This is a genomic window from Nitratireductor mangrovi, from assembly GCF_007922615.2.
In the GTDB taxonomy this organism is placed as follows: Bacteria; Pseudomonadota; Alphaproteobacteria; order Rhizobiales; family Rhizobiaceae; genus Mangrovimarina; species Mangrovimarina mangrovi.
Genome location: NZ_CP042301.2, coordinates 2022712 through 2078436, shown reverse-complemented (window position 1 = coordinate 2078436; position 55725 = coordinate 2022712). Strand labels below are relative to the sequence as shown.

The following is a 55725-nucleotide window of genomic DNA, read 5'->3' as shown; positions in this document are numbered from 1 at the left end:
CGCGAATTCGCAGGTCTGGGATTTCCTGTCGCATTACTCCGACGCCCAGGCATGGCTGCCGCGCAACATCGTCTTCGTCAACCAGGCCGCCTTCGACGCCTTGCCCGAGGATCAGCGGAACGCCGTGATCGAGGCTGCAGCCGCCGCCGAGACGCGCGGCTGGGAAGCTTCGGTCAAGGAGACGGATGAAAAGACCCAGGTGCTGAAGGACAATGGCATCGCCGTTTCGGCACCGAGCGAAGAGCTCAAGAAGGGGCTGACCGAGATCGGGGCCCAGATGGCCGCCGAGTGGGCCGAAAAGGCGGGCGACGAAGGCAAGGCCATCCTCGACGCCTACAACAACTGACCGCTTTGACATTCCCGGACGGTGTGTAACCGTCCGGGTCTCATGCGCCCGGCGGGCCCATCCGCCGAGGCGGACAATCGTCGAAGCGGGGATTATGACGATGCGTCAATTTCTCGACCGCGTGTACGGCCTCGCCGAATGGCTGGCCATGGCTGCGCTGTGCCTGATCGCGCTGCTGGTGTTTGCGCAGGTGGCGGGACGGGTCACCGATGCCGGGCTGGCATTGTTCGGCCTGCCACCATACGGCTTCCTCGTGCCGTCGCTGGCCGAGATCGCCGGCTTTCTGCTCGTGGCGGCTTCGTTCCTGGCTCTGGCCGGCTCGTTGCGCGGCGGCGTGCAGATCCGCGTCACACTGGCGATCGGGCACCTGCCGCCAGCGGCGAGACGGGCTTTCGAGGTCGCGGTGCTGGCGCTGGCGGCCGCCGTCGCCGGTTTCTTCTTCTGGTACGCTGTGCGGCTCTCCGCCGACAGCCTCCGCTTCAACGAGGTCTCATACGGCATTGTCGCCATCCCGCTGTGGATTCCGCAGGCGGCGATGGCAGCGGGTATCGGCGTGTTCACGGTCGCGTTGCTCGACGATCTGACGGCGGCGCTGACGGGGCGGGAGCCGTCCTATGTCACGGCCGCTCCTGACGTTACCGCAGGCGAGGAATTCTGATGGACCTCCTGACCATCTCCCTGACGCTTGGCGTCATCCTGCTCCTGTTGCTGGCCTCGGGCCTCTGGGTCGCGCTGGCGCTCATGGTGGCCGGGCTTGCGGCCATCTTCCTGATGGTTCCGGTGCCGCCGGGCGCGGTGATGGCCACTACCGTCTGGGGGGCGATCAACTCCTGGGACCTTGCCGCGCTGCCGATGTTCGTCTGGATGGGCGAAATCCTGTTCCGGACCAGGCTGGCCGAGGACATGTTCGCCGGCCTCGCCCCCTGGATGCGCCGGCTGCCCGGCCGGCTGCTGCACGTCAACATACTAGGTTGTGCCATCTTCGCCGCCGTTTCGGGGTCGTCCGCCGCTACCACCGCCACGATTGGCCGCATGTCGCTGCCAGAACTTGACAGGCGCGGATACGACGAGCGCATGGCCATCGGCTCGCTGGCCGGGTCGGGAACGCTCGGCCTGCTCATTCCGCCGTCGATCATCCTGATCGTCTACGGGGCCGCGACCGAGCAATCGATCGCGCGGCTGTTCATCGCCGGCATCGTGCCGGGCCTGATGCTGGCCGCACTGTTCATGGGCTATACGGCGGTCTGGGCGCTGTTCAACGCCAGCCGCATGCCGGATCCGGATCCACGTGTGCCCTATCTGCAAAGGCTCTGGCAGACGCGGCGGCTCTTCCCGATCCTGGCATTGATCGCGGGCGTCATCGGCTCGATCTATGGGGGCTTCGCCTCGCCGACCGAAGCGGCTGTGGTGGGCGTCGTCCTGTCGCTCCTCCTGTCGTGGTTCACGGGCACGCTTGACCATTCGACCTTCGTGGAGGCGCTGCGCAACGCTTCGCGCACGTCCTGCATGATCGTGCTCATTCTGGCCGGCGCCTCGGTGCTCACAGTGGCGATGGGCTATACCGGCATTCCGCGCGCGCTCGCTGAGTTCATCGCCGGCATGGACCTGTCACCGTACGCGCTTCTGGCGGCGCTGACGCTTTTCTTCGTGGTCCTGGGCTGTTTCCTCGACGGCATTTCCATCGTCGTGCTGACCGCCTCGGTCATCCTGCCGATGGTCGAGGCGGCCGGCCTCGACATCATCTGGTTCGGCATCTACCTCGTGCTGGTGGTCGAGATGAGCCAGATCACCCCGCCGGTCGGCTTCAACCTCTTCGTGATCCAGGGGCTTACCGGCCAGAATATCCTCAAGGTGGCGGGAATGACGCTGCCCTTCTTCCTGATGATGATCGTCGCCGTCGCGCTGATCGTCCTGTTTCCACAACTGGCGCTGTGGCTGCCGCAGACGATGCTGGCGAGGTGACGATGTCGGAACCGGTAAAACGCGGTGTCGGGCCGGTCGTGACGGCCGCCCATCTGGCCGCCGGCGCCATGCCGGCGCTGTCGGAGATAGAGTTCGCGATGACCTTGATGCACCATTCCTTCGAGCGCTGGATGGTGCGTTGCATGGCGGCGGCCGGCGTGCCGGGACTGCAGCCGGTGGCGGTGCATCTGCTGCATGCCGTCAATCATCGCGGCCGCGAAAAGACACTCGGCGAACTGTGCATGATGTTCAACATCGAGGACGTGCACGTGGTCTCCTACGCGATCAAGAAGCTGGCCGCGATCGGCCTGGTCAAGACCGGTCGGCGCGGCAAGGAGAAGACGGTCAGGGCGACGCCGGCGGGTATCGCCGCCTGCGACCGTTACCACGAGGTGCGCGAGGCGCTGCTGGTTGCGAGCATGAAGCGCCTCAATCTCGACGAGCAGGCGCTGTCGGGCATCGCCGCCATGATGCGCGCGGTCTCGGGGCAGTACGACCAGGCCGCACGCAGCGCGACCAGCCTTTGAAGTGCCGGCGCCGGGTGTTGGGAACGACCGGTACTCCGGTTACGGATTGTGTCCGGCGGTAAGGCGAAGTGACGAAACGAATCTCCTGACCGGGCATTTCCCCGGCGACCGCCCGAACAACGGGTCATGGAGAGGAAGGAGTACGTCATGAAGAAACTGATCATCGCCTCCACGTCGGCGCTTGCCCTGCTCGGCCTTGCCGCCTGCAGCGACAACACCGACATGACCACCACGCAGAGCACGGAGCCGGAGGTGCAGGAGACGCTGCCCCTGGAGCCGACCGATCCCAACGCGGTTCCGCTCGAGGAGGAGAACGCTCCGGCGACGGACGACACCACGACGCAGAGCGTCGAGCCTGATCAGGACGAGGCCGCGCCGGCCGAGACCGAGGCGGCTCCCGAGCAGCCTGCCGAGGAAGAGGAAATTCGTCCGGCCGAATAATCACGGATTTCGGTGAGTTTTCCACGAGAAAGCCGGCCTCGCGCCGGCTTTTTCCGTGGTTCTTGCCGCAGAACCCGGGAATAATTTTGCCGCTTTCGGCCAAATACGATTGAGCGAGCCTGCGACCCATGATCGCCGGAGCAGAACTGCACTCGCCACCGCCGCCGATTCCGACTAGACAGTCCCCATGTCGATCTGGGGTCGATTTGGCGATTTCATCTCCCGGGTGACGGCGGGCGCCGTCTCGGGCGTTTCCGACGTGGTCGAGGCGGTGCGCACCGCCTTCGAAGGCGATCCCGAACTGCGGCGCAAGGTTGCGTTCTCGATCGCCATGATCGCGCTTTCAGCCAAGATGGCCAAGGCCGACGGCATTGTGACGCAAGACGAAGTGCGCGCCTTCCACGAGATCTTCGCGGTTCCCCAGGAACAGCAGCGCAACGTGGCGCGGCTCTACGATCTGGCGATGACCGACACCGCCGGCTTCGAGGCCTATGCCGAGCGCATGGCCAGGCTGTGCGGGTCCGGCGCACCCAATTGCCAGATGCTCGAGGACATTCTCGACGGATTGTTCCACATCGCCAAGGCGGATGGCTATCTGCACGAGCGCGAGGTCGCCTTCCTGCGCCGCATCGCCGAAATCTTCGTCATTGATGAGGGCCGGTTCGAGGCGATCCTGGCGCGCCACGCCATGACCGGCCCCGACGATCCTTATGTCGTGCTGGGAGTCACCCGCGACGCGCCATTCGACGAGATCCGCGCCCGCTACCGCAAACTGGTGGCGGAAGGCCACCCGGACCGGCTGATCGCGCGCGGGGTGCCGGAGGAGTTCGTCGCCATCGCCAATGACCGCATCGCCGCGGTCAATGCCGCCTTCGAGGCGATCGAGCGCGGCCGCGTCAGCGCATGAGCGGCTTTGCCGCCGACTTTCGCGGCGCGCGTGTCCGACCTTCACCGAATTTCGGGCAGAGGGTCGCGGTCACGGCGCCCGACATGATCCTTTTGCACTATACGGGCATGGAAAGCGCGCAGGGCGCGGAAGACTGGCTGTGTGATGAACGCAGTGGCGTCTCCAGTCATTATCTGGTCCACGAGGACGGCGCGGTCGTGCAGATGGTGCCGGAGGCCGCGAGGGCCTGGCATGCCGGCAAGAGTTCCTGGCAAGGCGAGACCGACATCAATTCGCGCTCGGTCGGCATCGAGATCGTCAATCCTGGTCACTTCCTTGGCTATCCGGACTTTCCGGCGGTTCAGATCGACGCCGTGATCGCGCTTTGCCGCGATGTTGCAGCGCGGCATGCTGTCGCGCCCGAGCGCGTGCTGGCTCATTCCGACGTGGCTGTCGGCCGCAAGATCGATCCCGGGGAAAAGTTTCCGTGGGACCTCCTGCATGCGGCCGGCGTCGGCCATCTGGTGACGCCGTCGCCGATCGCGGACGCCGAAGAGACCAAGCCCGGGAGCGAAGGTTTCGCGGTCAAGGGCATACAAGAGCAATTGCGTCTCTATGGGTATGATATTGAAACAACAGGTATTTTCGACGAAAGGACGAGGGTGGTCGTCGAGGCCTTCCAGCGCCATTTCAGGCCGAGCCGTGTCGACGGCGTTGCCGATCGCTCCACGCAGGAAACGCTCGCACGGCTGATCGATACGCTCGATCGTGCCGTTGCGTAAGATGCGACGTTTCGCCGTTAGCGTGTAACAGGCCGACAACAAATTTGAGCTTGACGGACATCTTTGACGCCCAATCGCCCGGCAATCGGCGGTCATTCGCGTCCGGGCGCAATCCTTTGTGTTGGCCCGGGCAAAAGAAACGGAGCGGCCTGGAGCGGGACCGCCAAGCCTGAGACAACAGCCATAACATGAAGAAAAGCAGCCTGATTTCGGCGATCCTCGTCGCTGGACTGACGATCCCTGTTGCCTACGCGCAGGAACAGCCGACGAGCCGCCGGCCGGCCGATATGGAAAAGGCCTTCGCCGAGGCGGGCAAGGCGGCCGACCGGAAGGACACGAAGAAGGGATCGGCAACGGAGCCGAGCGGGGACGATATCCGCTATGCCACCAGCTACGCCAGGGCGCATGCCGAGAGCGCTGGCAGCCGCGCAATCGAGAAGGCGACAGATGGGAAGCTCAGCGGCGCCGACGACCCCATGAGTCCCCGCAGTAACCGGGATGAAGCCGAGCCTCAGCGCCCGCGGCCGATCGCCGAAGGCAAGGAAGAGGTGCGCTACGCGACGAGCTACGCCAAGGCGGCGGCCGAAAGCGCTGGCAGCGAGGCGATCGACAACGTGCTGACCGGCTCGGTGCGGCGGCCCGATGCCGTCGCCAAGGTCGCCCGGAGCAGCAGTAAGGAGAAGGCTGCCCGCACGACCAAACAGGCGCCGGGCAAGGCGGACAAGGCTGCGGCCAAGCCCGTGGTCGTCGCCAAGGGCAGCTACGGAGGCATCATCAGCCGCTACGCGGCGAGCTATGGCGTGCCCGTTTCGCTGGCCACGGCCGTGGTCCGCGTGGAGAGCAACTTCCGTCCCAATGCGCGCGGCCGGGCGGGCGAGATCGGCCTGATGCAGATCAAGCCGGCGACGGCGCGCATGATGGGTTATTCGGGATCTGCCAAGGGTCTCTACCACCCCGAAACCAATATCAAATATGGCATGAAGTACCTGGGCCAGGCCCACAAGCTCGGCGGCGGGTCCACCTGCGGCACGATCCTCAAATACAATGCCGGTCACGGCGCCAAGCGCATGAACCGCATCTCGGCCGCCTATTGCGCCAAGGTGAAGCGCCACCTGAAGGGGTGACCGCGATCGCGCGGGCGAAAGCGTCTTCGCACTTGCGTTTTCGCCCGCGGATGCCTTTATGCGCAGTGCCAGTCGGCCGGGCGGCCGCGCTTGCAAACGCCGAAAGGCTGCAAGCGAGGAAAGTCCGGGCTCCATGGAAACACGGTGCCGGTAAATGACCGGCGGGGGCGACCCCAGGGAAAGCGCCACAGAAAGCAAACCGCCCCGCCTGCAAATCGGCCGCCGGCATGCCGGCCGCTTTGCCGGCGGGGCAAGGGTGAAAGGGTGGGGTAAGAGCCCACCGCGCTTCTGGCAACAGAAGTGGCACGGCAAGCCCCACCGGGAGCAAGACCGAATAGGGATGGCGTGGAAGGCAACTTCCGGGCGGTTTCCGGCCCAGTCATCCGGGTTGGTTGCTTGAGGCGGACAGCAATGTCCGTCCCAGAGGAATGGCCGCCACGTTCCGGCGCCTCAGGGTGCCGGGGCCATACAGAACCCGGCTTACAGGCCGACTGGTATTTTTCCTTTCAGATCAGCGCTGTGGCGGCGGTGCTGTCGAAGGTGATTCAGGGCCTTTGCAATCCGATTCAAGCAGGCCGGGCAAATCACTGCCCGGCGGCTTCGAGCGCCGCTTCGATCGCACCCCACAGTTCCTCAACAGGCTCGCAGCCGACCGACAGGCGCACGAAGCCGGGATCGACGGCGTCGCCCCAGCGCGCCCGGCGTTCGGCCGAGGTGTGAACGCCGCCGAAAGAGGTCGCTGGCTGGATGAGGGCGCACTGGTCGATGAAGGCCTCGGCCCGGTCCATCGAACCAAGTGTCAGCCCGACCAGGAAGCCGAAACGCTCCATCTGCGCGCGGGCGAGGTTGTGGGCCGGGTCGTCTTCCAGTCCCGGATAGCGGACGGCTCTTACGGCGGCGTGCTCTCTCAGGCGGCGCGCGATGAGTTCTGCCGAGGCGCACATGCGATCGAAGCGCAGTTCCAGCGTTTCCAGACCGCGGTGGACAAGCCAGGCCTCGAATGGCCCCGGGATGCCGCCGGCGAGCTTGCGCCAGTCGGTCACCGCCTCGATGATGGCCGGGTCGCGGCTCGCGACGTGCCCGAAAAGCGTATCCGAATGGCCGTTCGGTGCCTTTGTGTCGGCGGCCACGAGCGCGTCGATGCCAAGGTCGAGCGGACGCTGGCCGTAGGGTGTCATGGTGGTGTTGTCGGCGACGGTGATGGCGCCGGCGGCGCGCGCCTCGCTGGCGACAGCCGCGATATCGCAGATGTCGAGACCCGGATTGGCGGGTGTCTCGACAAAGACGAGCCGGTACCCAGCGAACCCGCCGTCGAGGAAAGTTGCCGTCGGCCGTGTCTCGGCCGCGATACCCATCGGTGTCAGGAACCGGTCCGCCAGCACGCGGGTCGTGTAGTAGCCGTCAGCCGGCAGCAAGACCTTGTCGCCGCTCTTCAGCAATCCGAAGAAGACCGCCGAGATCGCCGCCATGCCCGAGGGAAAGGCGACGGCGGTCGCGCCTTCCAGATGCGAGAGCAGCTTTTCCACAGCATCCCAGGTCGGATTGGTGAAGCGGCCGTACTGGCTGAAGCCGGTCGGGTCACCGGGCACGTGGAACATCGCCGCCATCGTCAGCGGCAGCGGAACGGGGTCGCCCTTCCTGAGCGTTTCGCGGCGCAGATGGGGCAGGCGCGCGGCGCGGCTTTTAGACGTTTCGCTCATGGCGGAGATTTCCGGAACCGAGGTGACAGGCGCATCGGCGCGCGCCTTCCTGGCAGGCTTAGTAGTCCCGCAAAGCGGGCTCGTGCAAGGCGCCATGGCGAGTCCTAACGCTTCGTTAGGCTTAACAAGGCACAAATACGGGGCGAACCGGAAAAATGCGCCGCAAAAGCGGCTCTGCGGGGAGATAAACGGGACGTTCCCATTGACGCCCATATTGGCCCATGATATCCCAAAATCACATTCCGATCTTCGTTCCAGTGACGAGTTCAGCGTCGAAAAAGCCGGCCGCTACGGGGGCGGACGGCTGGCGGCGCTTTGTTGCTGGCGGGGTCCCGGGCGGCGGCGACTGGGGACCGTGCTGCGGCGCGGACGATGTGATGAAGGCAAGCGCGGCGGCGAAGGCGGCTGTATCGAGTCATGGACCGTTTTCTGTCGAGTTCCATCAACCGGATCGATTCAAAGGGGCGGGTCTCCGTGCCGGCACATTTCCGTACGGTGTTGCAGAAGCGCGGCTTTTCGGAGCTCTACGCGTTGAGGGCGCTGGACGTGCCGGCGCTGGATGTTGGCGGGCTCGATCTGCTCGATCGCTACGAGGCGCGGATCGGGGAGGAGGATCCGTTCCTGCAGACCGCCGACGACATGTCGTTCTTCTGCCATGGCGACGGGGCGTTCCTGAAGATCGATCGCGAGGGGCGCATCCAGGTGTCCGATTTCCTGCGCGAACATACGGGTATCGATGCGGATGTCGCTTTTGTGGGGCGGGGGCATTTCTTCCAGATGTGGGAGCCGGGCAGGCTGCGTTCTTATGGTGCAGAGGTGAGGGCGCGGCTCCTGAAGCTCCGGCAGTCCGCCGCAGAAAAACGGTCGAGCGGGGATCGGGAATGATGGCGGGCCCCGGTGCCCGTGAGGACGCCGGTGGCGGACCGGCTCGCCACATTCCGGTTCTGCTCGATGAGGTTCTGAACGCCCTGCGGATCAAGCCGGGCGCGGTGATTGTCGACGGTACCTTCGGGGCCGGCGGTTATTCGGCGGCATTGCTCGAGGCGGGCGCGAATGTGATCGCCATCGACCGCGATCCCGACGCGATCAAGGCGGGCAGGGAACTGTCAACGGCTTCCGGCGGCAAATTGCGGCTGGTCGAGGGGCGCTTTTCCGACCTCGACCGGATCGCTGCCGAGGCGGTCGACGGCGTCGTGCTCGACATCGGCGTCTCCTCCATGCAACTCGACCAGGCCGAACGCGGCTTTTCCTTCCGACGCGACGGGCCACTCGACATGCGCATGGAAAAGGCGGGGCCTTCCGCGGCCGAGATCGTCAATACGCTCAAGGCGGCCGATCTGGCGCGCATTTTCGGCATTCTCGGCGAGGAGCGGCATGCCGGCCGCATCGCGCGGATGATCGAAAAGCGCCGCGCCCATCGTCCTTTCATGCGCACGCTCGACCTTGCCGATGCGATCGAGGCACTGGTCGGCCGCCATCCGCGCGACAAGATCCATCCGGCCACCCGTGCCTTCCAGGGCCTGCGCATCTTCGTCAACGACGAACTCGGCGAATTGGCGAAGGCGCTGTTTGCCGCCGAGCGTGCGCTGCGCCCGGGCGGCCGGCTGGCCGTCGTCACCTTCCATTCGCTCGAAGACCGGATCGTGAAGCGCTTCCTGTCCGATCGCGCCGGCGGCGGCGGCGGCTCGCGCCACCTGCCCGAGGCGGCGCCCAAGCCTGAGCTCTTCGAAAAGCCCGACCGGATGGTCGCGGCGTCGGACCACGAAGCGGCACGCAACCCGCGCGCCCGCTCCGCGAAATTGCGCGCCGCAACGCGGACGGCAACGCCGCCAGGGGCGGAGGACCATTCGATTTTCGGCCTGCCGTCGCTGCCGGCGGTAGCCCGCGGACAGGAGAGGAACTAGGCCCGTGTTTCGGACCACAGACATCGTCCTGATCGCGGTCATGGTTTCGGCGGCCGCCTTCACCTACAAGACCAAGCACGAGGCGGAGAACCAACTCGCCGAGTTGCGCAAGGTCGAGTCGCAATTGCGGCTGGAGCAGGAGACGATCGACCTGCTCAAGGCTGACTGGAGCGTTCTGACGCAGCCTGCGCGCCTGCAGCAATTGGCAGAGATATACCAGGAAGAACTCAAGTTGGCGCCGGTCGAGCCACAGCAGATCGCAACGCCCGCCGAGCTTCCGGCGCCGCCGGTGGAAATGGAGGCGTCGCCGTCGAAGCCGCTCGGCGGCATGGCCGATACCGGCGCGGACGGCGTCGTCACCGGGAGCACCACGCAATGAGGCTTCTGCGCGATCTTGGCGCCATGCTGAGGCCTGGCGCGGTGCAGGCCACCGCTGTAAGCCGTGGCGGCATCGTCGTGGAAGGGGCACGCAAGTCGACCGGCGGCCGCGCCCGCTCGCGGGTGCTGATGGCCATGGGCATTTTCATGATGCTTTACGGCGTCATCGCCGGGCGGCTTGTCTATCTCGGCCTTCAGGACGTGCAGGAAAGCTATTTCCCTGGCGCCGACCGGCTGCTCGCGGCCCGGCCGGACATCGTCGACCGCAACGGGCAGGTGCTGGCGACCGACATCAAATCGGCATCACTGTTCGCCGAGCCAAGGCGGATCGTCGATCCCGACGAGGCGGTTGAACTGCTGACCACCGTCCTGCCGTCGCTCGACTACGAGCAGACATACTCCAGGCTCAGCAGCCAGGCCGGCTTTGCATGGCTGAAGCGCGAGATCACACCCAAGCAGCAGAACGAGATATTGCAACTCGGTATCCCGGGCATCGGCTTCCGCCCGGAAAAGCGGCGCTTCTATCCCGGCGGGCCGACCGCGGCGCATATCCTGGGGCTGGTCAATATCGACAATCAGGGCATTGCCGGCATCGAGAAATATGTCGACGATCACGGCCTTGCGGACCTCCGGTCGGCCGGTCTGGTGAGTAACGCCGATCTCGAACCGGTCAGGCTCTCCGTCGACCTGCGTGTCCAGCATATCGTTCGTGACGAACTTGCCGGGGCCATGGAACGCTATCAGGCGGTGGCTGCGGGCGCCGTGATCCTCAAGGTCGACACCGGCGAGGTCATCGCCATGGCGTCGCTGCCCGATTTCGACCCCAACAATCCGGTGACGGCGCATGAAAAGGACCGGCTCAACCGGATGTCGGCGGGCCTGTTCGAGATGGGGTCGACGATCAAGAGCTTTACCACCGCGATGGTGCTGGATTCCGGCAAGGCCAACCTGAACAGCACCTTCGACGCCACGCGTCCGCTGCAGATCGGCGGCCATACCATCCGCGACTTCCACGGCAAGGGGCGCGTGCTGACCGTGCCCGAGGTCTTCATCTACTCGTCAAACATCGCCTCGGGACGCATGGCCGAGGCGGTCGGCATCGACGGGCACCGCGCTTTCCTGAAGCGCATCGGGCTGCTCGACCGCATGCGCACCGAACTGCCGGAAGTGGCCACGCCCACCGAACCTGCGACCTGGAAGCGCATCAACTCGATCACCATCTCCTTCGGCCACGGCATGTCGACGACTCCGCTCCAGACGGCGGTGGCGGCGGCGGCGCTGATGAATGGCGGCAAGCTGATCCAGCCGACCTTCCTGCCGCGCACGAGGGAGGAGGCAGATGCGATCGCCGAACAGGTGATCAAACCGCAAACCAGCGAGGCGATGCGGTACCTCTACCGGCTCAACGCGGAGAAGGGCTCCGGCCGGCGCGCCGAGGTCGAAGGCTACCGCGTCGGCGGCAAGACCGGCACGGCGGAAAAGGTGGTCAACGGGCGCTATTCCAAGAACAAGCGCTTCAATGCCTTCCTGGCCGCGCTGCCGATGGAAAACCCCCAATATGTGGTATTGGCGATCGTCGATGAGCCGAAGCCCGAGCGGCCCGGAATCGGCGCGACCGCCGGCCTCAATGCGGCCCCGGTTGTCGCCAATATCATCCGGCGGGCCGCGCCGCTGCTTGGCGTGAAGCCGGTTTTCGGCCAAGAAGGCGAAGCGCTGCTCGTCTCGCACTAGTGATTCTGGGCCGGCCGCCGGCACAGATACGGAATTTCATGAAGCTCAGCGATCTCGCCGATATCCTGCCTGACCAGACTTTGCCCGCGGGCGAAGCGCGGTTGGCGGGGATCACGTCGGATTCGCGCGCGGTCGGGCCGGGTTTCCTGTTCGCGGCCCTGAAAGGGACCAAGACCGACGGGCTGGCGTTTGCGCTACAGGCGCAGGAACGCGGTGCTGCGGCGGTACTGGCGGGTCCGGGCGGGGCGCCAGAGGGGCTGACCATCCCGCTGATCCAGGTAGCCGATCCGCGGCGGGCGCTGGCGTTGGCCGCGGCGCGTTTTTATGGCCGCCAACCGGCGACGATGGTCGCGGTCACGGGAACGGCCGGCAAGACCTCGGTCGCTTCCTTCGTGCGCCAGATCTGGGAGCGGACCGGACGGCAGGCGGCAAGCATCGGCACCACGGGGCTCGTCGCGCCCGGGCGTGCAGAATACGGATCGCTGACGACGCCGGACCCGGTGGCGCTGCACCGGCTTCTGGCCGAACTCGCCGATGCCGGCGTCACCCATGCCTCGATGGAAGCCTCCAGCCACGGGCTCGACCAGCGCCGCCTCGACGGCGTGCGGCTGGCGGCCGGCGCCTTCACCAATCTCGGCCGCGACCATCTCGACTATCACCCGACAATCGAGGATTACCACCGCGCCAAGCTGCGCCTGTTCGACACGCTGCTGCCGAAGGGGGCGCCAGCCGTGATCTTTTCCGACAATGCGTGGTCAAAGGCGACGATGGACGCGGCACGCGCGGCCGGTCGCGAGGTCATGACAGTGGGCCGTAGCGGCACGCTGCTGGCGCTGAAGCGCGTCGAGCACGAGCGCCACCGCCAGCGGGCCGAGATTGCATTCGGCAGCGATATCTTCGAGATCGTGCTGCCGCTTGCCGGCGACTTCCAGATCGCCAACGCACTGGTAGCGGCCGGCCTGGCGGTGGCCACCGGCACCGGCGCGGCCGACGCGCTGTTCGCGCTCGAACATCTGCGCGGCGCCTCGGGGCGGCTCGAACTCGTCGGCCAGACTGCGAAAGGAGCGCCGGTCTATGTCGACTATGCCCACAAGCCGGACGCACTCGAGAATGCGCTCGCAGCGGTGCGGCCATTCACCACCGGGCGCGTCATCGTCGTCTTCGGTTGTGGCGGCGACCGCGACCGCGGCAAGCGCCCGATCATGGGCGAGATCGCCACGCGGCTTGCCGATGTCACCATCGTTACCGACGACAATCCGCGCTCCGAGGTGCCGGCAGAAATTCGCGCTGCGATCATGGCAGCCGCACCCGGCGCCATGGAGATCGGCGACCGGCGCGAGGCGATTCGCGCTGCCGTAACCATGCTTGATGCCGGCGACACGCTGGTGGTCGCCGGCAAGGGCCATGAAGAAGGCCAGACGGTCGGCGAGGTCACCCATCACTTCTCCGATCATGAGGAAGTCAAAAAGGCACTCGCGGAGTTGGCGGCATGAGCGCGCTCTGGACCGGCGAGGCGATGATCGCGGCTATGGGCGGGCGGCCGCTGGGCCAGTTGCCGGCAACGGTATCGGGGATCTCGATCGACAGCCGGACCCTTGAGCCGGGCGAGGCGTTTTTCGCCATCAAGGGCGAGAAGTTTGACGGCCACGACTTCGCCACCGCGGCGATGGCGGCGGGGGCGGGGCTGTTGGTCGTCGCGGAAGGCCGCCTGCCGGGCCTCGGTCGGCTGACGCGGCCGATGATCGTCGTCGACGATGTGCTGAAGGCGCTAGAGAAGCTCGCCGTTGCCGCGCGGGTGCGCTCGAAGGCCAAGATCGTCGCGGTCACAGGTTCGGCCGGCAAGACGACCACCAAGGAAGCGCTGCGCCGGGCGCTGTCGGCCACCGGCTCGGTGCATGCCGCCGAGCGGTCCTTCAACAATCACTGGGGCGTGCCGCTGACCCTGGCGCGGCTGCCCGAGGATGCCGATTTCGGCGTTTTCGAGATCGGCATGAACCATGCCGGCGAGATCCGCCCGCTGGTCAAGCTGGTGCGCCCGCACGTCGCGATCGTGACCGTGATCGCGGCGGCCCATCTCGGGCATTTCCATTCGCTCGACGACATTGCCCGCGCCAAGGCCGAAATCTTCGAAGGGGTGGAAGCCGGCGGCCATGCGCTCATCAATCGCGACGACCAGCGCTGGCGCATCCTGAAGAAGCTCGCGGCCGACGCGAAGGTGGCGCATATACATGGCTTCGGCGAACATGCCCGCGCCGACTACAAGCTCCTGCAGTGCAATCTGAAGGGCGACCATTCGACGATCACCGCACGCATCGGCGGCGAGGAAGTCTACGCCCGCATCGGGGCGCCGGGCCGCCACATCGTGCAAAATGCGCTGGCAGTGCTGGGAGCAGCTCACCTGGCCGGCGCGGACGTTGCCCGCGCCGCCGCGGCGCTCGGCGGTTTCGCGGCCGAGAAGGGCCGCGGCGCGCGTCACCGGCTGGCACATCCGGACGGGGCGATCACGGTGATCGACGAGAGCTACAACGCCAACCCGGCCTCGATGCGCGCGGCGATCGCGCTGCTGGAAAGGACCGAGATCGGCGCCGGTGGGCGGCGGATCGCCGTGCTGGGCGACATGCTCGAGCTCGGCAGCCATTCCAAGAAGCTCCATGCCGGGCTCGCCGAGGCGATCACGGAGGCCAAGCTCGACCGGGTCTATCTGGCCGGCGAGGCGATGGCCGCGTTGCGCGACGCCCTTGCGCAGCAGGTCGAGGTCGAATACCGCGAGAAGCGCGAAGATCTGGCGCCGGTGCTGGTCGCCGGCGTCAAGGGCGGCGACGCCGTGATGATCAAATCCTCGTTGCGACTGGGCTTCGCGAAGCTCGTCGAAGCGCTGACCGAGAAATATCCCGCCGAGGGGCAAGAAATGGCGGCGCACGAGGAATGAACCGGGGGACACCGACCAAATGCTCACCCTGCTCGTAGGCGCCGCGGACCAGGTCTCGGTCTTCAACGTCTTTCGCTACATCACTTTCCGCACCGGCGGGGCGTTGATCACCTCGGCGCTGATCGTGTTCATGTTCGGCCCGGTGATCATCAACTCGCTCAGAACCCGCCAGGGCCGCGGCCAGCCGATCCGCGCCGACGGGCCGCAGACACATTTCAAGAAGGCCGGCACGCCGACAATGGGCGGTCTGATGATCCTGACCGGCATCATCCTGTCGTCGCTGCTATGGGCCAACCTTTCCAGCGTCTATGTCTGGACGGTGTTGATCGTGACGCTGAGCTTCGGCGCGATCGGCTTCTACGATGATTACAAGAAGGTCACAAAGCAGTCGCATCTGGGCATTTCCGGGAAGCTGCGGCTCGCGACCGAATTTCTGATCGCCGGCCTCGCCGCGTGGATCATCATGCGAGCCGGGCAGGGGCCGTTCTCTTCCTCGCTGACCTTCCCCTTCTTCAAGGACCTGATCGTCAATCTCGGCATCTTCTTTGTGCCGTTCGCAGCCTTCGTGGTGGTCGGGGCCGGTAATGCGGTGAATTTGACCGACGGGCTCGACGGCCTCGCCATCGTGCCGGTGATGATCGCGGCGTCGTCCTTCGGAGTCATCGCCTATTTGTCGGGCAATGCGGTTTTCGCCGACTACCTGCAGATTCACTTCGTACCGGGCACCGGTGAACTCGCGGTCGTGCTCGGCGCGGTGATCGGGGCCGGGCTCGGCTTCCTCTGGTTCAACGCCCCGCCTGCGGCGATCTTCATGGGCGACACCGGCTCGCTGGCGCTGGGCGGCCTAATCGGCACGATCGCTATCGCCACCAAGCACGAGATCGTGCTCGCCATTATCGGCGGCCTGTTCGTGATGGAGGCGCTTTCGGTGATTATCCAGGTCGCCGCCTTCCGCATGACCGGCAAGCGCGTGTTCCTGATGGCGCCGATCCATCACCATTTTGAGAAGATGGGCTGGACCGAGAGCCAGATCGTGATCCGGTTCTGGATCATTGCCGTCATCCTCGCCCTCATCGGCCTTTCGACCCTGAAGCTGAGATAGGCGATGATCCCGGCGCGCAGCTTCGAGGGCAGGTCGGTCGCGCTTTTCGGCCTCGGCGGGTCGGGTGTAGCGACGGCGAAGGCTTTGGCGGCCGGTGGCGCCGCCGTGACGGCCTGGGACGACAATCCCGAAAGCGTGTGCAAGGCCGAACGGGAAGGCCTTCAGACCGCCAACCTTCGCGGCGCCGACTGGTCGACCTTCTCGTCACTGGTGCTGTCGCCTGGCGTGCCGCTGACCCATCCCAAGCCGCACTGGAGCGTGGAACTGGCGCGCGCGGCCGATGTCGAGATCATCGGCGACGTGGAACTGTTTTCGCGCGAGCGGACGGCGAGGGCGCCTGGTGCCCCGTTCATCGCGGTGACCGGAACCAATGGCAAATCGACAACCACCGCGCTGACCGGCCATATCCTCAGGGCCGCGGGTCGCGACACCCAGGTCGGCGGCAATATCGGGCGCGCGGTAATGACGCTCGATCCGCCCGAGCCGACGCGCAACTATGTGGTGGAATGCTCCTCCTACCAGATCGACCTCGCACCTTCGATCAATCCGAGCGCCGGCATCCTGCTCAACATTACGCCGGACCACCTCGACCGGCACGGCACCATGCAGCATTACGCCTCGATCAAGGAGCGGCTGGTGGCCGGCAGCGAAACCGCCATAGTCGGCGTCGACGATATCTGGAGTGCGCAAATCGCCGACCGGCTGGAGCGCACCGGTCGCGAAGTGGTGCGCATTTCCAAGCGGCTTGCGCTGACCGGCGGGCTCTACGCCGACGGAACGGAACTGATGCAGGCGCGCGACGGCAAGATCAGGAAAGTGGCTTCGCTGGAAGGCATCTGCTCGCTGCGCGGTCAGCACAACGCCCAGAACGCGCTGGCCGCACTGGCAGCCTGCCTTAAGGTCGGGCTCAAGCACGACGAAATCCAGGCGGGTCTTTCGACGTTTCCTGGCCTCGCGCATCGCATGGAGCAGGTCGCCCGCAAGGGCAATGTGTTGTTCGTCAACGATTCCAAGGCCACCAACGCCGACGCGGCGGCACCGGCACTGTCGAGCTTCCCGCGCATCTACTGGATCGCCGGTGGGCTAGCCAAGGAGGGCGGCATCGAACCTCTCCGCGGCTTCTTTCCGCGCATCGCCAAGGCCTACCTGATCGGCGAAGCGGCGCCGGCATTTTCCGCCACGCTCGGAGACGACGTGGCCTATGAGATATCGGGGACACTCGACGCCGCGGTCGCGCATGCCGCGGCCGATGCGGCAAAGGATGGCGCGGTTGAGGCGGTCGTACTCCTGTCCCCGGCTTGCGCAAGCTTCGACCAGTACAGGAACTTCGAGGTGCGCGGTGATTCGTTCAGGCAGGCTGTCGCCGCGCTTGCGGGGGTCGACATGATCGGAGGGACGAACTGATGGTGAGTCGCGTCGACAAGGGGCCGGTCGCCAATTGGTGGTGGACGATCGACCGGTGGTTTCTCGCCGCGTTCCTGAGCCTCATGGTTCTGGGCGTTGTCCTGTCCTTTGCCGCGAGCCCGGCTGTCGCCGAACGCATCGGGCTGTCGGAGTTCCATTTCGTCGAGCGCCAGATCATCTTCATGCTGCCGGCGGTCGGCGCCATGCTCGGTGTCTCCTTCCTGTCGCCGCGCAATGTGCGCCGGCTGGCACTGCTCATGCTCGCCGGCTCGCTGGTGATGATGGTCGCGGTGCTTTTCATCGGGGTCGAGGTGAAGGGCGCGCGGCGCTGGATTTCCATCCTCGGTATCTCGGTGCAGCCGTCGGAATTCCTCAAGCCGGCCTTCGTGATCATCTGCGCCTGGCTCTTCGCCGAACATGCGCGTCAGCCCGACATTCCCGGCAATCTGTTCGCGGTGATCCTGCTTGGGCTGGCGCTGGCGCTGCTGATTGCCCAGCCCGACCTCGGCCAGACCATCCTGGTTCTGGGCACCTGGGGGGCGATGTTCTTCATGGCCGGCATGCCATGGCTGTGGATAGGCGTCCTCGGCGGGCTCGGGATCGCCGGGGCAGCAACCGCCTATTCGATCTTCCCGCATGTGGCCGACCGCGTCGACCGCTTCATCACCGGCGAAGGCGATACCTTTCAGGTCGATACCGGCCGCGAGGCCATCATCCGCGGCGGCTGGTGGGGCGAGGGCCCGGGCGAAGGTACGGTCAAGCGCATCCTGCCCGACAGCCATACCGATTTCATCTTCGCCGTCGCGGCCGAGGAGTTCGGCATCGTGCTCTGCTTCCTGATCGTCGGCCTGTTCGCCTTCGTGGTCCTGCGCGGGCTCAAATCGGCGCTGCGCGAGGAGGACGATTTCACGCGCTATTCGGTCGCCGGGCTGGTGGTGCTGCTGGGTTTCCAATCGGTGATCAACATTGCGGTCAATCTCCAGCTCATGCCGGCCAAGGGCATGACGCTACCGTTCATTTCCTATGGCGGCTCGTCGCTGATCGCGATGGCGATTTCCATGGGCATGATGCTGGCGCTGACGAGGCGGCGGCCGGAACGCCGCAAGACCTCCGATTTCCCCTTCGCGGGCGCTTACGCGGCCGAGTAGATGACGAAAGGGGTGATCCTGCTTTCGGCTGGCGGCACCGGCGGGCACCTGTTCCCGGCCGAGGCGCTGGCGCATGAACTCGCGGCGTGCGGCTGGTCGGTGCATCTGGCGACCGACGACCGCGCTGCGCGCTATGCCGGCGCGTTCCCCGCCGAGGCCACGCACACCATTGCCTCGGCGACGATCGGCTCGAAAAACCCGCTCAAGGTCGCGCAGGCATTCTGGTCACTGTGGCGTGGCTTCCGCGAGGCATCGGTGCTGATGCAGCGCCTGAAACCCAAGGCCGTGGTCGGCTTTGGCGGCTATCCGACGCTGCCGCCCGTCTTTGCCGCGACGCGACGCGGCATCCCCACGGTCATCCACGAGCAGAATGCCGTGATGGGCCGCGCCAACAAGGCACTGGCCGGCCGGGTCACGGCGATTGCCGGCGGTTTCCTGAGGGCCGGCGGCGCGTTCGGAGAGCGGATCGTCGAGACCGGCAACCCGGTGCGGCCGGCGGTGATAGCGGCGGCTGCAACCGCATACGCGCCGCCGGCCATTGACAGGCCGTTCAACCTGCTGGTCTTTGGCGGCAGCCAGGGCGCGCAGTATTTTTCCGAGGCTCTGCCGCCAGCGGTGGCAGCCTTGCCCGAGACGTTGCGCCGGCGACTGCGCCTTACCCAGCAGGCGCGTCCGGAGGACGAGGCGCAGGTACGCGAGATCTACCGCGACATGGCGGTATCGGCGGAAGTATCGCCCTTCTTCACCGATCTGGCCGAGCGCATGGCCGCGGCACATCTGGTGATCTCGCGTTCGGGCGCATCGACCGTTTCCGAAATCGCCGCCATCGGCCGGCCGGCGATCCTTGTACCCTATCCCTATGCGCTCGACCACGATCAGGCCGCCAACGCCGCCGCGCTCGCCGCCGCCGGCGGAGCCGAGGTTCATCCACAGGCGGAGTTGTCGCCGGAGCGGCTGGCGGGGTTGATCGCCGGGCTTGCGGCGGAGCCGGTACGTCTCGAAAATATGGCGAAAGCGGCAAGATCGGCCGGGCGGCCCGATGCTACACGGTTGCTCGCCGAACTGACGGAAGCTATTGCCTCTGGCCGGTCGGCAAGCGAATTCAGACAAGGAGCCGCATCATGAAGATGCCGGAGACGATCGGTCTCGTCCATTTCATCGGTATCGGCGGCATCGGCATGAGCGGCATCGCCGAGGCGCTCAACAATCTCGGCTATCAGGTGCAGGGCTCCGACCAGGCCGACAATGCCAATGTGCAGCGCCTGCGCGAAAAGGGCATCAAGGTCTTTGTCGGCCACGACGCCGCAAATCTCGGCGCCTCCGAGGTCGTCGTCGTTTCGACGGCGATCAAGAAGAGCAATCCCGAACTGGCCGCGGCGCGCGAGCGCCTGCTGCCCGTCGTGCGCCGGGCCGAGATGCTGGCCGAACTGATGCGCTTCCGCCAGGCCGTCGCCATCGGGGGCACGCACGGCAAGACGACGACTACCTCGATGGTGGCGACACTGCTCGACGCGGGCGGGCTCGACCCGACGGTCATCAATGGCGGCATCATCAACGCCTATGGTACCAATGCGCGCATGGGCGAGGGCGAGTGGATGGTGGTCGAGGCCGATGAGAGCGACGGCACCTTCCTGAAGCTGCCCGCCGAGATCGCAGTGGTCACCAATATCGATCCCGAGCATCTCGACCACTACGGCTCGTTCGACAAGGTGCGCGAGGCCTTCCGCCAGTTTGTCGAGAACGTGCCCTTCTACGGCTTCGGCGTGATGTGCATCGACCATCCGGAGGTGCAATCGTTGGTCTCGCGCATCGAGGACCGGCGCATCATCACCTATGGCGGCAACCCGCAGGCGGCGGTGCGCTTCGAGAACATTTCGAACGACGGCACCCATTCGCTGTTCGACGTCGTCATCCGCGACCGCAAGACCGGAGCTTCGAGCGAGATTCGCGGCCTGCGGCTTCCCATGCCCGGGCGCCACAACATCGCCAACGCCACCGCGGCGATCGCGGTGGCGCATGAGCTTGGCCTGTCGGCCGACGACATCCGCAAGGGGCTGATGTCCTTCGGAGGCGTCAAGCGCCGCTTCACCCCGACCGGCGAGTGGAACGGCGTGCGCATCTTCGACGATTACGGCCACCATCCGATCGAGATCGCCGCGGTCCTCGACGCGGCGCGCGAGACCTGCAAGGGCCGCGTGATCGCAATCGCCCAGCCCCACCGCTTCACGCGGCTGCGCGACCTCTTCAACGACTTCGCTTCCTGCTTCAACGATGCCGACACGGTGCTCGTCGCGCCGGTCTACACGGCCGGCGAGGACCCGATCGAAGGCGTCGACTCCGAAGCACTTGTGGCGCGGATGCGCGCCGGAGGCCATCGCGACGCGCGCGCGATTTCCGGGCCGGAGGCGATCGAGCCGATCCTGCGCGAGATCGCCCGCGAGGGCGACTACGTCATCTTTCTCGGCGCCGGCAACATCACCCAATGGGCCTACCAGTTGCCGAAGGATCTGGCGGGGGCGGCCGCATGAGTGGCGGTTCGGCGCTGCTGGACAGGCTGGGTGACAGGCTGGCGGGGCTGCGCGGGCGCATTACGCCCGATGCCGCTATGGACAAGATCACCTGGTTCCGCGCCGGGGGCACGGCGGACGCCCTGTTCCAGCCGGCCGACGAGGACGACCTTTCCGCCTTCCTGAAGTCAGTGCCACGGGAGGTGCCGGTCACCGTGGTCGGCATCGGCTCCAACCTTCTGGTGCGAGAGGGCGGTATTCGCGGCTTTGTCGTGCGGCTTTCGGCAAAGGGGTTCGGCGAGGCGAAGGCGATCGGCGAAAACCGGATCGAGGCGGGCGCGGCAACGCCCGACAAGCGGGTGGCAGCGGTCGCGCTCGAAGCGGGGCTGGGCGGCTTTCATTTCTATCACGGCATTCCCGGCGGCATCGGCGGGGCACTGCGCATGAACGCCGGCGCCAACGGCGTCGAGACCCGCGAGCGCGTCGTCGAGGTCAGGGCGCTCGACCGCGAGGGCGAGCGGCACGTGTTTTCGAATGCCGAGATGGGCTACGCCTATCGCCATTCCTCCGCTCCCGGAAATCTGATCTTCACCTCCGCGATCCTTGCCGGCGAGCCGGCGCCGCGCGAGGAGATAAGGGCGGCGATGGATGCCGTCCAGCATCACCGTGAGACCGTTCAGCCGATCCGCGAGAAGACCGGCGGCTCGACCTTCAAGAACCCCGAAGGCACGTCGGCGTGGAAAGAGGTCGACGCGGCTGGCTGCCGCGGACTGATGATCGGCGGCGCCCAGATGTCGCCCATGCACTGCAACTTCATGATCAACACCGGCACGGCGACCGGTTACGATCTCGAATTGCTAGGCGAGACCGTCCGCGCGCGCGTGCTGGAGAACTCCGGCATCCGGCTTGAATGGGAAATCAAGCGCATCGGCGACTTCAAGCCGGGCCACGAGGTCGACGAGTTTCTTGGCCAGATGCTCTGAGAGCGCCGCGATGTTGCCGTCAGCAAGGTAATTTTCTCGCCTGCGGGCTGCAAGTTCCGCCAATCCCGCAATCTGTACTTGCCAGCGGCGCAAAGCTCTGATTCCTTGGGGTTGAGCGTTTCCTGATTTGAGTCGCAACACGCGTTCACCCGCGTATCGGACTGGGGGGTCACCTGCCGGTGGACTCGGACTCAAGCCTCGACAACGCATGGATGCGGCCCGCCGGAGAAGGGGAAGTCGAGGCATGGGGAGCAAGCACGTGGCCGTTCTGATGGGGGGCTTTTCTTCCGAGCGGCCGGTGTCACTGTCCTCCGGAAATGCCTGCGCCGATGCGCTCGAGGCTGAGGGCTACCGGGTGACCCGGGTGGACGTTGCCCGTGATGTCGGCCGGGTGCTCGAGGAACTCAAGCCCGACGTTGCCTTCAATGCGCTGCACGGCCCCTATGGCGAGGACGGCACGGTGCAGGGCATCCTCGAATATCTGGAGTTGCCCTACACCCATTCCGGCGTGCTCGCCTCGGCGCTGGCAATGGACAAGGAGCGGGCCAAGGTGATCGCCAGGGCGGCCGGCATCCCGGTCGCCGAGTCCAAGGTGCGCAACCGCTTCGCGATCGGCCCCGAACATCCGATGAAGCCGCCCTACGTGGTCAAGCCGGTCAATGAAGGGTCGAGCTTCGGCGTGGTCATCGTCAGGGAGGATCAGTCGCACCCGCCGCAGGTGATCCAGTCCTCGGAGTGGAAATATGGCGACACGGTCATGGTCGAGCGTTTCATTCACGGTCGCGAACTGACCTGCGCCGTCATGGGCGACGTGGCGCTCGGCGTCACCGAGATCATCCCGGTCGGACATTCCTTCTATGATTACGACGCAAAGTACGTCGCGGGTGGATCAAATCACGAATGCCCCGCAAAAATTTCACCGAATATTTACCAAAAAATACAGACACTCGCGCTCAAGGCTCATCAAGCCATCGGCTGCCGGGGCGTGTCCCGGTCCGACTTCCGCTACGACGATCGCCATTCGGAAAATGGCGAGCTGATTTGGCTTGAAGTCAACACCCAGCCGGGCATGACGCCGACGTCGCTCGTGCCGGAACTCGCCGCGCATGCCGGTCACGATTTTGGAGAGCTCCTGCGTTGGATGGTGGAGGACGCCTCGTGTTTGCGTTGAGACCCGGCAAGAACCGCGCCGCTGGCTCCGCCGGCTGGCTGCGCATGCCCGCCGGCATCGCGGAAGGGGTTCTGCCGCGGCTCTTGAGGCGCCCGGTCAGGGCGGCGTCGCGCATCGATTTCAGCCGTATCGAAATTCCCCGCCATGCGACGGCGGCGGCAACTGCGGTGCTGTTCCTGCTCACCGGCGCCTATGGGGCGGCGCTGGGTGGACACTACCCGGCCATCGTCAAGGGTGTCACCTCGATTGGCGGCTTCGCCATCAGCGATGTGCGCATCTCCGGTCACCGCGAGACCTCCGAAATCGATATCCTGCAGCGTCTCGAGCTGGACGGCTGGACGTCACTGGTCGGTTTCGACGTCGATCACGCGCGCTCGCGCATCGCCGCGATGCCTTGGGTGCGGTCGGCGTCGGTGCGCAAGATCTATCCCGATGCCGTCGAGATCGCGATCGAGGAAAAGCAGCCTTTCGCCATCTGGCAGCGTGGCAGCGATCTCACCCTGATCGAGCGATCGGGCGCTGAAATCGCGCCCTTCCGCAGCGAGCGCTACGCCACCTTGCCGCTGGTCGTCGGTGTCGGCGCGGCGCAGAAGGCGCAGCTGATCGTGCACAAGGTCGGCCTGCACCCGGGCCTGGCCTCGCGCGTCAGGGGCTATGTCAGGGTCGCCGACCGGCGCTGGAACCTTCGGCTGGAGAACGGCATCACCGTCAAGCTGCCGGAAGACGGCGAGCGCGCCGCGTTGGCTGACCTGGCCGCGCTGGATCAGGCGCAGGGGCTGCTGTCGCGCGACATCGTCGCGGTCGACATGCGTCTCGACGACCGGCTGGTCGTGAAGCTGACGCCTGAGGCGGTGGTGCGGCGCGACGCCGCGGTGAAGGCGCGCGGCGGCAAGAAGCGACAGGGGCGGGCGATATGAGCTGGCTCGCCGGACCGCGAGGAGATACGGGCGCGCGCTCGGGTGTCGTGACCGTGCTCGACGTGGGTTCGAGCAAGATCTGCTGCATCATCGGCAAGCTCCGACCCGCGGAGACTGGCCAGTTGCTCAAGGGGCGCACGCATCAGGCCAAAGTGGTCGGCATCGGTCACCAGAAGTCACACGGGGTCAAGTCGGGCATGGTCGTCGATCTCGACCATGCCGAAAGCGCCATCAGGCTCGCCGTCGACGCCGCCGAGCGGATGGCGGGAGTGACCGTCGATTCGCTGATCGTCAACCTGTCGGCCGGCCGCTTGAAGAGCGACGTCTCGACCGCGACGGTCAATCTCGGGGGGCATGCGGCGGCCGCCGCGGATATCAAGAAAGTCCTTGCGGCCGGCGCCAAGCAGGCGCTGGAAGTCGAGCGCGAACTCGTCCATTCGCTGGCGGTCGGTTTCACGCTCGATGCCGAACGCGGCGTGCGCGACCCGCGCGGCATGATCGGCGAAACGCTGGGCGTCGACATGCATGTGCTGACGGCCGACGCGGCCCCGATCCGCAATCTCGAACTGTGCATCAACCGGGCGCATCTTTCCGTCGAGCGCATGGTGGCCACGCCATATGCAAGCGGGCTTGCAGCGCTCGTTGACGATGAGGCCGAGTTGGGCGCGGCCTGCATCGACATGGGCGGCGGCACGACAACCATTTCGGTGTTCGCCGAAGGCAAGTTCGTACATGCCGAATCTATCCCGGTCGGCGGCAGGCATGTGACGCTGGACATGGCGCGCGGCCTTTCGACCAGCGTCGAGACCGCCGAGCGGCTGAAGGTCATGCATGGCTCGGCGCTGCCGAGTGCCGCCGACGACCGTGACATCGTGAATATTCCGCCGGTCGGCGGCGACGATGGTGACGAGCCGCACCAGGTGCCGCGCTCGGTGATGGCGCGCATCATCCGCGCGCGGGTCGAGGAAACACTGGAGATCGTGCGCGAGCGGCTTAGCCGGTCCGGCTACGGCTCGACCGTCGGCAAGCGTGTGGTGCTGACTGGTGGCGCCAGCCAGTTGGCGGGGATGCCGGAGGCGGCGCGTCGCGTGCTCGGGCGCAATGTGCGCATCGGGCGGCCGCTCGGCGTGGCGGGGTTGCCGGAGGCGGCCAAGGGGCCGGCCTTCGCGGCGGCGGTCGGGCTGATGATCTATCCGCAGGTCGCCTCATTCGAAAACAACCGGGTTTCTGGATTTCTGCGCATGCGTTCAACGGGTACGGGCGGGCGGTTCCAGCGCATGGGTCAATGGCTGAGGGACAGCTTCTAACTCCGAGGGTCGAACCTCCAGGCAGCCGCTGCGGCGATGCGGCAAGAAAGGCGAAAAGGACGAGGACATGACTATCAATCTGCAAAAGCCGGACATCACCGAGCTGAAGCCGCGCATCACCGTTTTCGGTGTTGGCGGGGGTGGCGGCAACGCCGTCAACAACATGATCACGGCCGGGCTGCGCGGGGTCGACTTCGTGGTCGCCAACACCGATGCACAAGCGCTGACGATGTCGAAGGCGGAGCGCCTGATCCAACTCGGCGCGCATGTGACCGAGGGGCTTGGTGCCGGGTCGCAGCCGGAAGTTGGCCGCGCGGCGGCGGAGGAGTGCATTGACGAGATCGTCGATCATCTGGCCGGCACGCATATGTGCTTCGTCACCGCCGGCATGGGCGGCGGCACCGGGACCGGTGCGGCTCCTGTCGTTGCGCATGCGGCGCGCGAAAAGGGAATCCTGACCGTCGGCGTCGTCACCAAGCCGTTCCACTTCGAAGGCCAGCGGCGGATGAAGACCGCCGACACCGGCATTGAGGAACTGCAGAAATGCGTCGATACGCTGATCGTCATCCCGAACCAGAACCTCTTCCGCATCGCCAATGACAAGACCACCTTTGCCGACGCCTTCGCGATGGCGGATCAGGTGCTCTATTCCGGCGTGGCCTGCATCACCGACCTGATGGTCAAGGAGGGCCTGATCAATCTCGACTTCGCCGACGTGCGTTCGGTCATGCGCGAGATGGGCAAGGCGATGATGGGCACCGGCGAGGCTTCCGGCGAAGGCCGCGCAATGGCGGCGGCGGAGGCGGCGATTGCCAATCCGCTGCTCGACGAGAGCTCGATGAAGGGTGCGCGCGGGCTGCTGATCTCGATCACCGGTGGCCGCGACCTGACGCTGTTCGAGGTCGACGAGGCGGCAACCCGCATCCGCGAGGAAGTCGACCAGGAGGCCAACATCATCCTCGGTGCGACCTTCGACGAGGATCTCGAAGGCGTGATCCGCGTCTCGGTGGTTGCAACCGGCATCGACAAGAAGGCGTCCGAGATCGCAGCCGCACCGATCGAAATCCGCCACCAGCCCAAAGTCGCGGCGCGGCCGGCAGCGGCGGCACCCGAACCGAAGCCCGCCGCCCAGCCGCAGCCTGCCGTGGCGCTACAAGCCGAAAAGCCGCAGATGCAAGCCGAGATCGACCCGGTCGCCGAGGCTATTCGTGATGCCGAGCGCTCGGCCGGAGAGGCCGCAGGCGAGTTCCGGCCGCAAAGCCGCATCTTCCACGGCGCCCCGGTGGCCGAACAGGCACCAGCCGCGGAGATGCCGCAGGCACGACCGGTCGCGGAGCAGTCGCCGCGCATGCCGCGCGTCGAGGACTTTCCCCCGGTGGCAAAGGCTGAAATGCAGGCGAGTGCCGAGCCGACGTCGTCGGACGAAAAGGGACCGATGGGGCTGCTCAAGCGGCTCACCACGGGTCTTTCCAAGCGTGACGACGAGCCGGTGCGCACGAACGCCGCGCCGCCGCGCGAGCCGCAGTTAGTCAGGCAGGCCGAATCACGGCGCCTTTCCAACCAGGACCCGCAGCTCTACGCGCCGCGAAAGGGGCAACTCGACGACCACGGGCGCCTGACGCCGTCGGCTCGCCCGGCCCAGGAAGACGATCAGTTGGAGATTCCTGCCTTCCTTCGCCGGCAGGCCAACTGACGTGCCCTGACAGGTGCACGACACGGATTGTAACAGGCCGGAGTGACGCTCCGGCCTGCCTTCGTAGAAACTGATGAAAAATCAATGGCTAACCTCGGAAATCTCGCGTGATTTCGGCGTAACACAGAGTAAGAAAGCGTGATTTGGCGACTCTCCGCGTGGCCATTATCTTCGGCCCCGAAAAATCAAAGCGTTGTGCAGGGCTTTCGGGGAATGGGGCGCCTGGGCGTGCGCGGAGAAGAACCGCAGGCAACAACTGGCCAAGCGGTCTCGTACGGGGCGGGGCCATGGGAATAGAATTGCACGAATATCAAACCACCCTCAGATCGCGCACGTGCCTGTCCGGCGTCGGCGTGCATAGCGGCAAGGCGGTGACGATTCACTTCAGTCCGGCGGATGCGGATACTGGAATCGTCTTCAACTGCCAGTCGGCCGATGGTGAGCAGCGCGAAATCCGCGCGCTCGTCTCCGAGATAGGCGCGACCGACCTTTGCACCGTGCTTGGCGATGCAAGCGGCATTCATGTGGCCACCGTCGAGCACCTGATGGCGACGCTGTTCGCACTGGGCGTTGACAACGTCGCGATCGACATCGACGGACCGGAAGTGCCGATCATGGATGGCAGCGGCCAGAGCTTCGTCGAGGCGTTCGAACAGGCCGGCATTGCCGCGCTCTCCGCCAAGCGTCGCTATATCCGGGTGCTGAAGCCGATCCGCATCGAAAAGGGCGGTTCATGGGCGGAGTTCCTGCCGCATGACGGAACCCGCTTCGAGGTCGAGATCGATTTCGAGAGCAAGGCGATTGGTCGCCAGAAATTCACCACCGAGGTAGGGCCGGCAAGCTTCAAGCGCGATATCGCCCGCGCCCGCACCTTCGGGTTCGTCACCGATGTCGAGCGACTTTGGGCGGCCGGCTATGCGCTTGGCTCTTCGCTCGACAATTCCGTCGTGATCGCCGAGGACGACAGCATCGTCAATATTGGCGGGCTGCGCTTCGAGGACGAGTTCGTGCGCCACAAGACGCTCGATGCGATGGGCGACCTGGCGCTTGCCGGTGCCCGCTTCATTGGCTGCTTCCGTTCCTATCGCGGCGGGCACAGCCTCAACGCTTCGGCGCTTCGGTTGCTGCTGTCCGACAGCAGCGCCTTCGAGATCGTGGAGACGGGTCGCCGTGAACGCGGCCGCACGGCGGAACTGGTGGCAGTCAACGCGCCGGTCTATGCGCCCTGGCGGCTCTAACGCGACCGTTGCCACAAAATTGCGCGATTGCGGCGCGATAGCGTTGCCCGAGTGCCGGTGCTGTGTTTAATGGCGGCGGTCAAGTGCCCGCTTTGGGGCCGAGGGACAAGAGCAAAGATGCATTCCGTTCGATCGACGCGGCCAAGAAGCGGCCTTGCCAATGCACTCATCGTGCTGGCGGCGGCGATGACGCCGCTCTCCGTAGCGGGTTGCAGTTCCGACAGGGATCTCGATCTCACGGCCTATGTCGAGGAGATCGAGCCGGCCGACGTTCTCTACAATCAAGGGCTGGCCAATCTCGAGGCCGGCCGGATGAGCGAGGCGATCGCCAAGTTCGAGGCGATCGACCGGCAGCATCCCTATTCCGAATTTGCCCGCCGCTCGATGGTCATGCATGCCTTCGCCAACTATCGGCAAGGCAATTATGTCGATGCCATCAACACCGGCAAGCGTTACGTCTCGCTTTATCCCTACAGCGACGACGCGGCCTATGCGCAGTACATCGTCGGCTTGAGCTATTTCCGCCAGATCCCCGACGTGACCCAGGACCAGAAGGATTCGCGCAACACCATCGAGGCGATGGACGAGGTGATCACGCGTTGGCCTGAATCCGAATATGTCGAGGATGCCAAGGCGAAGAAGCGTTTTGCGCGCGACCAGCTGGCCGGCAAGGAAATGCAGATTGGCCGCTATTACCTCGAACGCCGCGAATACATTGCCGCCATCAAGCGGTTCCGGCTGGTCGTGGAGGCCTACTCGGACACGCGCCATGTCGAGGAGGCGCTGGCGCGGCTGACCGAAAGCTACCTGGCGATGGGGCTGGCTTCGGAAGCGCAGACGGCCGCCGCCGTGCTCGGGCACAACTATCCGGACAGCCAGTGGTACCGTGATTCCTACGCCTTGCTGCAGAGCGGCGGGCTGGAGCCGCGCGAGAACACGGGCTCGTGGCTGTCGAAGGCCGGAGCGGCCATACTGGGCGGCTGACGGCCAGACCTCGCGATGCTGGCCCAACTGTCGATCCGCGACATTGTCCTGATCGAAAAGCTCGATATCGGTTTCCATGACGGTCTTTCGGTGCTGACCGGCGAGACCGGTGCCGGCAAGTCGATCCTGCTCGACGCGCTGTCGCTGGCGCTGGGCATGCGTGGTGACGCCGCGCTGGTGCGCGCCGGTGCCCAGCAGGGCCAGGTTAGCGCGGCTTTCGACGTGCCGGCCGACCATCCCGCGCGTATCCTCCTGCGCGAAAACGCGATGGACGATGATGGCGACATCGTGCTGCGCCGTGTGCAGACCGCCGACGGTCGCACGCGCGTCTTCGTCAATGACCGACCGTCCAGTGTTACCTTGATGCGAGAGATCGGCCGGGCGCTGGTGGAAATCCATGGCCAGCATGACGAACGGGCGCTGGTCGATACCGCCGCGCACCGCGATCTCCTCGACGCCTTCGGCCGGCTGCGTGGCGAGGCCGAGACGACACGGGCAGCCTGGGTCGCGTGGCGCGAGGCCGAGCAGGAGCTGAGCCGCCATCGTGCCCGCGTCGAGGCTGCAGCGCGCGAGGCCGACTACCTCCGCGCATCGGTTGAGGAGCTTTCGCAACTGGCGCCGGTCGTCGGTGAGGAGGAAGAACTCGCCGGCATGCGCGCCACGATGATGCGATCGGAAAAGATCGCTGCCGAGATCAGCGAGGCACAGGAGCTCTTTGCTGGCAACAACTCGCCTGTGCCGCCGCTGGCAAGCCTGCTCAGGCGGCTCGAGCGCAAGGCGGGCGAGGCGCCGGGGCTGCTTGACGATACGATCAAGGCGCTCGACGAGGCGCTGCTCGCGCTTGACGCGGCCGAGAGCGGTATTGGCGCCGCGATGCGGGCGACCGAATTCGACCCGAAAAGGCTTGAGGAAGCCGAGGAACGATTGTTTGCGCTGCGTGCGGCGGCACGCAAGCACAATGTGCAGGTCGATGGCCTTCCGGCTTTGCGCGAGAAGATGGCGGCCGAACTCGCCGACCTCGACGCCGGCGAGGAGCGCGTCTCGGGACTGGAAAAGGCTGCGCTGGCGACGCGCGAGAGCTACGACGCCGCCGCCGCTACGCTGTCGGCAGGCCGCAAGGCCGCCGCCGAGACGCTGGCGAGCGCGGTCATGGCCGAACTGCCGGCGCTCAAGCTGGAACGCGCGGAATTCATGGTCCAGATCGATTCGGAGCCTGACGACCGTCGCGAGGACGGGATCGACGAGGTGGCGTTCTGGGTGCGCACGAATCCGGGCTCGCGGCCGGGGCCGATGGCGAAGATTGCGTCGGGCGGTGAGCTCTCGCGCTTCCTGCTGGCGCTCAAGGTGGCTCTCGCCGACCGCGGGTCGGCCCCCACCCTGGTTTTCGACGAGATCGACACCGGCGTCGGAGGCGCCGTGGCCGATGCCATCGGCAAGCGCCTGGCGCGGCTGGCCGAGCGCGTGCAGGTGCTGTCGGTCACCCACGCGCCGCAAGTGGCGGCGCGTGCGGCCAATCACTTCCTGATCTCCAAGACCGGCAATGCCGAAAGCGTCACCACCGGCGTCGACGTGCTGGCCGAGGCGGCGCGGCGCGAGGAGATCGCGCGCATGCTCGCCGGCGCCACGATCACCGAGGAAGCCCGCGCGGCGGCGGGGCGGCTGCTCGACGAGAACGCGGCTGTCAGTTGAAGTCAGCCGGCAAGCTGGCATAGCTTCTGCTGCCGGCCACCGATCGGCAAGACGCAGTCGTTTCCGGAAAAGAAATGCCGAAATCCTCCAAACCCGTCAGCGACCTTTCGGAAAAGGAAGCCGTCGCCGAACTTGAGCGGCTCGCGAGCGAGATCGCCGAGCACGACCGGCGTTATCACGCCGAGGACGCCCCGACGATCAGCGACGCGGAATACGATGCGCTGAGGCGCCGCAACCTGGCGATCGAACAGCGCTTTCCGCACCTGGTGCGTGCTGACTCGCCATCGCTGAACGTCGGCGCGGCGGTGTCGGAAAAGTTCGAGAAGGTTCGGCACAAGGTGCCGATGCTTTCGCTCGACAACGCGTTTTCGAACGACGACGTGCGCGACTTCGTCGAGCGGGTCAGGCGTTATCTGAGGCTCGCGCCCGAGACGGAATTGGGCCTCACCGCCGAACCGAAGATCGACGGGCTGTCGCTGTCGCTGCGCTACGAGAAGGGAAGGCTGACGGCGGCGGCGACGCGCGGCGACGGCCAGACCGGCGAGGATGTCACCGCCAACGCCCGGACCATCGCAGATATTCCCAACGTGCTTTCCGGCGATGCTCCGGACGTGCTGGAGGTGCGCGGCGAGGTCTACATGACCCAGGCCGACTTCCTGGCGCTCAACCGACGCCAGGAAGCCGAGGGCAAGCAGACCTATGTCAATCCGCGCAACACCGCGGCCGGCTCGATCCGGCAACTCGACTCTTCGGTCACCGCGTCACGCGCGCTGCATTTCTTCGCCTATACCTGGGGCGAGGTAAGCGCCATGCCGGCCGAAACCCAGATGGGCATGGTGGCAGCCTTCGAGCGCTACGGCTTTCCGGTCAACCCGTTGATGAAGCGCTTCACCGATGTCGAGGGTCTGCTCGCACACTACCGGCTGATCGAGGAAAGCCGTGCCGGACTCGGCTACGACATCGATGGCGTCGTCTACAAGGTCGATGACCTCGCCATGCAGGAGCGGCTCGGCTTCGTGTCGCGCTCGCCGCGCTGGGCCATTGCCCACAAATTTCCGGCCGAGAAGGCGACCACGGTTCTCAACGGCATCGATATCCAGGTTGGCCGCACAGGAGCGCTGACGCCGGTGGCGCGACTGACGCCGGTGACCGTGGGCGGCGTCGTGGTGACCAACGCGACTTTGCACAATGCCGAGGAGATCGAGCGTCTCGGCGTCATGATCGGCGACACGGTCACCGTGCAGCGTGCCGGCGACGTCATCCCGCAGATCCTCGGTGTCGATCTCGACAAACGGCCCGCAGGTGCCGTCGCGTTCGAATTTCCCTCCACCTGCCCATGCGAGCTTGCGACGCCGGTCGTGCGGGAGGAGACGGCGGGTGGTGCGGAGGGCGTGATCAGGCGCTGCACGGGCGAGTTTGCCTGTCCGTTCCAGCGCATCGAGCATCTGCGCCACTTCGTGTCGCGCCGCGCCTTCGACATCGAGGGGCTGGGCGAAAAACAGATCGAATTCTTTTTTGGCGACGACGATCTGCCGGTGAAAAGCCCGGCGGACATCTTTACGCTTGGCGAGCGCGACGCAACGAATCTGAAGAAGCTGAAGGACAAGGAAGGGTTCGGCGCGGTCTCGGCGGCGAAGCTTTTCGCGGCGATCGAGGAACGGCGGGACATCTCACTGGAGCGCATGATCTATGCGCTCGGCATCCGTCATGTCGGCGAGACGACGGCCCGCACCCTGGCCCGCGCCTACGGCTCATGGCAGGCGTTTCATGACGCGGCCATTGCCGTTGCCAACGGCGACGAGAACGCGCGTGAGGACATGGACGCGCTCGACGATATCGGCAACGCGGTGATCGACGCGATCGCGCGCTATTTCGGCGAGGAGCATAATCGCGCGTTGGTCGAAAGGCTTGCGGCGCAGGTGCGGGTCGAGGATGCCGAGAAGGTTGCCTCCGATTCTCCTGTCGCCGGCAAGACGATTGTCTTCACCGGCGCGCTGGAACGCATGTCGCGCGACGAGGCCAAGGCGATGGCCGAGAAGCTCGGCGCCAAGGCCGCCGGATCAGTGTCGAGCAAGACCGACCTCGTGGTTGCGGGGCCGGGCGCGGGCTCGAAGCTGAAAAAGGCGGCCGAACTCGACATCGAGGTGATCGACGAGGCGACCTGGTTCGAACGGATCGGGCAGGGGTGAGCGAAAGCCTACCCAGCGGTTTCCGGCGCTCTCTGTTCGTCTGGCGGCTCGGAGATGTTCTGGGGACGGAGGGCGGCCCCGAAGACGTTGTGTTCAAGGCGCGGCGCGCCGGGCTGACGGACATCTGGGTCAAGGTCGGGGAAGGGGCCTTCCCGTTTCGGCCCAACCTCGACGGTCCGACCGGGGCCGCCCTTGACGCGCTCGTGACCTTGGCCGCCAAAGCGGGCATTGCGATCTCGGGATGGCATATCCCCTGTTGTCGGACGGTCAGCGAGGCGCGTGCCGAAGCGAAGATGTTTGCCACGATCGCCGCCGCGCGTTCGCTCGCCGGCATGCTGATCGACGCCGAGCAGGGCTCGCCGTTCTTTCAGGGCGACGCGGGCATGGCAGCAGCCTATGCGGCCGTACTTGCCGCAGCGAAGGAGGAAGTGGGCATCCCGGTTGGCGTGTCGAGCCACGCCGTACCGCAAGGCCGGGCCGGTTGGCCGCACATTCTTTCGCGCCTGTCAGCCGTCGCCGATTTTTGCAGCCCGCAACTTTATGGCGTGGCCGCTGCCGGCACGACGCTGGATCAGGCGCTCGATGCCAATCGTGGTTGCGGCCTGCCGATCCTTCCGGCTGGGCCGGCCTGGCTTGGGGAGGGTGGTTGCGCGTCCGCAGCCGAATGCGCGGAAGATGCCCGGCGCCTGATCGTGTCCGCGCAGGCGCGTCGCCTTGCCGGCGTCGCGTTCTGGCATTGGGCAGGCGCACCGGCAGCGTTCTGGCACGCACTCGAAGGTTCCGCCTGAGCATTCGGTTTGGGCTCTCTGGCCATGCCATTTGGCATCACTTCTCTTGATCCTTGGCTCAACCGAATTCGTGTGACAGCAGCGGCCGGCGTTCCTACATAGGGCGCGTTCCCGGAGAAACCATTGTCTACCGATACAACCCTGGATAACCCGGCCGCGTCCGATTTCTGGGCCGGCTTTCGCCTCGGTGTCCCGATCTTCGTTGCCTCGGCGCCGTTCGCAGTGCTGTTCGGTGCGCTGGCGGTCCAGAACGGCTTTACCGAGTTCGAGGCGACACTGATGAGCGCGACGATCTTCGCCGGCGCCAGCCAGATGGTCGGCATCGACCTCTTCGGCCAGAAGATCGCGCCATGGCTGATCGTGTTTTCGATCTTCGCAGTCAACTTCCGCCACATCCTGTATTCGGCCGCCGTCGGCCGCCGCATCGGCCACTGGAGTGGCTGGCAGAAAACGCTCGGCTTCTTCTTCCTGGTCGATCCGCAATATGCGGAATCCGAAAGGCGCGGCGAGAACGGGCAGACGATCGGCTTTGTCTGGTACATGGGCATGGCGACACCGGTCTACGTGTTCTGGATCGTCAATTCCTGGCTCGGGGCGCGTTTCGGCTCGCTCATCCCCGATCCGCATGCGCTCGGCATCGACTTCCTGCTGCCGATCTATTTCCTCGGCCTCGTCATCGGCTTCCGCAAGCGCCCGCTGTGGTTGCCGGTGGTGCTGGCGAGCGCGGCGGCCTCTGTCGTCGCCTATCATTTCGTCGGCTCGCCTTGGCATGTCTCGATCGGCGCGCTGGCCGGTATCGTTCTCGCCGCGGCAATGCCGCTGAGCGCAGAGGCGCGTGCCGCCTATGACGAACCGCCTGTTGACCAGACGGGAGAGAGCGTGTGAGCCAGATCGTCTGGATCGTACTTGCCGGCGCGGTACTCACCTATCTGACCCGCTGCGGCGGACATCTGGTTCTGTCGCGCTTTTCCCGCATTCATCCGCGCGTCGAGGCGGGCCTCAACGCGGTGCCGGCGGCGGTGCTGACCACGCTTGTCGCGCCTGCCGCGGTTCAGGCGGGACCGGCGGAGGCGCTGGCGCTGGTCGCCGCGGCATTGATCGGCCTGCGCGGCGGCATGATGAGCCTGTTTGTCGGCGGCTCTGCCGTGCTCATCGTGGGGCGTTATTTCTTCGGCTGAACCCAAGCTCTCAGTGCTTGTCGAGCGGAGCCGCCGCACGCTCCAGCCAACTGCGTGTCTCCGCATCAAGCAGAGGACCGATCTCGGCAACGACGCGGGCGTGATAGGCGTCGAGCCACTGCAGTTCCTCGCGCGTCATCAGATGCTCGGCGATGAGCCGGCGGTCGAAGGGCGCCAGCGTCAGCGTCTCGAAGCCGTGCATCGGCTTGTCGCCGCCCTGCACGGGAGCCGATTCCTCGACGACGATCAGGTTTTCGATGCGGATGCCGTACGCGCCCTCGCGATAATATCCGGGTTCGTTGGAAAGGATCATGCCCGGCAGCAGCTTTTCGGTGCCGGTCTTGGCGATACGCTGCGGGCCTTCATGGACGGACAGATAGGCGCCGACACCGTGGCCGGTGCCATGGCCGTAATCGCAGCCGGCTTTCCACAAGGCCAGGCGGGCGACCGCGTCGATGTCACTGCCGCGGGTGCCGACGGGGAAACGCAGCATCGAAATGCCGATCATGCCCTTCAGCACGAGGGTGTAGCGCTCGCGCATTTCCTCGCTCGGCTCGCCGATCGCGACAGTACGGGTGATGTCGGTGGTGCCGTCCTCATACTGGCCTCCCGAATCGACGAGGAACAGTTCGCCTTCGCCAAGAACCCGGTTGGTCTCTTCGGTGACACGGTAATGGATGATGGCGCCGTTCGGCCCAGCCCCGGAAATCGTGTCGAAGGAAATGTCGCGCAGCGGCATCTGCGCCTCCTCGCCGGCGCGGCGACGTTTGGCCTCGAGCGCCTTCACCGCGCCGATCTCGTCGAGCGATCCCGGAACTTGGCTGTCGAGCCAGCACAAGAACCGCGTCACGGCCGCGCCGTCGCGGCGATGCGCAGCGCGGCTGCCGGCGAGTTCGGCCGCGTTCTTGGTGGCGCGCGGCAGGCGGGCAGGATCAGGCAACGACGCCACCTTTCCGCCGGCCTCCTCGACGACAAGCCGCAGCTTTTCGGCGGCCAGCGCGTAGTCGAGCCCGACCTTTGCGTTGCCGGCGGCAAGCCTAGTCAGTTCTGCTTCCAGGGTCGACGGTGGATGCAGGTCGGCGAGTTGGGTGAGGTAGGCTTCTGTCTTCATCGGCAGCTTGCGTTTGTCGATGAAGAGCAGCGGGCGTCCCTCGGCCGGCAGGATGGCGAAGGCGAGCGCCAGCGGCGTGTGCGGCACGTCGGCGCCTCGGATGTTGAAGGCCCAGCAGATCGAGGAGGGATCGGTCAGAACGGTGAAGTCGCAGCCAGCCGCCGCGACGGCTGCGGCGAGGTCGGCGAGCTTTGCGCGCGCGAGCCGGCCGGCCAGATGTTCGGGGTGAATGGAGACGGCCTCCAGCGGCGGGCCGGGCTGATCGTCCCAGACGGCATCGAGAGGATTATCGTCGAGGGCCACCAGGGAACCGTCACGGCTCTCGACGCCGGAGCGCAGCTTTTTCGCTTCGGCGATGGTGTGCAGCCAGGGGTCGAAGCCGACCCGCCGACCACTGGCGAGTTGCTTTTCCAGATAGGCCGATGGCGGCGTCTCGATCAGATCCTCGACCGTGAAAAGACCGCAATCGACCTGTGCCCGGGCCTGCAAGGTGTAGCGCCCGTCGACGAAGAGGAGTGCCTTGTCGGCGAGGATCAACGCGGCCCCGGCGGAGCCGGTGAAGCCGGAAATCCACTGCAGCCGCTCGGCGCGCGCCGGCACATATTCGCCCTGGTGCTCGTCGGCGCGCGGCACCAGAAAGCCGTCGACTCCGTCCTTTGCCAGCCGTTCGCGCAGGCGCGCGACGCGTGGCGCGGCCTGGCCGGGATCGGAGACGGTCTTAAAGCTCTGAAACATGGGATGCCTGAAAGGTTTCGCCGGCGGACGGTAGTCGCAGCCGCGTGGAGAGGCAATGGCCGCCGGCTTGTCGGGATTGCTGATGCGATTTTGCAGCGCACTGTACTTTTCGCGCATGCGAAGAGCGCATGGCTTCCATGCATGTTCAGCGCTGGTGGAATAGGTCAGTCGATCTTACCTTTCTGGTCGTGGAGGACAGGTCTTCCAACAAGAGGATTTTCGATATGGCACAGGCACGTGGTTTCTTTCGCAATGCCCTCAACGCTTTGGTTGAGGCGCGCATGCGGCAGGCCAGCCAGTACGTCAACGGCGCGCTGCTGATGCTCGACGACGAGACGCTGAAGGCCAACGGTCACAGCCGCGCCGAGTTGAAGAAGCGCGGCGGCGGGTACTACCCGCTCTGAGTTCGGACATTCGCGCGGGCGGCGACCTCCGGCCTGCTGCTGAAGTCGAAGCGGCTCCGCAAGGGGCCGCTTTTTTTGTCAGCGCTTGAGATGAAGCGTCACCCACTCGCCGCGCCTCATCGTACGCACGTGCCGGAAGCATTGGCCGACATAGGCGGCAAGGACCGCCTCGCGCTGCCGCACCAGGATGCCCGACAGGATCAGCGAACTTCCCGAGCGCAGGTGCCGGGCCATGTCGGGCGCCAGCTTCATCAACGGCCGCGCCAGAATGTTGGCGATGATCAGGTCGTAGGGCGCGCGGGCGGCCACGTCGCGGTGGGCAAAGCCCGTTGCCGTCACCCCATGCACCAGGCGGCCGACGCCGTTGAGCGCAGCGTTGGCGCGGGCAACAGCCGTTGCCACGGGGTCGATGTCGGTCGCCAGAACGGGGACATGCGCCCATCTTGCGAGGGCAATCGCCAGCACGCCGCTGCCGGTGCCGAGATCGAGCACGTTTCGCGGCCGCTCGCGGCGTACTACCTGCTCGATCATTTCGAGGCAGCCGGCCGTGGTGCCGTGATGGCCGGTGCCGAAGGCGAGGCCGGCCTCGATTTCGACCGCGATGTCGTTGGGTCGCCGTTTGTCGCGGTCATGGGCGCCATGAACGAGGAAGCGCCCGGCGCGCACCGGTTTCAGGCCTTCGAGCGACTTTGCGACCCAGTCGATGTCCGGCAGGTCCTCGCGCTCGACCGGGAGGGCAAGCCCCAACTCGCTCAACAGCGACGTGATTCTCGTCTGCGTTTCGGTCACCTCCGTTTCGTCGACATAGAGTTCGACGGTGTGAAGCCGCGCCGCCTCGTCGGTGTCGGTGATAGCGATCGCAAAGCCGTCGGGCTCGAACTCGGTCCCGAGGGCCGCGTAGAGACGCTTGGCGTCGGCCTCGGAGGCGACGAGGAACAGGCGGCATTGCATTCGCGGACGTTCTCCTGAACGGCGAGATCAGGCTTGCGGGCCGAGCCAAGGCGGGGCGGGCGTGTCGAGCCCGAGCGCACCCTTCAGCCCTTCCTGCCTGACCCAGGAGAGCCGCGCAAGCGCGGGCACGACCGCGTTGCGGAGCGCTCGCAGGATGGGGTTCTTCAGAAGGATCATGCGGGTGTTCTGGCGCGTGTCGGCCATGACGCGGCGCACCGCCGGCGCGCGCAGCTTGGAATATTCGGCCGTGCGCCCCTCATCAATCAGCCAGGCCAGCCAGCAGGCATCCTCGATGCCGAGGTTCATGCCGCGCCCGCCGACCGGCGAATGGATGTGCGCCGCGTCGCCGGCCAGAAACACCTTGCCCTTCGACATCTCCTCGGTGTGGCGGAAGGAGACGTGGAAGGTCGATTCCCAGACCGTCTCGGCAATGGCGGCGGGATGGTCGATGCGTTCCTTGTAGTCGGCGAGGCTGGAGACATAACGCAGCGTGTCGGGCGAAACCGGAAAACGGGCGATGACGCCGGGCTCCTGGAAACGGGCCTCGGCATGGCTGATGTCGACCGGCTTCCGGTAGCGGAAATCGGCGAGGTGGAAGATCTGCGACAGCGCCTCGCCGGGGAAGGCGAAGCCTGCCGATTTGCGCACGGCGGAATGGGCGCCGTCGGTGCCGATGACGATGTCGGGGCGCATTTCGGTCAGTGAGCCGTCGGTCAGTTGGAGGCTCACGCGCGGCCTGTCCGGCTCCGTGACGTCAAGGCACTCGGTCTGCCATTCGGGCGCGATACCGAATTCGGCGAGCCGCGCGGCCAGCAGGCGCTCGGTGCGCGCCTGGGCCAGCGTGTGCAGGCTGCGGTAACGCCCTTCGGCACGGACCGTCTCAACGCGCAGGAGCAGCCGGGTCCGCGAATAAAGCCGGATCTCCCGGATCGGACGCGCCTCGGCGACGATCTTTTCGGAGACGCCGACCGGCTCCAGAAGCTCGAGTGTGCGCACATTCACCGCCAGCGCCCGGCTTTCTGTCTCGGGGGCGAAGCCCGTCGCCTTGTCGACGATGCGCGGGCGGTAGCCGCGACGGGCCAGTTCCAGCGCCGCGGTCAGACCGACCGGACCGGCGCCGACGATGAGAACCGAAAGGTCACGTTTCGCGGCCGGCGTCATCACCGCCCAGCGCCCCTTCAGCCTTCGTTGACCAGCCGCGTCAGCTTGGCGATCGCGGTCTCAGCGCTTTCGCCGTAGGCGATGGTGCCGAAGAAGTCGCCGCGCCGGCCGAGAAGCAGGATCGAGGCAGTGTGGTCCATCGTGTAGTCATCGCCGTCGAGCGGCACCTTCTTGGCGTAGATCTTGAACGCCTTGGTCATCTCGGCGACCTTCTCGGGCGTACCGGTGATGCCGGTAATGCGGCTGGAAACGTTGCTCACATAGCGGTCGAGCACTTCCGGCGTATCGCGTTCGGGATCGACCGAGACAAAGAACGCCTCAACCTTGTCGCCGTCGGCGCCCATCTGGCTCAGCCAGCCGTCGAGTTCATAGAGCGTGGTCGGACAGACCTCGGGGCAATGTGTGAAGCCGAAGAACAGCGCCGTCGGGCTACCCCTGAAGGCCGCCTCGGTGATCTCCCCGCCCTTCTGGTCGACGAGCGCGAAGGGCGCCCCGAACGGTTCGCCGCCGCCATAGGTGGTGCGGTACCAGTCGAAGGTCAGCCAACCGACGGCGCCGGCCATCAGGATGAGTATGCCAACGAGAACGCCGCGCATCATGTCGTTCGATCCTGTGAAAAAGCGCCGCCGGGCCTCAGAAGCACCAGGCAAGGCCGGTTTCGACGAGCGCGAGGAACATTTGTGGCCCCTTGTCGGCCCACATGGCGAACACGATCCCGGCCAGCCCGGCAAAGCCGGCGACCAGTATCGTGGCCTGAAGGGCGGGGCGGATGGTCATCAATCACCTGTCGTCTGGCCACCAACATAATGCTTCGGCGTGCCGTCCGCAAAGTGGCCAAAGGTCGCGACCGGATTGCGCCAGCTTGCGCAACCGGCGCGACAAACCCATCTGAAGCTTCCCGAACCAGATCAGGAGACACGTCATGACAATCCGGACCATGCTGGCCACGGCCCTGCTTGCGGTGGCCACGACGGGTGCCGTGAATGGCCAGGAGGTGGGCGAGGTCGGCGTCGACTGGCTCGGCAACGACATCATCGTGGAGGCGATCAGCGATCCGGAGATCGAGGGCGTGACCTGCCACGTCGCCTATTTCGAGCGCGGCATGATCGACCGCCTGCAGAAGGGCAACTGGTTCGAGGATCCTTCCAACAGCTCGATCGCCTGCCGGCAGACCGGGCCAATCCGCATCGGCGACATCGAACTCGACAAGGATGGCGAGGAGGTGTTCAGGCAAGGCATCAGCCTGATCTGGAAGAAGCAGGTGGTGAAGCGCATCTACGACAAGGCCAACGACACGCTGATCTACCTGTCGCACACACGCCAGGTGCAGGACGGCTCGGCCAAGATGGCGATCTCGACGGTGCCGCTCTACGGCGCCGACGTGACCTGGGTGAACGGCAAGCCCGAGTAGGCGGCGGGGGCACAAGGCCTTTCCAAGCGGCTGCCGAGCGACTAGAGGCTTGGCATGTCCGAAGCCTCCGACCTTCGCTTCACCGACCCGGCGCCGCGCATCCATTCGACCGCGGTCCTGAAGGGCTGCCGGCTCGGGCGCCATGTGGCAGTGGGCGAGCGCGTCATCCTGCGCGAGGTCGAAGTCGGGAACTTTTCCTATTTCGAGCGCCATGGCGAGGCGATCTATGCAGGCATCGGCAAGTTCTGCTCGATCGCGGCCAATACACGCATCAATGCGCTTGAACACCCTCTCGATCGGCTGACCACCCACAAGCTCTCCTACCGGCCGAACGAATATTTTCGCTATCTCGGCGTCGACGGCGCGTTCCGCGAGCGGCGTCGGCAGAAACGGGTGTCGATCGGCCACGACGTCTGGATCGGGCACGGCGCGGTGGTGCTGCCGGGGGTGACGATCGGCGACGGCGCTGTGGTCGGGGCGAACGCCGTGGTGACAAGGGACGTCGAACCCTACACGATCGTTGCCGGGGCGCCGGCGCGGTTGCTGCGGCCGCGCTTTCAGCCCGACATCGCGGCGCGGATTGCCGCACTCGGCTGGTGGCACTGGCCGGACGAGAAACTGTTCGAGGCGGTGCCCGACATGCAGGTGCTGCCGATTACCGATTTCCTCGACAAATGGGAAAGGCGCTGAGGCGCGCCTGACCGGCCGGGACGCGATCGCCGGAAGCGGAGAGCCTGCCGCTCCCGGCGTCGTCCCTTGGTGGAGCCCCTTCCGCCGCAGGGGGCCACGGCGGAAGGGAGAGCATGCCGCCTGGGGGGTAGGCGGTGCAGGACCGGCCTGCGAGAATCAATTTAGGCATTGCACGTTAAAAGTGTGTAAATGGCATTTGCACAACCGATGCCTGTGCCGACAGGCGGGCGAAAGCGCGGACGATCGTGTTGCGGAGGCGCGGCGTCTGGCGCAGGTTGCAAGGCATGATCCGGCTGAAGCGCATCTACGAGCCCGCCGAGGACGGCGACGGCACGCGCGTGCTGGTCGACCGGGTGTGGCCGCGCGGCGTGTCGAAGGCGAAGGCAGCGCTCGACCTGTGGCTGCCGGACATCGGCCCGTCGACACAACTGCGAAAATGGTTCGGTCACGACCCGGCGCGATGGGCCGAGTTTCGGACGCGCTACCGGCGCGAGCTTTCGGCAAAGCGCGACCTGGTCGAGGCGCTGCTGGTGAAAGCGAGGGCAGGGCCGCTGACGCTGGTCTATTCGGCGAAGGACGAAAGGCACAACCAGGCCGTGGTGATCCGTGAGCTGCTGGAAGAAGGCGGGTCGTGAAGAGCTCTTGCCGGGGGGCGCGCGTCGGCCTATGCGCTGACGCGTTGCCCGAAACGAGGAGGCCGCCTTGCCCTACATCAATGTCCGCATCACCGATGACGGGGTGTCGCGCGAGCAGAAACGCCAGGTGATCGCAGAGATCACCGACACCATGGTGCGTGTGCTCGGCAAGCGGCCGGAAAGCGTCATGGTGTTCATCGACGAGGTGAGCACCGACAATATCGGCATCAAGGGGGTGACGGTGAGCGACCAGCGCGCCAAGGCTGGCTGAGGCGGCGGGGGAACAGGACCGCGTTGCCGGCGTTTAGCCTGAGAAAGGAGCAACGCCATGTTCAGCACAGACACTTGGCTGGTGATCGTCTGCAGTCTTTCGACAAACGCCGTGCTTTTCGGCACCGGTGTGGTCACCGTGCTTTCCGTGCCCGCGCTCGCCGCGCACGCAATCTACCTGATTCCCGCCGTCGTCGTGGCGAGCCTTGCCCTGTCGCCGGTCGCCGCATCGTGGATTGCGCCGCGCATGCGCCTGCGCAACTGGGGCCGGCGCGACTGGCGCGAAGGCGATGTCATTTCGGGATAAGATGCGTGCCGGATGAGGCCGTTCGCCCATGATTCATTGTTCCCGCGCCCCGAAAAGGCCGGGTCCTGTCAAAGAACGCCCACCGGTCCCGCACAGCAGGGGGTGGGAAGACGGGCGGCCGTCCGGTCGCTCATCTAGGTATTACGTGCGACCTCGCGGCCGCCCGCCCGGCGTGCTTGCCCGGTTGTGCAGGTGCGCGTTGCTGGCCTTTTGGGACCAGCACTCGCAAAGCCGGTGGCCTCGCGACCGGAACTCTGTCGGCCCCGCACCTCACCCTGGGGCCCGGACCTGGGGGCTCATCGCCCAGTGATGCCACCGTAGCACCACCGGTCCGGCGCCGGACGCCGCCCGGAGGCTCGGTGCGCATCCGTTTCCCGCGCGGCGATCGACGGGGATGATACGAGAAGGTGGCGGGGGCGTGGATAAAAAGCGAGTAGTGAATAGCGAATAGTGAGCAGGAACGGGAGGTTGGGTCGGCGAACTGCGCAAACCGTCACCGTTTGTCGTTCGCTGCATTTACCGGCGGTTAACCATAATCACAACATTTTTCCACCAGCGGCCTTGGCCCGAGAGGCACCTGCGACGTGGAAGACCGACCAGCGCGAATCGCTTTCTGGCGAGACATCTTCGCCGGTCTGCGGTCGGCCGTCGGATACGTGCTCATCTTTGCCGCCAGTGTCGTCTCGGCGTCGAGTGCCGAGCAGGCCGACACGGACGAGCTCTTTCTGGCCACCTGCCCGGCGCCGGGCTACATCCGCTTCGACGGAACGTGCCTGTCCATCAGCGGGTACATCACCGCCGAACACAGCTTCTCGGACGCCGACGACAGGATCTTCTTCCTGCCTGGCTACGCCGGTGGACTTCCCATCGCTCGCTTCGGGCTCGTCCCGAACGGCTCCGACCGCCGAAAAACCGAGACGACGTCGTACCTGACGTTTCTCTCGGCGAGTGAAACGGAATGGGGCATGTTGCGCACGCGCCTCTCGCTTGAGGGCGAACTGCTCGGCAGCGGCGGGCAAACGCTCAAGGTCGACCAGGCCTATTTCACGCTCGCCGGATTCGATCTCGGCAGGGGAGCCTCCTATTTCAACCTCAGCGACGGATATACCTACACGGGCGGGTACGCGGCCGACGATACGATCGACCTCGCCGCCTACACATACGGGTTTACCAACGGCTCCCGCATCACGCTCTCGCTGGAAGACAGCAGCGCGCGGCGCCTTGAGGATGGAATCTGGGCCAAGCGCGCATCGCCCTGGATACCGGACATCGTATTGAATGCGATCAACGCCGACGAGACGTTCGGCGTGTCCGGTGCGCTCACGCATATCAGGGACGCGCGTACCGCCGTCAACGCGTGGGGTTTCGCAGTCGCTGCCGGATACGAACATCGGTGGTCGCCGGGCGGCCGCCCGGCCCGCCTTGCCGTGGTCGCAACGTATGCCAAGGGCGCCCTCGGCTATCTCGGCTATCCGGATAACGTCACCGATTACCTGATCGATGCGGACGGGGGGATGGTGCTTTCGAGCGGCTACGCTGCGCTCGCATCGGTGCAGCACGACGTGAGCGAGCAGACAAGCCTCGTCGGCACGGCATCAGGATATTCGGTAGAGACCGACGCCCGGTTCCTGAACTGGCGTGCCCGCGGTCTTCGTGTCTCGTTGGGCGTGATCCGCCAGTCCGCCGGCGGGCTGACCCTAGGATTGGAGGGTAACTACCATCTCGACGAGGTCAGTGCCACCGACATAAGAGGGCAAAACCACATCCCGGCCGACGGCTTCGAGCTTAAGGTCTACGTGCGCCGCAGTTTCTGAAGGCTCTGCTATAGGTATGCGAATGTTGCGATTCGAAGCCCGACGTGCTTAGCTTTCACTCGAGGAGGCCGTTCGAAACCAGGGGAGGTTCGATCATGTCTCTGAACAAGCTTATCATTGCGACAGCCGCAGCGACCCTGATGACTGGCACCGCACTTGCCGGGATTGGCAACGGCAAGGGGGTGAATAATGGCAACAAGAACGGCTGGGAAGATTCCGGCGGTGGCTATGAGGGCAACGTGCCCAAGGGCCTGAACGTGAGTGGCGACAACGGTCGCATCGACAACGGCAAAGGCAACGGCGGCGAGAATCCGAACGGCAACACGCCGAACAAGAATGGCGAGACCGGTGGCGGCGACGCCGATCCGAACGGTTGAGAAGATCGACTAAACGGATATGGGGGCCGGCCTTGTGCCGGCCTTTTCATTGCGGATCGGCGGTTTGAAACGGCGGCTCAGGCCGGGAAGGCTTGAGTCGTCCGCGTATCTATTCACACCCGCTCGACAAACCCGTCCAGCACGCGTTTCTGGCCGGCCTTGTCGAAATCGATAGTGAGCTTGTTGCCTTCGATCGACGCGATGTTGCCATTGCCGAATTTGAGGTGGAAGACGCGGTCGCCGACGGCGAAGGCGGAGGGCTGGTCGGCGACTGACCTGGCCACCAGTTCGCCCTCGATGACGCGGCCCTTCACCGAACCGCGGCCGGCGCCGTAGCCGGAATCGGTCTCGCCATAGCCGATGCGCTCGACCTGGACGCCGGAGCGCGTGCCCCAGTTGCGGTCGGTCGCGTCGGTGCGGTTCTGCTGGGCGCGTTTCCAGCCCGGCGTGGCATAGGTGTTGGAAAAGGCCCGCCCGGCGCCTGATCCCCCTTCATCCGGTCCGCCGCGCGGACCACCTTCTCCCCGCCGGGGAGAGGAAGAACCGCCGCCTGCGGCGCCGAGATTGTCGAAGCGGGAGGCGCCATAGGGGTTGCGGCGGCCATAACCGCCCGATCCGCCATAGGGATTGCCATAGCCGCCATAGGACTGGCCGGTCTCGGCGACCTCGACATGGGCCTCGGGCAGTTCGTCGAGAAAGCGCGACGGGATGGTCGATTGCCACAGGCCGTGGACGCGGCGGTTGGAGGTGAACCAGATGTGCAGGTTCTTCTTGGCGCGGGTGAGCCCGACATAGGCGAGGCGGCGCTCTTCCTCGAGGCCGGAGCGGCCGCCCTCGTCGAGCGCGCGCTGGTGGGGGAACAGGCCTTCCTCCCAGCCGGGCAGGAAGACGGTGGAAAATTCCAGCCCCTTGGCCGAATGCAGCGTCATGATGGAGACGGCGTCCATCTCCTCATTCTGCTCGGCATCCATGACCAGCGCGACATGTTCGAGGAAGCCGCGCAGCGATTCATACTCCTCCATGGAGCGGATCAGCTCCTTGAGGTTTTCGAGCCGCCCGGGGGCCTCGGCTGAGCGGTCGTTCTTCCACATGTCGGTATAGCCGGACTCCTCGAGGATGGTCTCGGCGAGCTCGGTGTGCGGCGTGGTCTCCAGAAGCGCCTGCCAGCGCGCGAAATTGGCCGCGACCTCGCGCAGCGCGGCGCGCGGCTTCGGCTTCATCTCGTCGCTTTCGGCAAGCTGCCGGGCGGCCTCGAGCATCGGCACGCCAAGCGCGCGGGCGGTGTCGTGGACCTGGCGCACGGAGGCCTCGCCGAGGCCGCGCTTGGGCACGTTGACGATGCGCTCGAAGGCGAGGTCATCGGCGCCCTGGGCGACGACGCGGAAATAGGCCATGGCGTCGCGGATCTCGGCGCGTTCATAAAAGCGCGGGCCGCCGATGACGCGGTAGTTCAAACCGAGGGTGACGAAACGGTCCTCGAATTCGCGCATCTGGAAGGAGGCGCGCACGAGGATCGCCATGTCGTTGAGCTTTTCGCCCCTGGCCTGCAGCGCCTCGATCTCCTCGCCGACGGCGCGTGCCTCCTCCTCCGAATCCCAGGCGGCGTGGACCATGACGGGCGAATCGTCGGGGTCGGCGGCCTCGGTGAAGAGCGTCTTTCCGAGCCGGCCCTCATTGTGGGAAATCAGGTGCGAGGCGGCACCCAAGATATGGGCGGTGGAGCGGTAGTTGCGCTCCAGCCGGATGACGGCGGCGCCGGGGAAATCCTTGTCGAAACGCAGGATGTTGTCGACCTCGGCACCGCGCCAGCCATAGATCGACTGGTCGTCGTCGCCCACGCAGCAGATGTTGATCTGTTGCTTTTTGTCTTCGCTCACGGGCCGTTTCGCCGCCTGCGGCGGCTGGCCCTCCGCGGGGGCGGGCGAAACGTCGCCCGGCGCGCGGTCGCGCGCCTGGTCTTCGCTCACGGCCGAGCGCTCGCTGTGCTCGCTGGCCTCCGCGGGGGCGGGCGAAACGTCGCCCGGCGCGCGGTCGCGCGCGGGGCCTGCGGGCGCCGGGCCTGCGGGCGGGTGGTCGGGCTTGATCTCCCCCCTCGTGGGGGAGATGTCGGCGGAGCCGACAGAGGGGGGCGCTGTCCCGCCCTCATCTCCGCCCACTGACGAGGGGCGCCCTACGTTGCCCCCCTCTGCCCTGCCGGGCATCTCCCCCACGAGGGGGGAGATTGGGCGGCGGTCCGGTTGGCGCTCCCCGGCCGGTTGCGGCCTCTGCGCGATCAGGCGCAGCCACAGATATTGGGCGGTGTTGGTGTCCTGGTACTCGTCGACGAGGATGTATCGGAACCTGGCGTGGTATTCGCGCAGGATGTCGGGATTGTCGCGCAGGATGCGGATCGGGTGCAGCAGGAGGTCGCCGAAATCGCAGGCGTTGAGGGTCTTCAGCCGCTCCTGATAGGCGGCGTAGAGCTCGCGGCCCTTGCCGTTGGCGAAGGCGCGGGCGTCGCCCTCGGGAATGTCCTTCGGGGCAAAACCCTTGTTCTTCCAGCCGTCGATCATCTGCGCGAACTGGCGCGGCGGCCAGCGCTTGTCGTCGAGCCCCTCGGCCTGGATGAGCTGCTTCAAGAGCCGGATCTGGTCGTCGGTGTCGAGGATGGTGAAGTCGCGCTTGAGCCCGGCCAGTTCGGCGTGGCGGCGCAGGAGCTTGACGCCGATCGAGTGGAAGGTGCCGAGCCAGGGCATGCCCTCGACCTGCTCGCCGACCAGGAGGCCGATGCGGCTCTTCATCTCGCGCGCGGCCTTGTTGGTGAAGGTGACGGCGAGGATCTGCGAGGGCCAGGCGCGGCCGGTGGCCAGGATATGGGCAATGCGGGTGGTGAGCACGCGGGTCTTGCCGGTGCCGGCACCGGCGAGCACCAGCACCGGGCCCTCGGTGGTCTCGACAGCCAGCCGCTGCTCGGGATTGAGCCCGGCGAGATAGTCGGGCGCGCGGGACTGGCGCGCGGCCATGGCGCGCGCGGCAAGACCGCCGGCGGCCGGGCGCGGCGGGGCGTCGTCGCCGTCGAAAAAGGGCAGGTCGTCGGGAGAACCGGACATTCCTCCGAATGTAGTGATTCGGGGGCGAAAGGCCAGAAAACTCGGCCACGCTGCCGCCATCGGGGGGGCGGCGGCAGGGGTCAGTTGAAGGTCAGGACGGCAAGGAGCACGGCGACAACGATGGCGGCGTCGGCGATCAGGCCGCCGATGGCGACGACGGGCGGGTGGTGGCGCCATGGCGTGTAGTCGATGACGATGACGCCGATGGTGGCGGCGACGACGAAGCCGAGCTTCCACAGGAAGGTGGCGGGCAGGCCGGCCGGATTGCCGCCATAGCGGTCGAACAGCATCCATATGCCGGTGAGCCAGAGAAGCAGGAGGCCGATGCGGCCAAGCCGGCCGAACAGCGCGATGACGGCAAAGAGCTCGTTCCGGACAGGGGCGGCGGCGCGGGCGGCGCGCGGACCGAGAAAGGCGTTGGCAATCGCCAGCGCGACGAGGCCGAGCGAAACCAAATGAACGAATTTGGCGGCTGCGAACATCGGCGCAGCCTAACGGTTTCGACCGGGGGCGGCCACCTGCGGCGAAGCCAACCGGGATCACGCATTGGCGCCAGGATTGGCCGGCGAGCACGATGCGGCCTTGAAGATGGTTTATCGATAAACTATCTGATAGTTGAGCGTTAAACCATAAGGAGGCCAGGATGGCGAATGACGGACGCGGCAGGCGGAATTTTCTGAAACTTCTCGGCGGCGGCGTGGTGCTGGCGGCGGGCGGCGGCGGGCTTTGGGCGGCGACACGCGACCCGGCCGCGGCGCGCAAGCCCTGGGAAGCGGCGGGCGAGGGGCGGAACGATGCGCGGCTGACGGCGCTTTCCTATGCGCTGCTGGCGCCCAATCCGCACAACCGGCAGCCCTGGCTCGCCGATCTCACAGGCAACGACACCGTGACGCTTTATTGCGAGCCGGAGCGGCGGCTGCCGGAGACCGACCCGTTCGACCGCCAGATCACCATCGGCCTTGGCTGCTTCATCGAGCTTTTCGTGATGGCGGCGGCCGAGCACGGGTTCGCCACCGAGGTGCAGCTTTTCCCCGAGGGCGAACCGCAGCCGCGCCTCGACCGGCGGCCGGTCGCGACGCTGCGGCTGGTGTCCGACCCGGCGATCAGGCCCGATCCGCTGTTTGCGCATGTGCTCGACCGGCGCTCCAACAAGGAAGCCTATGATACGTCCCGACCCGTGGCGGACGAGGCGCTGGCGGCGATCGCCAAGGCAGCGCGATCGGTGCGCGTCGCGCATACGGACGATGCCGGCAAGGTCGCGGCGCTGCGGTCGCTTGCCTGGGCGGCGATGGAAACGGAGCTTCTCACGCCGGAGGCGCTGAAGGAGAGCGTCGACCTGATGCGGATCGGCCGCGCCGAGATCGAGGCCAATCCGGACGGGATCGACCTTTCCGGTCCGCTGATGGAGGGGCTGAAGCTCGCCGGGCTGTTGACGCGCGAGGCGCTGCTCGACCCGCAATCGACCGCCTTCCGGCAGCAGATGCCGGTGCTGAAGGAACCGTTCGACACGGCGGTGGCGTTCATGTGGACGACGACGGCGGGCAATCGCCGCGCCGACCAGATCGCCGCCGGGCGCGACCATCTGCGTCTCAACCTTGCCGCGACGGCGCGCGGCATCGCCATGCAGCCCCTGAGCCAGGCGTTGCAGGAATATGCCGAGATGAAGCCGCATCACGAGGGTATGCGGGCGGAACTGGGGATCGGCGCCGACGAGACGCTGCAAATGCTGGTGCGGCTCGGCTATGGTCCCGCCATCAAGGCCAGCCCGCGCTGGCCGCTGGAAACACGGATCGGCAGCGCATGAAGGATGAAGGCGGAACAATCGGCGACGCCTTCCGCTTCATGACCGAGATCGGCATCATCGCGCAACTGTCCGGCAACGCTATGGAAAAGGCGTTGCCGGACGGCATGACGATGGCGCAGTTCGGCGTGCTCAACCATCTGGCGCGGCTGGGCGGAGGATGGAGCCCGCTCCGGCTCGCCAATGCCATGCAGGTGACCAAGGGGGCGATGACCCACACCATCCGCTATCTCTCGGAAAAAGGCCACGTCGCTGTCGGCCCGGATGCGCGCGACGGGCGCGCGAAGCTGGTGACCATCACGCCGAAGGGGCTGGCGGCGCGCGAGGCGGCGGTCGCGGCGATGGCGCCGGAGATCGACGCGCTGGTGAAGGCGGTGTCGCCCGAACTCATCGCGCAAACGATTCCCGCCCTGGAAAAGGTGCGGCGCTATCTGGACGAGAGGCGGGCTTAGCGGCCGCCGCCTCGAAACGGCACGACGGTGCCGGCTGGCAATCCAGCAGAAAACGGATACCTCCGCGGCATAAATTGCTCTATTGCTGGTCCGGCTGCAGAGCGCTGGCGGGACGACCGGCGCCGCGCGGAGCCACGGAACCATCAAGTGAACACCCGCCTCGGTCCCATCAGACTTTCCATAACGATCTATCTGGCGGCGATGGCTGCGGCGATCCTGGTCCCGCTGCTGCTCTTCGTCGCGCTGCTCTTGCTGCAACTCGAACAGCGCGAGCATGCGGCACTGGAACGCCGCGCCGTCGCGGCAGCGATTGCCAACTCCACCGCGATCGAACGCCAGCTGCGCGACATGGCGACGACCCTCAACCTGCTGTCGACCAGCCCGGAACTGATGGAAGGCGACCTGCGCGCTTTCCATAACCGCACGCAGGCAGCGCTTGCGGGCAGCCCCTGGTTCATCATCGCCGTCGACCGCAGCGGGCAGCAATTGCTCAACACGCGGGTGCCTTTCGGCACACCGCTCGGGCCGACCTCCGACCTCGACAGCCTGGTCAGCGCGCTCGAATCCGGGCGGGTCGAGGTGTCGCCGACCTTTTTTGGCCGCACCAGTGGAAAATGGGTCTTCAACGTCATCCAGCCATTGGCGGAAACGTCGGGGGGCGGAGCGGCGGCGCTGATCATGACCCAGAACGCCGAAGACCTGTCCGCGCTGATCGCCACCGGCTCGATGCCTTCCGACTGGTTCTACGCCGCCGTGGATCAGAACGGCCAACTCGTGGCGGCCAACGATACCTTCGACGGGCGTGTCGGCGCGGCGCTCTTTGGCGATCTTCAGAGCCGCATCAACAACAATTCCGGAGTGATCGATATAGATCTGGACGGCGAGGCCGGCATCGCGGCGTATTCATCGATCGTTGGCTGGTCATGGCGTTCCTTCGTCTGGGGGCCGGTGCGAAGCGGCCAGGCGTCGATACTGGAAAGCTGGGGGCGGCTTTTTGTCGGCGGCATCGCGCTTTCGGTACTGTCGGCACTCGCCGTACTGCTGCTCGCCTTCCGCCTGCGGCGCGCCATCCGTCAGCTGTCGCGCATGGCGCGCAAACTGGGTGCGGGAGAAATCGTCTCACCGGCGCAAACCGGCATGAGGGAAACCGACCTCGTCGCATACGCGCTGACGGAAGCGTCTTTCGACCGGGCGCAATCGGAGGAGCGGACGCATTTCATCCTGCGCGAACTGGTCCACCGAACGAAAAACATGCTGGCCGTGGTCCAGTCGATGATGCGGCAGACGGCGCGCCAGTCGGATTCGCTGGAGGCGTTCCTGCCGAAGGCAGGAGAAAGGCTGGAGGGCTTTGCGCGCTCGATCGACCTCCTGACCGAGCAGGGCTGGGCGGGCGTGTCGCTCAATGCGCTTATCCGCCGGCAGATCGCGACTTTCGTCAATGATGTCGAGCGTGTCGTCGTCCGCGGCGAGCCTTTCCTGCTCAAGCCGGATGCGGTGCAGAACCTCGGCATGGCATTTCACGAACTCGGCACCAATGCGGTCAAGTACGGCGCGTTGTCGGTGCCGCAGGGCCGGATCGACGTCAGATGGACGTTCGCGGGCGAGGGTGACGAAGAGCGGATCGCGATCGAGTGGGCCGAGCAGGATGGCCCGCCGGTGAAAGAAACCAAGCGGCGCGGCTTCGGAACCACGGTGCTCGAAGTCCACGCGGCGGCGGCGATCGGCGGCACGGTCGCCCTCACCTTCGCCAGAGAGGGGTTGCGCTGGCGCGCGGAAACGCTGCGCAGCAAGCTCGAATGGCGACCCGACGAAAACGACAGCGCCGCGGGGTGAGGGAACCATCGCGTGGCGGCGGCGTTGTCCCGAGTGCTGCGGGCCGTGTCAACCGGGCGCGGCGGTACGGTGAACAGGACGGTCTTTTTCCCGGTTTCTCCGCCTGGCCAACGAAATGGCAGACGAGCACCTGTCCCGCCCGGCCCGCAGTTTTCCCATCGCCACCTTTCTTGACGCGGCGCGACCACCGGGCTACCGGTTCCTGACGGCCCGATGCAGCCGGCAGCCCGCGCCCATCAAGGCATGGCGAATGCATCGACGGCATTCTTCCACTGGTCTTTCCGGTCGGCGAACGCGTCAGCAATGCGGGCACTGATTTCCGCGACTTCGCCGCACGTGAAGGATCAGACCCATGCGTACATTTCATGATGCCAAGGCAATGGCGAAAGCCATGCGCGAGGCACTGGCCTCCAACAACATCGATCTGCCACACAACCAGGCGCTGGAGATCGTCGCCCGCCAGTTCGGGCTTGAAAACTGGAATATCCTGTCGTCGAAGATCGAGCGGGACCGATCGGCGCCAGCGAGCGGGGCGGGGATCGTCTTCGAGCAAGCAGTGCCGATCGTGCGAATCTTCGACGTTGCCAAGGCGCACGAGTTCTATCTCGGCTTCCTGGGATTCTCGATCGACTGGGAACACCGGTTCGGCGAGAACTTTCCACTCTACACCCAGGTCTCGCGTGGCGGGCTGAAACTGCATCTTTCCGAACATGCGGGCGACGCGACCCCTGGCGGCAACATGGTCGTCAATATGAAGGGCATCCGCGTCTTTCACGCCGAGTTGCTGTCGCGAAACTACAAATACATGCGTCCGGGGCTGGAGCGCCAGGAGTGGGGCCTCGAGGTGACGGTGATCGACCCGTTCAACAACCGTATCCGGTTCATGGAGAACGAGAAGGCGGGTTGATCGTGGCGGCCGGCCGCCTCGCGGGGTGGCCGGCCAACCATCAGCGCTGCAGGTCGCGCGTGCGATGGGTCAGCGAACGCGATCCTGACGAACTTCGAGCAGGCCGAGGACGATCACCGCCAGGCCGATGGCCATGTGGGCGGCACGCAGCGTGCCGGCATAGCCGAGCGCGAAGGGCGCCACGACAAGCCACGCGCCGCAAAGCACCTCGATATATTCCTGCCATCGGCGCAGGCTGACGAATTCCAGAGCGCCGAGCATGACGATCAGGACGCCGGCAAGCCCGCTCGAAATGGCGATCACGCCATCGGCGGGCGCCATGATGACCGGGGAGATGACAACGACGGCGCCGAGGATCATCGAGGTGACGTCCTCCCACGGCCGATGCATGTCGAGACTGTACCAGTGGTGCTTGTCAACGGTTGCCATGACAACCTCCTTTCAGGTGCGGTCACTTGACCGGCCCAAGGGCTGTTCATGGCTTCTGGCCGCGCACAAGCCCTACGGGCCTTCGCACAACTTGTTATACTTTAGTCTTGTTCATGGATTCCGGCAAGGAAAACCGAGGGCTCCTGTTCCGCGTAAGAGGGGTCAGTATTGGCTACAGAACGTCGTCGGAAATCGGCCGCCCGGCCTGGTAGTCGTCGAGAATTTGCCTGATGGCGTCCGCCAGTTCCCGGTCCTCGTCCGACAGATGCTTGTCCCGTTCCAGGGCTGTGAGAGCTTCCTTCAACCGCCCCTTTCGGGCGTCGGCTGAGTAACCCGGATTCGCCAGCACGTTCATGACCTGCTGGCGGGTGACCTTGCCGCCGCCCGGCGTGGCCAGGCGCTCGTCGTTCCCTTTGTTTGACGTGCTGCTTGTCGGCATCGCATTTCCCGGCTTGGCACCCAGAAGGAATACGTACAACCGGCCGTCGGGGTTCCAATGCTCAGCGCAATGTGTAGAGGAAACCGATGCCGCCCAGATAAGTGACCACGACCGCGATCGTGTCGAGGCCGATCCCGAACACCAACGGATTGCGCCGCTCGATCAGGCCGACCAGGTAGAGACCGGTGACCAGAATACCGATCAGTCCGGCGACGATGGAGAATTGCCCGACTTCGTTGAGGACCGGGCCGCCGAAATAAAACAGGTCGACCAGAAAGATGACCGCGAGATCGAAAAGGTTGGTGCCGAATATGTCGGAAACCGCCATCACGTAGCGGCGCAGCCTGACCGCCGCCAACACCGTGCTGACCTCGGGCAGTGAGGTGGAAATCGCGACGAAGACCGCTCCGAAGAAGCTCGATCCGAGCCCGGTCTGTTCCGCTAGCGCCTCGCCGCTTTCGGAAAGGACATAGCCGGCGCACAGGATCACGGCCGCGGCGACAGCAGTGCCGATGACGGCATGGCGCAGGGAATGTTCCGCAGCGGTCTCGGTCTGGCCGATCTCGGGACCCGGCGGCTGGCCGACGACCTGCCACGACGGTTGTCTTTCAGACCTGGCGATGAGCCGGATCGCAAACAGGAACAGGGCGAACACACCCCAGGTCCACGCGCCGGCACCCAGGATCGCGATGTCGCCGACGGCAATGCCGAAGCAGACCAAGGCCACCAGGAGAATGCCGAGCGCGCCCTGAAGGAGGACGATCGGATTGGGCACGGCGAAGGTGAGTGCATGCTGGCGCATGGCGAGGTCGGCCACCGCCAGCACTGCGACCTGCATGGAGAAGCCGCCGAGCAGATTGTTGACGGCCAGCGGCGCATTGCCGCCGAACGAGGCGGTGCCGGCAACGGCGATCTCCGGCAGGGAGGTGATGCCGCCAAGCAGGAAGACCCCGAGCACGGCCTGGCCGAGGCCGGTGTGACGCGAAATCGCATCGACGTAATAGGACAGCCGCGTACCAGCGATCCAGACGGCCCCGGCGGAGACCGCGAAGGCAACGACGTTCAGCCAGACGGGAAAACCGGCGAAGGACGGCATGAGCTACGCTCCGGTTTGGCGGGTGGCGCACCGCGCGTCACACGATGACGCGGCTCCAGTTGCCATAGCGGTGGCGGATCGCGCCGCGCGGCACGCTGAGCGCGATCAGCGCAAGTCCGGCGACGACGCCGGCCGCGGTCTGCGGCACGGTTGTTCCGGCGACGAAGGGGATGATGACCAGCGCCATTCCGAACAGCGTGTTGATGAATCTGAGCGGCCGGACCGCCTCTGCCATTGCGGCGACGCTGGTCGTGATCACGAGGGAACCGATGAGGTGATCGGCGTTGGCCACGACGCCCGTGCTGCCCAGCGTCAGCCGGGTGAACATAAGCCAGGCGCCGATCAACACCGAAACGGCCAGCGTCCATGGCACCGAAATGCCACCACCGAGCATGTCGCGCATGATGGCCATCGGCGACTGGTCGAAGCTGTCCTCACCGCTGCGGCTGTCGCCCTCGTCGGTGTCGCCGAACAGGAAGACACGCAGGATGGGCCGTCCGGCGCGGCGCCGGCGGGCGAGAAACTGCCCGGTGGCGATCAGTTCGTCGACCGAATAGGGGATCTGGATCACCATCGCCGCGGCCGCGATCAGGCACAGCGTACACCATGTCCCGAGCACGATCGGCTGGATGACGATGAAAGTGATGGAGACCACGCCGAGCGGCACGATCATGATGCCGAAAAGCACCACCAGCCAGGGCATGGTGCGCCAGCGCCGCGACGAACCGATGATGCCAGTGAGAATCTCCAGCAAATAGGTCAGGGCGCCGAGGCCGGCGTCAGGCACCGGCCAGGCCTGCGAGAC

55 protein-coding genes and 1 other RNA gene (2 of these 56 cut by a window edge) are annotated in these 55725 nt (G+C 65.9%); 44 read left to right on the top strand and 12 right to left on the bottom strand.

Going from position 1 to position 55725, the window contains the following annotated elements:
• The 9 genes from FQ775_RS10255 to rnpB form a co-directional block, all read left to right on the top strand.
• On the top strand, positions 1–346 hold the end of the coding sequence (locus FQ775_RS10255) for a TRAP transporter substrate-binding protein (protein WP_146297973.1). 626 nt of this gene lie to the left of the window's left edge; only the last 346 of its 972 coding nucleotides appear in the window; its start codon lies beyond the left edge, outside the window; its stop codon occupies positions 344–346.
• 100 nt (positions 347–446) lie between these two features.
• On the top strand, positions 447–1004 hold the full coding sequence (locus FQ775_RS10250) for a TRAP transporter small permease (protein WP_146297972.1): 558 nt from the start codon (positions 447–449) through the stop codon (positions 1002–1004).
• Positions 1004–2308, top strand: a complete 1305-nt coding sequence (locus FQ775_RS10245) for a TRAP transporter large permease (RefSeq protein WP_146297971.1) — start codon at positions 1004–1006, stop codon at positions 2306–2308. The genes FQ775_RS10250 and FQ775_RS10245 overlap by 1 nt, the downstream gene beginning before the upstream one ends.
• 2 nt (positions 2309–2310) lie before the next feature.
• The gene (locus FQ775_RS10240) at positions 2311–2835 is read left to right on the top strand and encodes a winged helix DNA-binding protein (protein ID WP_146297970.1); all 525 of its coding nucleotides are present in this window, start codon (positions 2311–2313) and stop codon (positions 2833–2835) included.
• Between the two features lie 147 nt (positions 2836–2982).
• Positions 2983–3276, top strand: a complete 294-nt coding sequence (locus FQ775_RS10235) for a hypothetical protein (protein ID WP_146297969.1) — start codon at positions 2983–2985, stop codon at positions 3274–3276.
• Between the two features lie 187 nt (positions 3277–3463).
• The gene (locus FQ775_RS10230; protein WP_146297968.1) at positions 3464–4183 is read left to right on the top strand and encodes a J domain-containing protein; all 720 of its coding nucleotides are present in this window, start codon (positions 3464–3466) and stop codon (positions 4181–4183) included.
• The gene (locus FQ775_RS10225) at positions 4180–4944 is read left to right on the top strand and encodes an N-acetylmuramoyl-L-alanine amidase (RefSeq protein ID WP_146297967.1); all 765 of its coding nucleotides are present in this window, start codon (positions 4180–4182) and stop codon (positions 4942–4944) included. Before FQ775_RS10230 ends, FQ775_RS10225 begins: the two co-directional genes overlap by 4 nt.
• A 476-nt stretch (positions 4945–5420) precedes the next feature.
• A complete protein-coding gene (locus FQ775_RS23940) occupies positions 5421–6068 on the top strand; it encodes a lytic transglycosylase domain-containing protein (RefSeq protein ID WP_432420068.1) in 648 nt (215 codons plus the stop codon).
• Between the two features lie 68 nt (positions 6069–6136).
• Positions 6137–6567: RNase P RNA component class A (gene rnpB, locus FQ775_RS10215), an RNA gene on the top strand.
• Positions 6568–6652: 85 nt separating this feature from the next.
• On the opposite strand, the gene FQ775_RS10210 is transcribed toward rnpB, so the two are convergent.
• On the bottom strand, positions 6653–7768 hold the full coding sequence (locus FQ775_RS10210) for a cystathionine gamma-lyase (RefSeq protein ID WP_146297966.1): 1116 nt from the start codon (positions 7766–7768) through the stop codon (positions 6653–6655).
• A 417-nt stretch (positions 7769–8185) separates the two neighbouring features.
• On the opposite strand from FQ775_RS10210, the gene mraZ reads away from it, so the two are divergent.
• The 23 genes from mraZ to FQ775_RS10095 all read left to right on the top strand — a co-directional run bounded on the left by mraZ (position 8186) and on the right by FQ775_RS10095 (position 35008).
• The gene (mraZ, locus tag FQ775_RS10205; protein WP_146297965.1) at positions 8186–8653 is read left to right on the top strand and encodes a division/cell wall cluster transcriptional repressor MraZ; all 468 of its coding nucleotides are present in this window, start codon (positions 8186–8188) and stop codon (positions 8651–8653) included.
• Entirely contained in the window at positions 8650–9672 is a 1023-nt protein-coding gene (rsmH, locus tag FQ775_RS10200; protein ID WP_146297964.1) for a 16S rRNA (cytosine(1402)-N(4))-methyltransferase RsmH, read from the top strand. Before mraZ ends, rsmH begins: the two co-directional genes overlap by 4 nt.
• 4 nt (positions 9673–9676) lie before the next feature.
• Positions 9677–10051, top strand: coding sequence for a cell division protein FtsL (gene ftsL / locus FQ775_RS10195; protein ID WP_146297963.1), 375 nt, complete (start codon positions 9677–9679; stop codon positions 10049–10051).
• Positions 10052–10074: 23 nt separating this feature from the next.
• Positions 10075–11781 (top strand): peptidoglycan D,D-transpeptidase FtsI family protein, encoded by a 1707-nt coding sequence (locus FQ775_RS10190; RefSeq protein ID WP_146301804.1) that lies wholly within the window; start codon positions 10075–10077, stop codon positions 11779–11781.
• 38 nt (positions 11782–11819) lie between these two features.
• Positions 11820–13274 (top strand): UDP-N-acetylmuramoyl-L-alanyl-D-glutamate--2,6-diaminopimelate ligase, encoded by a 1455-nt coding sequence (locus FQ775_RS10185; protein WP_146297962.1) that lies wholly within the window; start codon positions 11820–11822, stop codon positions 13272–13274.
• A complete protein-coding gene (locus FQ775_RS10180) occupies positions 13271–14710 on the top strand; it encodes a UDP-N-acetylmuramoylalanyl-D-glutamyl-2,6-diaminopimelate--D-alanyl-D-alanine ligase (protein ID WP_146297961.1) in 1440 nt (479 codons plus the stop codon). Before FQ775_RS10185 ends, FQ775_RS10180 begins: the two co-directional genes overlap by 4 nt.
• 19 nt (positions 14711–14729) lie before the next feature.
• Entirely contained in the window at positions 14730–15812 is a 1083-nt protein-coding gene (mraY, locus tag FQ775_RS10175) for a phospho-N-acetylmuramoyl-pentapeptide-transferase (RefSeq protein WP_146297960.1), read from the top strand.
• Between the two features lie 3 nt (positions 15813–15815).
• Entirely contained in the window at positions 15816–17216 is a 1401-nt protein-coding gene (murD, locus tag FQ775_RS10170; protein ID WP_146297959.1) for a UDP-N-acetylmuramoyl-L-alanine--D-glutamate ligase, read from the top strand.
• Positions 17216–18364, top strand: coding sequence for a putative lipid II flippase FtsW (gene ftsW / locus FQ775_RS10165; protein ID WP_146297958.1), 1149 nt, complete (start codon positions 17216–17218; stop codon positions 18362–18364). Before murD ends, ftsW begins: the two co-directional genes overlap by 1 nt.
• Positions 18365–19489 carry an undecaprenyldiphospho-muramoylpentapeptide beta-N-acetylglucosaminyltransferase gene (murG, locus tag FQ775_RS10160; RefSeq protein WP_146297957.1) on the top strand — a complete coding sequence of 375 codons (1125 nt, stop codon included), beginning with the start codon at positions 18365–18367 and terminating at the stop codon, positions 19487–19489.
• Positions 19486–20892 (top strand): UDP-N-acetylmuramate--L-alanine ligase, encoded by a 1407-nt coding sequence (murC, locus tag FQ775_RS10155; protein ID WP_146297956.1) that lies wholly within the window; start codon positions 19486–19488, stop codon positions 20890–20892. Before murG ends, murC begins: the two co-directional genes overlap by 4 nt.
• Positions 20889–21854, top strand: a complete 966-nt coding sequence (gene murB / locus FQ775_RS10150; protein WP_146297955.1) for a UDP-N-acetylmuramate dehydrogenase — start codon at positions 20889–20891, stop codon at positions 21852–21854. Before murC ends, murB begins: the two co-directional genes overlap by 4 nt.
• A 244-nt stretch (positions 21855–22098) precedes the next feature.
• Positions 22099–23025 carry a D-alanine--D-alanine ligase gene (locus tag FQ775_RS10145; RefSeq protein WP_146297954.1) on the top strand — a complete coding sequence of 309 codons (927 nt, stop codon included), beginning with the start codon at positions 22099–22101 and terminating at the stop codon, positions 23023–23025.
• On the top strand, positions 23013–23942 hold the full coding sequence (locus tag FQ775_RS10140) for a cell division protein FtsQ/DivIB (protein ID WP_146297953.1): 930 nt from the start codon (positions 23013–23015) through the stop codon (positions 23940–23942). Before FQ775_RS10145 ends, FQ775_RS10140 begins: the two co-directional genes overlap by 13 nt.
• Positions 23939–25249 (top strand): cell division protein FtsA, encoded by a 1311-nt coding sequence (gene ftsA, locus FQ775_RS10135; RefSeq protein ID WP_146297952.1) that lies wholly within the window; start codon positions 23939–23941, stop codon positions 25247–25249. Before FQ775_RS10140 ends, ftsA begins: the two co-directional genes overlap by 4 nt.
• A 67-nt stretch (positions 25250–25316) precedes the next feature.
• Positions 25317–26942 (top strand): cell division protein FtsZ, encoded by a 1626-nt coding sequence (ftsZ, locus tag FQ775_RS10130; RefSeq protein WP_146297951.1) that lies wholly within the window; start codon positions 25317–25319, stop codon positions 26940–26942.
• 287 nt (positions 26943–27229) lie between these two features.
• Positions 27230–28180 (top strand): UDP-3-O-acyl-N-acetylglucosamine deacetylase, encoded by a 951-nt coding sequence (gene lpxC / locus FQ775_RS10125; RefSeq protein ID WP_146297950.1) that lies wholly within the window; start codon positions 27230–27232, stop codon positions 28178–28180.
• A 117-nt stretch (positions 28181–28297) separates the two neighbouring features.
• The gene (locus FQ775_RS10120; protein WP_146297949.1) at positions 28298–29164 is read left to right on the top strand and encodes an outer membrane protein assembly factor BamD; all 867 of its coding nucleotides are present in this window, start codon (positions 28298–28300) and stop codon (positions 29162–29164) included.
• A 15-nt stretch (positions 29165–29179) separates the two neighbouring features.
• On the top strand, positions 29180–30853 hold the full coding sequence (recN, locus tag FQ775_RS10115; protein ID WP_146297948.1) for a DNA repair protein RecN: 1674 nt from the start codon (positions 29180–29182) through the stop codon (positions 30851–30853).
• Between the two features lie 74 nt (positions 30854–30927).
• Positions 30928–33042: an NAD-dependent DNA ligase LigA gene (ligA, locus tag FQ775_RS10110; protein ID WP_146297947.1), complete on the top strand. Its 2115-nt coding sequence runs from the start codon at positions 30928–30930 to the stop codon at positions 33040–33042.
• Positions 33039–33830, top strand: coding sequence for a hypothetical protein (locus tag FQ775_RS10105; protein WP_146297946.1), 792 nt, complete (start codon positions 33039–33041; stop codon positions 33828–33830). Before ligA ends, FQ775_RS10105 begins: the two co-directional genes overlap by 4 nt.
• A 123-nt stretch (positions 33831–33953) precedes the next feature.
• The gene (locus FQ775_RS10100; protein WP_146297945.1) at positions 33954–34715 is read left to right on the top strand and encodes an AzlC family ABC transporter permease; all 762 of its coding nucleotides are present in this window, start codon (positions 33954–33956) and stop codon (positions 34713–34715) included.
• Positions 34712–35008, top strand: a complete 297-nt coding sequence (locus tag FQ775_RS10095; protein WP_146297944.1) for an AzlD family protein — start codon at positions 34712–34714, stop codon at positions 35006–35008. Before FQ775_RS10100 ends, FQ775_RS10095 begins: the two co-directional genes overlap by 4 nt.
• 10 nt (positions 35009–35018) lie before the next feature.
• Here FQ775_RS10095 and FQ775_RS10090 read toward each other — a convergent pair whose 3' ends face one another.
• Positions 35019–36854, bottom strand: coding sequence for an aminopeptidase P family protein (locus FQ775_RS10090; RefSeq protein ID WP_146297943.1), 1836 nt, complete (start codon positions 36852–36854; stop codon positions 35019–35021).
• Positions 36855–36982: 128 nt separating this feature from the next.
• Between FQ775_RS10090 and FQ775_RS10085 the strand changes: the two genes are divergently transcribed.
• Positions 36983–37258, top strand: a complete 276-nt coding sequence (locus FQ775_RS10085; protein ID WP_432420057.1) for a hypothetical protein — start codon at positions 36983–36985, stop codon at positions 37256–37258.
• Positions 37259–37336: 78 nt separating this feature from the next.
• Here FQ775_RS10085 and FQ775_RS10080 read toward each other — a convergent pair whose 3' ends face one another.
• Genes FQ775_RS10080 through FQ775_RS10065 form a run of 4 tightly spaced genes read right to left on the bottom strand, consistent with a single transcriptional unit; the run spans position 37337 to position 40147 of the window.
• Positions 37337–38209, bottom strand: a complete 873-nt coding sequence (locus FQ775_RS10080) for a 50S ribosomal protein L11 methyltransferase (RefSeq protein ID WP_146297942.1) — start codon at positions 38207–38209, stop codon at positions 37337–37339.
• Between the two features lie 27 nt (positions 38210–38236).
• A complete protein-coding gene (locus FQ775_RS10075) occupies positions 38237–39370 on the bottom strand; it encodes an FAD-dependent oxidoreductase (RefSeq protein WP_146301802.1) in 1134 nt (377 codons plus the stop codon).
• 17 nt (positions 39371–39387) lie between these two features.
• Complete coding sequence (locus tag FQ775_RS10070) at positions 39388–39969, bottom strand: SCO family protein (protein ID WP_146297941.1); 582 nt, start codon at positions 39967–39969, stop codon at positions 39388–39390.
• Positions 39970–40003: 34 nt separating this feature from the next.
• The gene (locus FQ775_RS10065) at positions 40004–40147 is read right to left on the bottom strand and encodes a hypothetical protein (RefSeq protein WP_167812887.1); all 144 of its coding nucleotides are present in this window, start codon (positions 40145–40147) and stop codon (positions 40004–40006) included.
• A gap of 145 nt (positions 40148–40292) precedes the next feature.
• Between FQ775_RS10065 and FQ775_RS10060 the strand changes: the two genes are divergently transcribed.
• The 7 genes from FQ775_RS10060 (at position 40293) to FQ775_RS10030 (ending at position 44874) form a co-directional block, all read left to right on the top strand.
• The gene (locus FQ775_RS10060) at positions 40293–40781 is read left to right on the top strand and encodes a CreA family protein (protein ID WP_146297940.1); all 489 of its coding nucleotides are present in this window, start codon (positions 40293–40295) and stop codon (positions 40779–40781) included.
• 54 nt (positions 40782–40835) lie between these two features.
• Positions 40836–41471, top strand: coding sequence for a DapH/DapD/GlmU-related protein (locus FQ775_RS10055; RefSeq protein WP_146297939.1), 636 nt, complete (start codon positions 40836–40838; stop codon positions 41469–41471).
• Between the two features lie 284 nt (positions 41472–41755).
• Complete coding sequence (locus FQ775_RS10050; RefSeq protein WP_146297938.1) at positions 41756–42106, top strand: DUF488 domain-containing protein; 351 nt, start codon at positions 41756–41758, stop codon at positions 42104–42106.
• Between the two features lie 67 nt (positions 42107–42173).
• Positions 42174–42377: a tautomerase family protein gene (locus FQ775_RS10045; RefSeq protein ID WP_146297937.1), complete on the top strand. Its 204-nt coding sequence runs from the start codon at positions 42174–42176 to the stop codon at positions 42375–42377.
• Between the two features lie 57 nt (positions 42378–42434).
• Positions 42435–42683, top strand: coding sequence for a hypothetical protein (locus tag FQ775_RS10040; protein ID WP_146297936.1), 249 nt, complete (start codon positions 42435–42437; stop codon positions 42681–42683).
• 584 nt (positions 42684–43267) lie between these two features.
• Positions 43268–44497, top strand: a complete 1230-nt coding sequence (locus FQ775_RS10035) for a porin (protein WP_146297935.1) — start codon at positions 43268–43270, stop codon at positions 44495–44497.
• Between the two features lie 95 nt (positions 44498–44592).
• Complete coding sequence (locus FQ775_RS10030) at positions 44593–44874, top strand: hypothetical protein (RefSeq protein ID WP_146297934.1); 282 nt, start codon at positions 44593–44595, stop codon at positions 44872–44874.
• 113 nt (positions 44875–44987) lie between these two features.
• Here FQ775_RS10030 and FQ775_RS23935 read toward each other — a convergent pair whose 3' ends face one another.
• Together FQ775_RS23935 and FQ775_RS10015 are read right to left on the bottom strand one after the other, a co-directional pair.
• Positions 44988–47963, bottom strand: a complete 2976-nt coding sequence (locus FQ775_RS23935) for an ATP-dependent helicase (RefSeq protein WP_246730320.1) — start codon at positions 47961–47963, stop codon at positions 44988–44990.
• 80 nt (positions 47964–48043) lie between these two features.
• A complete protein-coding gene (locus FQ775_RS10015) occupies positions 48044–48445 on the bottom strand; it encodes a hypothetical protein (RefSeq protein WP_146297932.1) in 402 nt (133 codons plus the stop codon).
• 161 nt (positions 48446–48606) lie between these two features.
• Between FQ775_RS10015 and FQ775_RS10010 the strand changes: the two genes are divergently transcribed.
• The 4 genes from FQ775_RS10010 to FQ775_RS09995 all read left to right on the top strand — a co-directional run bounded on the left by FQ775_RS10010 (position 48607) and on the right by FQ775_RS09995 (position 52956).
• A complete protein-coding gene (locus tag FQ775_RS10010; protein ID WP_146297931.1) occupies positions 48607–49767 on the top strand; it encodes an Acg family FMN-binding oxidoreductase in 1161 nt (386 codons plus the stop codon).
• On the top strand, positions 49764–50216 hold the full coding sequence (locus FQ775_RS10005) for a MarR family winged helix-turn-helix transcriptional regulator (protein WP_146297930.1): 453 nt from the start codon (positions 49764–49766) through the stop codon (positions 50214–50216). The genes FQ775_RS10010 and FQ775_RS10005 overlap by 4 nt, the downstream gene beginning before the upstream one ends.
• A gap of 147 nt (positions 50217–50363) precedes the next feature.
• Positions 50364–52049, top strand: a complete 1686-nt coding sequence (locus tag FQ775_RS10000; protein WP_146297929.1) for a sensor histidine kinase — start codon at positions 50364–50366, stop codon at positions 52047–52049.
• Positions 52050–52401: 352 nt separating this feature from the next.
• Positions 52402–52956, top strand: coding sequence for a glyoxalase superfamily protein (locus FQ775_RS09995; protein WP_146297928.1), 555 nt, complete (start codon positions 52402–52404; stop codon positions 52954–52956).
• Positions 52957–53025: 69 nt separating this feature from the next.
• On the opposite strand, the gene FQ775_RS09990 is transcribed toward FQ775_RS09995, so the two are convergent.
• The 4 genes from FQ775_RS09990 to FQ775_RS09975 all read right to left on the bottom strand — a co-directional run.
• Positions 53026–53385 carry an SPW repeat domain-containing protein gene (locus tag FQ775_RS09990; RefSeq protein WP_146297927.1) on the bottom strand — a complete coding sequence of 120 codons (360 nt, stop codon included), beginning with the start codon at positions 53383–53385 and terminating at the stop codon, positions 53026–53028.
• A 172-nt stretch (positions 53386–53557) separates the two neighbouring features.
• Positions 53558–53824, bottom strand: coding sequence for a hypothetical protein (locus FQ775_RS09985; protein ID WP_146297926.1), 267 nt, complete (start codon positions 53822–53824; stop codon positions 53558–53560).
• A gap of 61 nt (positions 53825–53885) precedes the next feature.
• The gene (locus FQ775_RS09980) at positions 53886–54920 is read right to left on the bottom strand and encodes a sodium:calcium antiporter (RefSeq protein WP_146297925.1); all 1035 of its coding nucleotides are present in this window, start codon (positions 54918–54920) and stop codon (positions 53886–53888) included.
• Between the two features lie 37 nt (positions 54921–54957).
• Positions 54958–55725: the 3' portion of a vitamin K epoxide reductase family protein gene (locus FQ775_RS09975; RefSeq protein ID WP_146297924.1), read on the bottom strand. 1746 nt of this gene lie beyond the right edge of the window; only the last 768 of its 2514 coding nucleotides appear in the window; its start codon lies beyond the right edge, outside the window — the gene reads right to left on this strand; it ends in the stop codon at positions 54958–54960.

What these genes read in the sequence shown, in the direction of transcription:
- FQ775_RS10250 (WP_146297972.1), top strand. Translation starts at nt 447, where the DNA reads ATGCGTCAATTTCTCGACCGCGTGTACGGCCTCGCCGAATGGCTGGCC.
- FQ775_RS10245 (WP_146297971.1), top strand. Translation starts at nt 1,004, where the DNA reads ATGGACCTCCTGACCATCTCCCTGACGCTTGGCGTCATCCTGCTCCTG.
- FQ775_RS10240 (WP_146297970.1), top strand. Translation starts at nt 2,311, where the DNA reads ATGTCGGAACCGGTAAAACGCGGTGTCGGGCCGGTCGTGACGGCCGCC.
- FQ775_RS10235 (WP_146297969.1), top strand. Translation starts at nt 2,983, where the DNA reads ATGAAGAAACTGATCATCGCCTCCACGTCGGCGCTTGCCCTGCTCGGC.
- FQ775_RS10230 (WP_146297968.1), top strand. Translation starts at nt 3,464, where the DNA reads ATGTCGATCTGGGGTCGATTTGGCGATTTCATCTCCCGGGTGACGGCG.
- FQ775_RS10225 (WP_146297967.1), top strand. Translation starts at nt 4,180, where the DNA reads ATGAGCGGCTTTGCCGCCGACTTTCGCGGCGCGCGTGTCCGACCTTCA.
- FQ775_RS23940 (WP_432420068.1), top strand. Translation starts at nt 5,421, where the DNA reads ATGAGTCCCCGCAGTAACCGGGATGAAGCCGAGCCTCAGCGCCCGCGG.
- FQ775_RS10210 (WP_146297966.1), bottom strand. Translation starts at nt 7,768, where the DNA reads ATGAGCGAAACGTCTAAAAGCCGCGCCGCGCGCCTGCCCCATCTGCGC.
- mraZ (WP_146297965.1), top strand. Translation starts at nt 8,186, where the DNA reads ATGGACCGTTTTCTGTCGAGTTCCATCAACCGGATCGATTCAAAGGGG.
- rsmH (WP_146297964.1), top strand. Translation starts at nt 8,650, where the DNA reads ATGATGGCGGGCCCCGGTGCCCGTGAGGACGCCGGTGGCGGACCGGCT.
- FQ775_RS10190 (WP_146301804.1), top strand. Translation starts at nt 10,075, where the DNA reads ATGCTGAGGCCTGGCGCGGTGCAGGCCACCGCTGTAAGCCGTGGCGGC.
- FQ775_RS10185 (WP_146297962.1), top strand. Translation starts at nt 11,820, where the DNA reads ATGAAGCTCAGCGATCTCGCCGATATCCTGCCTGACCAGACTTTGCCC.
- FQ775_RS10180 (WP_146297961.1), top strand. Translation starts at nt 13,271, where the DNA reads ATGAGCGCGCTCTGGACCGGCGAGGCGATGATCGCGGCTATGGGCGGG.
- mraY (WP_146297960.1), top strand. Translation starts at nt 14,730, where the DNA reads ATGCTCACCCTGCTCGTAGGCGCCGCGGACCAGGTCTCGGTCTTCAAC.
- murD (WP_146297959.1), top strand. Translation starts at nt 15,816, where the DNA reads ATGATCCCGGCGCGCAGCTTCGAGGGCAGGTCGGTCGCGCTTTTCGGC.
- ftsW (WP_146297958.1), top strand. Translation starts at nt 17,216, where the DNA reads ATGGTGAGTCGCGTCGACAAGGGGCCGGTCGCCAATTGGTGGTGGACG.
- murG (WP_146297957.1), top strand. Translation starts at nt 18,365, where the DNA reads ATGACGAAAGGGGTGATCCTGCTTTCGGCTGGCGGCACCGGCGGGCAC.
- murC (WP_146297956.1), top strand. Translation starts at nt 19,486, where the DNA reads ATGAAGATGCCGGAGACGATCGGTCTCGTCCATTTCATCGGTATCGGC.
- murB (WP_146297955.1), top strand. Translation starts at nt 20,889, where the DNA reads ATGAGTGGCGGTTCGGCGCTGCTGGACAGGCTGGGTGACAGGCTGGCG.
- FQ775_RS10145 (WP_146297954.1), top strand. Translation starts at nt 22,099, where the DNA reads ATGGGGAGCAAGCACGTGGCCGTTCTGATGGGGGGCTTTTCTTCCGAG.
- ftsA (WP_146297952.1), top strand. Translation starts at nt 23,939, where the DNA reads ATGAGCTGGCTCGCCGGACCGCGAGGAGATACGGGCGCGCGCTCGGGT.
- ftsZ (WP_146297951.1), top strand. Translation starts at nt 25,317, where the DNA reads ATGACTATCAATCTGCAAAAGCCGGACATCACCGAGCTGAAGCCGCGC.
- lpxC (WP_146297950.1), top strand. Translation starts at nt 27,230, where the DNA reads ATGGGAATAGAATTGCACGAATATCAAACCACCCTCAGATCGCGCACG.
- FQ775_RS10120 (WP_146297949.1), top strand. Translation starts at nt 28,298, where the DNA reads ATGCATTCCGTTCGATCGACGCGGCCAAGAAGCGGCCTTGCCAATGCA.
- recN (WP_146297948.1), top strand. Translation starts at nt 29,180, where the DNA reads ATGCTGGCCCAACTGTCGATCCGCGACATTGTCCTGATCGAAAAGCTC.
- ligA (WP_146297947.1), top strand. Translation starts at nt 30,928, where the DNA reads ATGCCGAAATCCTCCAAACCCGTCAGCGACCTTTCGGAAAAGGAAGCC.
- FQ775_RS10090 (WP_146297943.1), bottom strand. Translation starts at nt 36,854, where the DNA reads ATGTTTCAGAGCTTTAAGACCGTCTCCGATCCCGGCCAGGCCGCGCCA.
- FQ775_RS10085 (WP_432420057.1), top strand. Translation starts at nt 36,983, where the DNA reads ATGGCTTCCATGCATGTTCAGCGCTGGTGGAATAGGTCAGTCGATCTT.
- FQ775_RS10080 (WP_146297942.1), bottom strand. Translation starts at nt 38,209, where the DNA reads ATGCAATGCCGCCTGTTCCTCGTCGCCTCCGAGGCCGACGCCAAGCGT.
- FQ775_RS10075 (WP_146301802.1), bottom strand. Translation starts at nt 39,370, where the DNA reads ATGACGCCGGCCGCGAAACGTGACCTTTCGGTTCTCATCGTCGGCGCC.
- FQ775_RS10070 (WP_146297941.1), bottom strand. Translation starts at nt 39,969, where the DNA reads ATGATGCGCGGCGTTCTCGTTGGCATACTCATCCTGATGGCCGGCGCC.
- FQ775_RS10065 (WP_167812887.1), bottom strand. Translation starts at nt 40,147, where the DNA reads ATGACCATCCGCCCCGCCCTTCAGGCCACGATACTGGTCGCCGGCTTT.
- FQ775_RS10060 (WP_146297940.1), top strand. Translation starts at nt 40,293, where the DNA reads ATGACAATCCGGACCATGCTGGCCACGGCCCTGCTTGCGGTGGCCACG.
- FQ775_RS10055 (WP_146297939.1), top strand. Translation starts at nt 40,836, where the DNA reads ATGTCCGAAGCCTCCGACCTTCGCTTCACCGACCCGGCGCCGCGCATC.
- FQ775_RS10050 (WP_146297938.1), top strand. Translation starts at nt 41,756, where the DNA reads ATGATCCGGCTGAAGCGCATCTACGAGCCCGCCGAGGACGGCGACGGC.
- FQ775_RS10040 (WP_146297936.1), top strand. Translation starts at nt 42,435, where the DNA reads ATGTTCAGCACAGACACTTGGCTGGTGATCGTCTGCAGTCTTTCGACA.
- FQ775_RS10030 (WP_146297934.1), top strand. Translation starts at nt 44,593, where the DNA reads ATGTCTCTGAACAAGCTTATCATTGCGACAGCCGCAGCGACCCTGATG.
- FQ775_RS23935 (WP_246730320.1), bottom strand. Translation starts at nt 47,963, where the DNA reads ATGTCCGGTTCTCCCGACGACCTGCCCTTTTTCGACGGCGACGACGCC.
- FQ775_RS10015 (WP_146297932.1), bottom strand. Translation starts at nt 48,445, where the DNA reads ATGTTCGCAGCCGCCAAATTCGTTCATTTGGTTTCGCTCGGCCTCGTC.
- FQ775_RS10010 (WP_146297931.1), top strand. Translation starts at nt 48,607, where the DNA reads ATGGCGAATGACGGACGCGGCAGGCGGAATTTTCTGAAACTTCTCGGC.
- FQ775_RS10005 (WP_146297930.1), top strand. Translation starts at nt 49,764, where the DNA reads ATGAAGGATGAAGGCGGAACAATCGGCGACGCCTTCCGCTTCATGACC.
- FQ775_RS09995 (WP_146297928.1), top strand. Translation starts at nt 52,402, where the DNA reads ATGCGTACATTTCATGATGCCAAGGCAATGGCGAAAGCCATGCGCGAG.
- FQ775_RS09990 (WP_146297927.1), bottom strand. Translation starts at nt 53,385, where the DNA reads ATGGCAACCGTTGACAAGCACCACTGGTACAGTCTCGACATGCATCGG.
- FQ775_RS09985 (WP_146297926.1), bottom strand. Translation starts at nt 53,824, where the DNA reads ATGCCGACAAGCAGCACGTCAAACAAAGGGAACGACGAGCGCCTGGCC.
- FQ775_RS09980 (WP_146297925.1), bottom strand. Translation starts at nt 54,920, where the DNA reads ATGCCGTCCTTCGCCGGTTTTCCCGTCTGGCTGAACGTCGTTGCCTTC.